General features: G+C 69.6%; 60 protein-coding genes (2 of these 60 cut by a window edge). 41 read left to right on the top strand and 19 right to left on the bottom strand.

What is annotated here, in order from left to right:
• The 4 genes from H4Q84_RS03335 to H4Q84_RS03320 all read left to right on the top strand — a co-directional run.
• A protein-coding gene (locus H4Q84_RS03335; RefSeq protein ID WP_248581989.1) for a methyltransferase crosses the window boundary here: on the top strand, positions 1-949 show its 3' portion. The gene continues 212 nt to the left of window position 1, outside the view; 949 of the gene's 1,161 nt are visible here — the last part of the coding sequence; its start codon lies off the left edge, out of view; the stop codon is at positions 947-949.
• A gap of 463 nt (positions 950-1,412) precedes the next feature.
• Positions 1,413-4,094 carry an aconitate hydratase AcnA gene (acnA, locus tag H4Q84_RS03330; protein WP_248581988.1) on the top strand — a complete coding sequence of 894 codons (2,682 nt, stop codon included), beginning with the start codon at positions 1,413-1,415 and terminating at the stop codon, positions 4,092-4,094.
• Between the two features lie 152 nt (positions 4,095-4,246).
• Entirely contained in the window at positions 4,247-4,666 is a 420-nt protein-coding gene (locus tag H4Q84_RS03325) for an SRPBCC family protein (RefSeq protein WP_248581987.1), read from the top strand.
• 4 nt (positions 4,667-4,670) lie between these two features.
• Complete coding sequence (locus H4Q84_RS03320; protein WP_248581986.1) at positions 4,671-5,135, top strand: MarR family winged helix-turn-helix transcriptional regulator; 465 nt, start codon at positions 4,671-4,673, stop codon at positions 5,133-5,135.
• Between the two features lie 57 nt (positions 5,136-5,192).
• Here the strand turns inward: H4Q84_RS03320 and H4Q84_RS03315 are convergent, their stop codons facing one another.
• Both H4Q84_RS03315 and H4Q84_RS03310 read right to left on the bottom strand, forming a co-directional pair.
• The gene (locus H4Q84_RS03315) at positions 5,193-6,014 is read right to left on the bottom strand and encodes an ABC transporter permease subunit (RefSeq protein WP_248581985.1); all 822 of its coding nucleotides are present in this window, start codon (positions 6,012-6,014) and stop codon (positions 5,193-5,195) included.
• Positions 6,011-6,910 (bottom strand): ATP-binding cassette domain-containing protein, encoded by a 900-nt coding sequence (locus tag H4Q84_RS03310; protein WP_248581984.1) that lies wholly within the window; start codon positions 6,908-6,910, stop codon positions 6,011-6,013. Before H4Q84_RS03310 ends, H4Q84_RS03315 begins: the two co-directional genes overlap by 4 nt.
• 111 nt (positions 6,911-7,021) lie before the next feature.
• On the opposite strand from H4Q84_RS03310, the gene H4Q84_RS03305 reads away from it, so the two are divergent.
• Entirely contained in the window at positions 7,022-7,756 is a 735-nt protein-coding gene (locus H4Q84_RS03305; RefSeq protein WP_248581983.1) for a sulfite exporter TauE/SafE family protein, read from the top strand.
• A 3-nt stretch (positions 7,757-7,759) separates the two neighbouring features.
• Here H4Q84_RS03305 and H4Q84_RS03300 read toward each other — a convergent pair whose 3' ends face one another.
• Positions 7,760-9,013, bottom strand: coding sequence for an FAD/NAD(P)-binding protein (locus tag H4Q84_RS03300; RefSeq protein WP_248581982.1), 1,254 nt, complete (start codon positions 9,011-9,013; stop codon positions 7,760-7,762).
• A gap of 168 nt (positions 9,014-9,181) precedes the next feature.
• Positions 9,182-9,604 (bottom strand): MarR family transcriptional regulator, encoded by a 423-nt coding sequence (locus H4Q84_RS03295; protein WP_248581981.1) that lies wholly within the window; start codon positions 9,602-9,604, stop codon positions 9,182-9,184.
• A 97-nt stretch (positions 9,605-9,701) separates the two neighbouring features.
• On the opposite strand from H4Q84_RS03295, the gene H4Q84_RS03290 reads away from it, so the two are divergent.
• The 16 genes from H4Q84_RS03290 to H4Q84_RS03215 all read left to right on the top strand — a co-directional run bounded on the left by H4Q84_RS03290 (position 9,702) and on the right by H4Q84_RS03215 (position 24,261).
• Positions 9,702-10,100, top strand: a complete 399-nt coding sequence (locus tag H4Q84_RS03290; protein ID WP_248581980.1) for a hypothetical protein — start codon at positions 9,702-9,704, stop codon at positions 10,098-10,100.
• Between the two features lie 228 nt (positions 10,101-10,328).
• Positions 10,329-10,472 carry a hypothetical protein gene (locus H4Q84_RS03285; protein WP_248581979.1) on the top strand — a complete coding sequence of 48 codons (144 nt, stop codon included), beginning with the start codon at positions 10,329-10,331 and terminating at the stop codon, positions 10,470-10,472.
• 38 nt (positions 10,473-10,510) lie between these two features.
• Entirely contained in the window at positions 10,511-10,810 is a 300-nt protein-coding gene (locus H4Q84_RS03280) for a thiamine-binding protein (protein ID WP_248581978.1), read from the top strand.
• Positions 10,807-11,418, top strand: coding sequence for a GNAT family N-acetyltransferase (locus H4Q84_RS03275; RefSeq protein ID WP_248581977.1), 612 nt, complete (start codon positions 10,807-10,809; stop codon positions 11,416-11,418). Before H4Q84_RS03280 ends, H4Q84_RS03275 begins: the two co-directional genes overlap by 4 nt.
• A gap of 33 nt (positions 11,419-11,451) precedes the next feature.
• Complete coding sequence (locus H4Q84_RS03270; protein WP_248581976.1) at positions 11,452-11,823, top strand: hypothetical protein; 372 nt, start codon at positions 11,452-11,454, stop codon at positions 11,821-11,823.
• Positions 11,824-11,971: 148 nt separating this feature from the next.
• The gene (gene uvrA / locus H4Q84_RS03265) at positions 11,972-15,007 is read left to right on the top strand and encodes an excinuclease ABC subunit UvrA (protein WP_248581975.1); all 3,036 of its coding nucleotides are present in this window, start codon (positions 11,972-11,974) and stop codon (positions 15,005-15,007) included.
• 107 nt (positions 15,008-15,114) lie between these two features.
• Complete coding sequence (locus tag H4Q84_RS03260) at positions 15,115-15,531, top strand: Rieske (2Fe-2S) protein (RefSeq protein ID WP_248581974.1); 417 nt, start codon at positions 15,115-15,117, stop codon at positions 15,529-15,531.
• A gap of 46 nt (positions 15,532-15,577) precedes the next feature.
• Positions 15,578-17,596: an excinuclease ABC subunit UvrC gene (gene uvrC, locus H4Q84_RS03255; RefSeq protein ID WP_248581973.1), complete on the top strand. Its 2,019-nt coding sequence runs from the start codon at positions 15,578-15,580 to the stop codon at positions 17,594-17,596.
• Positions 17,596-18,474 carry an RNase adapter RapZ gene (rapZ, locus tag H4Q84_RS03250; RefSeq protein WP_248581972.1) on the top strand — a complete coding sequence of 293 codons (879 nt, stop codon included), beginning with the start codon at positions 17,596-17,598 and terminating at the stop codon, positions 18,472-18,474. The genes uvrC and rapZ overlap by 1 nt, the downstream gene beginning before the upstream one ends.
• A gap of 1 nt (position 18,475) precedes the next feature.
• The gene (gene yvcK / locus H4Q84_RS03245; RefSeq protein WP_248581971.1) at positions 18,476-19,432 is read left to right on the top strand and encodes a uridine diphosphate-N-acetylglucosamine-binding protein YvcK; all 957 of its coding nucleotides are present in this window, start codon (positions 18,476-18,478) and stop codon (positions 19,430-19,432) included.
• A 22-nt stretch (positions 19,433-19,454) separates the two neighbouring features.
• Positions 19,455-20,441 carry a DNA-binding protein WhiA gene (gene whiA / locus H4Q84_RS03240; RefSeq protein WP_248581970.1) on the top strand — a complete coding sequence of 329 codons (987 nt, stop codon included), beginning with the start codon at positions 19,455-19,457 and terminating at the stop codon, positions 20,439-20,441.
• Between the two features lie 114 nt (positions 20,442-20,555).
• Positions 20,556-21,551 (top strand): type I glyceraldehyde-3-phosphate dehydrogenase, encoded by a 996-nt coding sequence (gap, locus tag H4Q84_RS03235; RefSeq protein ID WP_248581969.1) that lies wholly within the window; start codon positions 20,556-20,558, stop codon positions 21,549-21,551.
• Positions 21,551-22,780, top strand: coding sequence for a phosphoglycerate kinase (locus H4Q84_RS03230; RefSeq protein WP_248581968.1), 1,230 nt, complete (start codon positions 21,551-21,553; stop codon positions 22,778-22,780). Before gap ends, H4Q84_RS03230 begins: the two co-directional genes overlap by 1 nt.
• 32 nt (positions 22,781-22,812) lie before the next feature.
• Positions 22,813-23,610: a triose-phosphate isomerase gene (gene tpiA / locus H4Q84_RS03225; RefSeq protein ID WP_248581967.1), complete on the top strand. Its 798-nt coding sequence runs from the start codon at positions 22,813-22,815 to the stop codon at positions 23,608-23,610.
• 29 nt (positions 23,611-23,639) lie between these two features.
• Positions 23,640-23,876, top strand: a complete 237-nt coding sequence (secG, locus tag H4Q84_RS03220; protein ID WP_248581966.1) for a preprotein translocase subunit SecG — start codon at positions 23,640-23,642, stop codon at positions 23,874-23,876.
• Between the two features lie 25 nt (positions 23,877-23,901).
• On the top strand, positions 23,902-24,261 hold the full coding sequence (locus tag H4Q84_RS03215; RefSeq protein ID WP_282580306.1) for an RNA polymerase-binding protein RbpA: 360 nt from the start codon (positions 23,902-23,904) through the stop codon (positions 24,259-24,261).
• Between the two features lie 124 nt (positions 24,262-24,385).
• On the opposite strand, the gene pgl is transcribed toward H4Q84_RS03215, so the two are convergent.
• The 6 genes from pgl to tkt are packed head-to-tail and all read right to left on the bottom strand — an operon-like array spanning position 24,386 to position 32,505.
• On the bottom strand, positions 24,386-25,114 hold the full coding sequence (pgl, locus tag H4Q84_RS03210) for a 6-phosphogluconolactonase (protein ID WP_248581964.1): 729 nt from the start codon (positions 25,112-25,114) through the stop codon (positions 24,386-24,388).
• Complete coding sequence (locus H4Q84_RS03205; protein ID WP_248581963.1) at positions 25,111-26,025, bottom strand: glucose-6-phosphate dehydrogenase assembly protein OpcA; 915 nt, start codon at positions 26,023-26,025, stop codon at positions 25,111-25,113. Before H4Q84_RS03205 ends, pgl begins: the two co-directional genes overlap by 4 nt.
• 52 nt (positions 26,026-26,077) lie before the next feature.
• Positions 26,078-27,601 carry a glucose-6-phosphate dehydrogenase gene (gene zwf, locus H4Q84_RS03200; protein ID WP_248581962.1) on the bottom strand — a complete coding sequence of 508 codons (1,524 nt, stop codon included), beginning with the start codon at positions 27,599-27,601 and terminating at the stop codon, positions 26,078-26,080.
• Positions 27,601-29,247: a glucose-6-phosphate isomerase gene (locus H4Q84_RS03195; protein ID WP_248581961.1), complete on the bottom strand. Its 1,647-nt coding sequence runs from the start codon at positions 29,245-29,247 to the stop codon at positions 27,601-27,603. Before H4Q84_RS03195 ends, zwf begins: the two co-directional genes overlap by 1 nt.
• Positions 29,244-30,350, bottom strand: coding sequence for a transaldolase (gene tal, locus H4Q84_RS03190; protein ID WP_248581960.1), 1,107 nt, complete (start codon positions 30,348-30,350; stop codon positions 29,244-29,246). Before tal ends, H4Q84_RS03195 begins: the two co-directional genes overlap by 4 nt.
• A 52-nt stretch (positions 30,351-30,402) precedes the next feature.
• On the bottom strand, positions 30,403-32,505 hold the full coding sequence (gene tkt / locus H4Q84_RS03185; protein ID WP_282580305.1) for a transketolase: 2,103 nt from the start codon (positions 32,503-32,505) through the stop codon (positions 30,403-30,405).
• A gap of 186 nt (positions 32,506-32,691) precedes the next feature.
• Here tkt and H4Q84_RS03180 point away from each other — a divergent pair, with 186 nt between their 5' ends.
• The 4 genes from H4Q84_RS03180 to H4Q84_RS03165 all read left to right on the top strand — a co-directional run bounded on the left by H4Q84_RS03180 (position 32,692) and on the right by H4Q84_RS03165 (position 35,730).
• On the top strand, positions 32,692-33,582 hold the full coding sequence (locus H4Q84_RS03180; protein ID WP_248583598.1) for a heme o synthase: 891 nt from the start codon (positions 32,692-32,694) through the stop codon (positions 33,580-33,582).
• Positions 33,583-33,771: 189 nt separating this feature from the next.
• Positions 33,772-34,533 carry a glycosyltransferase family 2 protein gene (locus H4Q84_RS03175; RefSeq protein ID WP_248581959.1) on the top strand — a complete coding sequence of 254 codons (762 nt, stop codon included), beginning with the start codon at positions 33,772-33,774 and terminating at the stop codon, positions 34,531-34,533.
• A 56-nt stretch (positions 34,534-34,589) separates the two neighbouring features.
• Complete coding sequence (locus H4Q84_RS03170; protein ID WP_248581958.1) at positions 34,590-35,393, top strand: hypothetical protein; 804 nt, start codon at positions 34,590-34,592, stop codon at positions 35,391-35,393.
• Positions 35,394-35,436: 43 nt separating this feature from the next.
• Complete coding sequence (locus H4Q84_RS03165; protein WP_248581957.1) at positions 35,437-35,730, top strand: hypothetical protein; 294 nt, start codon at positions 35,437-35,439, stop codon at positions 35,728-35,730.
• Here H4Q84_RS03165 and H4Q84_RS03160 read toward each other — a convergent pair.
• The 3 genes from H4Q84_RS03160 to H4Q84_RS03150 are packed head-to-tail and all read right to left on the bottom strand — an operon-like array spanning position 35,717 to position 38,350.
• The gene (locus H4Q84_RS03160) at positions 35,717-36,622 is read right to left on the bottom strand and encodes a COX15/CtaA family protein (protein ID WP_248581956.1); all 906 of its coding nucleotides are present in this window, start codon (positions 36,620-36,622) and stop codon (positions 35,717-35,719) included. The genes H4Q84_RS03165 and H4Q84_RS03160 overlap by 14 nt on opposite strands.
• 4 nt (positions 36,623-36,626) lie before the next feature.
• Positions 36,627-37,406 carry an ABC transporter permease gene (locus H4Q84_RS03155; RefSeq protein ID WP_248581955.1) on the bottom strand — a complete coding sequence of 260 codons (780 nt, stop codon included), beginning with the start codon at positions 37,404-37,406 and terminating at the stop codon, positions 36,627-36,629.
• Positions 37,403-38,350, bottom strand: a complete 948-nt coding sequence (locus H4Q84_RS03150) for an ABC transporter ATP-binding protein (RefSeq protein WP_248581954.1) — start codon at positions 38,348-38,350, stop codon at positions 37,403-37,405. Before H4Q84_RS03150 ends, H4Q84_RS03155 begins: the two co-directional genes overlap by 4 nt.
• A gap of 58 nt (positions 38,351-38,408) precedes the next feature.
• Here H4Q84_RS03150 and H4Q84_RS03145 point away from each other — a divergent pair, with 58 nt between their 5' ends.
• The 15 genes from H4Q84_RS03145 (at position 38,409) to H4Q84_RS03075 (ending at position 50,056) form a co-directional block, all read left to right on the top strand.
• Positions 38,409-39,383, top strand: a complete 975-nt coding sequence (locus H4Q84_RS03145) for an ATP-binding cassette domain-containing protein (protein WP_248581953.1) — start codon at positions 38,409-38,411, stop codon at positions 39,381-39,383.
• Positions 39,380-40,210 (top strand): ABC transporter permease, encoded by an 831-nt coding sequence (locus H4Q84_RS03140; protein WP_248581952.1) that lies wholly within the window; start codon positions 39,380-39,382, stop codon positions 40,208-40,210. The genes H4Q84_RS03145 and H4Q84_RS03140 overlap by 4 nt, the downstream gene beginning before the upstream one ends.
• Before the next feature lie 73 nt (positions 40,211-40,283).
• The gene (locus H4Q84_RS03135; protein WP_248581951.1) at positions 40,284-40,958 is read left to right on the top strand and encodes a helix-turn-helix domain-containing protein; all 675 of its coding nucleotides are present in this window, start codon (positions 40,284-40,286) and stop codon (positions 40,956-40,958) included.
• The gene (gene sufB, locus H4Q84_RS03130) at positions 40,955-42,373 is read left to right on the top strand and encodes a Fe-S cluster assembly protein SufB (protein WP_248581950.1); all 1,419 of its coding nucleotides are present in this window, start codon (positions 40,955-40,957) and stop codon (positions 42,371-42,373) included. Before H4Q84_RS03135 ends, sufB begins: the two co-directional genes overlap by 4 nt.
• Complete coding sequence (gene sufD, locus H4Q84_RS03125; protein ID WP_248581949.1) at positions 42,370-43,575, top strand: Fe-S cluster assembly protein SufD; 1,206 nt, start codon at positions 42,370-42,372, stop codon at positions 43,573-43,575. Before sufB ends, sufD begins: the two co-directional genes overlap by 4 nt.
• Complete coding sequence (locus tag H4Q84_RS03120) at positions 43,575-43,910, top strand: non-heme iron oxygenase ferredoxin subunit (protein WP_248581948.1); 336 nt, start codon at positions 43,575-43,577, stop codon at positions 43,908-43,910. Before sufD ends, H4Q84_RS03120 begins: the two co-directional genes overlap by 1 nt.
• The gene (gene sufC / locus H4Q84_RS03115) at positions 43,907-44,665 is read left to right on the top strand and encodes a Fe-S cluster assembly ATPase SufC (protein WP_248581947.1); all 759 of its coding nucleotides are present in this window, start codon (positions 43,907-43,909) and stop codon (positions 44,663-44,665) included. The genes H4Q84_RS03120 and sufC overlap by 4 nt, the downstream gene beginning before the upstream one ends.
• A gap of 90 nt (positions 44,666-44,755) precedes the next feature.
• Positions 44,756-46,024 carry a cysteine desulfurase gene (locus tag H4Q84_RS03110; protein WP_248581946.1) on the top strand — a complete coding sequence of 423 codons (1,269 nt, stop codon included), beginning with the start codon at positions 44,756-44,758 and terminating at the stop codon, positions 46,022-46,024.
• Positions 46,024-46,488, top strand: a complete 465-nt coding sequence (sufU, locus tag H4Q84_RS03105) for a Fe-S cluster assembly sulfur transfer protein SufU (RefSeq protein ID WP_248581945.1) — start codon at positions 46,024-46,026, stop codon at positions 46,486-46,488. Before H4Q84_RS03110 ends, sufU begins: the two co-directional genes overlap by 1 nt.
• Entirely contained in the window at positions 46,481-46,843 is a 363-nt protein-coding gene (locus H4Q84_RS03100) for a metal-sulfur cluster assembly factor (protein WP_248581944.1), read from the top strand. The genes sufU and H4Q84_RS03100 overlap by 8 nt, the downstream gene beginning before the upstream one ends.
• A gap of 15 nt (positions 46,844-46,858) precedes the next feature.
• A complete protein-coding gene (locus H4Q84_RS03095; protein WP_248581943.1) occupies positions 46,859-47,650 on the top strand; it encodes a hypothetical protein in 792 nt (263 codons plus the stop codon).
• The gene (locus tag H4Q84_RS03090) at positions 47,647-47,967 is read left to right on the top strand and encodes a hypothetical protein (RefSeq protein ID WP_248581942.1); all 321 of its coding nucleotides are present in this window, start codon (positions 47,647-47,649) and stop codon (positions 47,965-47,967) included. The genes H4Q84_RS03095 and H4Q84_RS03090 overlap by 4 nt, the downstream gene beginning before the upstream one ends.
• A 33-nt stretch (positions 47,968-48,000) precedes the next feature.
• The gene (locus tag H4Q84_RS03085) at positions 48,001-48,396 is read left to right on the top strand and encodes a hypothetical protein (protein ID WP_248581941.1); all 396 of its coding nucleotides are present in this window, start codon (positions 48,001-48,003) and stop codon (positions 48,394-48,396) included.
• A gap of 29 nt (positions 48,397-48,425) precedes the next feature.
• Positions 48,426-48,917, top strand: coding sequence for an ASCH domain-containing protein (locus tag H4Q84_RS03080; RefSeq protein ID WP_248581940.1), 492 nt, complete (start codon positions 48,426-48,428; stop codon positions 48,915-48,917).
• Positions 48,918-48,949: 32 nt separating this feature from the next.
• On the top strand, positions 48,950-50,056 hold the full coding sequence (locus H4Q84_RS03075) for a glutamate--cysteine ligase (protein WP_248581939.1): 1,107 nt from the start codon (positions 48,950-48,952) through the stop codon (positions 50,054-50,056).
• Here H4Q84_RS03075 and H4Q84_RS03070 read toward each other — a convergent pair.
• Both H4Q84_RS03070 and H4Q84_RS03065 read right to left on the bottom strand, forming a co-directional pair.
• A complete protein-coding gene (locus tag H4Q84_RS03070) occupies positions 50,043-51,425 on the bottom strand; it encodes a HAMP domain-containing sensor histidine kinase (protein ID WP_248581938.1) in 1,383 nt (460 codons plus the stop codon). The two genes, H4Q84_RS03075 and H4Q84_RS03070, sit on opposite strands and share 14 nt — an antisense overlap.
• Positions 51,418-52,095 (bottom strand): response regulator transcription factor, encoded by a 678-nt coding sequence (locus H4Q84_RS03065; protein ID WP_248581937.1) that lies wholly within the window; start codon positions 52,093-52,095, stop codon positions 51,418-51,420. The genes H4Q84_RS03070 and H4Q84_RS03065 overlap by 8 nt, the downstream gene beginning before the upstream one ends.
• 166 nt (positions 52,096-52,261) lie before the next feature.
• Between H4Q84_RS03065 and H4Q84_RS03060 the strand changes: the two genes are divergently transcribed.
• Positions 52,262-52,615 (top strand): hypothetical protein, encoded by a 354-nt coding sequence (locus H4Q84_RS03060; RefSeq protein ID WP_248581936.1) that lies wholly within the window; start codon positions 52,262-52,264, stop codon positions 52,613-52,615.
• 454 nt (positions 52,616-53,069) lie between these two features.
• On the opposite strand, the gene H4Q84_RS03055 is transcribed toward H4Q84_RS03060, so the two are convergent.
• The 4 genes in view from H4Q84_RS03055 to H4Q84_RS03040 are tightly spaced (at most 54 nt apart) and all read right to left on the bottom strand, a layout consistent with a single transcriptional unit that may run on beyond the window.
• Complete coding sequence (locus tag H4Q84_RS03055) at positions 53,070-53,888, bottom strand: hypothetical protein (RefSeq protein ID WP_248581935.1); 819 nt, start codon at positions 53,886-53,888, stop codon at positions 53,070-53,072.
• Positions 53,889-53,942: 54 nt separating this feature from the next.
• Positions 53,943-55,274, bottom strand: coding sequence for a HAMP domain-containing sensor histidine kinase (locus tag H4Q84_RS03050; protein ID WP_248581934.1), 1,332 nt, complete (start codon positions 55,272-55,274; stop codon positions 53,943-53,945).
• Positions 55,271-55,930 carry a response regulator transcription factor gene (locus H4Q84_RS03045; RefSeq protein ID WP_248581933.1) on the bottom strand — a complete coding sequence of 220 codons (660 nt, stop codon included), beginning with the start codon at positions 55,928-55,930 and terminating at the stop codon, positions 55,271-55,273. The genes H4Q84_RS03050 and H4Q84_RS03045 overlap by 4 nt, the downstream gene beginning before the upstream one ends.
• Positions 55,931-55,934: 4 nt before the next feature.
• On the bottom strand, positions 55,935-56,318 hold the 3' portion of the coding sequence (locus H4Q84_RS03040; RefSeq protein ID WP_248581932.1) for a DUF2231 domain-containing protein. It continues 90 nt past the right edge of the window; only the last 384 of its 474 coding nucleotides appear in the window; its start codon lies beyond the right edge, outside the window; its stop codon occupies positions 55,935-55,937.

Raw genomic sequence — 56,318 nt, 5'->3', positions numbered from 1 at the left:
CCGCTTCTGGCGTGGTGACGCCGTCGAGGTGCTCGAGGCCTCGTCCGACCGAGTCGCCGCGCCCTGCCCGGTCGCCGGACCGGGCCTCTGCGGAGGCTGCGACTTCCAGCACGTCGCCGTACCCGCCCAGCGCGACCTCAAGGCCGCCGTGGTGCGAGAGCAGCTCGTCCGGCTGGCTCGTCTCGACGATGATGACCCGCTGGTGTCCGGGCTCGTCGTGGAGCAGGTGCCCGGCGACGCCGACGGCCTGCGCTGGCGCACCCGCACCCAGTTCGTCACGAACCGCGACGGCCAGCGCGGGCTGCGCAAGCACCGCTCCCACGACGTGGTGCCGGTCGAAGACTGCCTGATCACCATCGAGGACGCCCCCGTCCCGACGACCCGCACCGTCACCGCAGCGGGGCAGACACACGAGTTCAGCCTCGCCGACGACGGCTTCTGGCAGGTGCACCCCGGCGCCCCGACGGTGCTGGTCGAGACGATCCTCGAGCAGCTCGACCCGCAGCCCGGTGAGTCCGTGCTCGACCTCTACGCCGGCGTCGGGCTCTTCGCCCGGTTCCTCGCCGACCGGGTGGGGGAGGGCGCCCGCATCGTCGCGGTCGAGGGCGACCACGAGGCCACCCGTCACGCGCAGCTCAACCTCGGCGGTTTCGAGCGGGCCAGGGCGGCAGTCGGCTCGGTCGACAAGGTCCTCGAGTCGTCGTACGACGAGCCCTTCGACCTGGTGGTGCTCGACCCGCCCCGCGAAGGAGCCCGCGCAGCTGTGGTCCGGCAGATCGCCGACCGCGCGCCGCGCGCCGTGTCGTACGTCGCGTGCGACCCGGCAGCACTGGCGCGCGACGTCAAGACGTTCGCCGAGTGCGGGTACCGGCTCCAGGCGCTTCGTGCGTTCGACCTGTTCCCGATGACGCACCACGTCGAGTGCGTCGCTCTGTTCGTGCGCGCCTGATCGTTCTGTGCCCCGACCGCGGGGCGACTGGCCGGGGAACTGGTGGGGGCCCGCGCAGCGCGGCACCTCGAGTGACATCCCACGATTGGGCGAGAACCGCATGGAGTGCGGTCGAAACCATGCGGTCTTTGCCCAATGGAGGGGGCGATTTCCGACCGCAGGTCGGCGACCGCCCGATAGGCGCCAACTCGGCCGGAGGCCGGGCGGTCAAGGGCGCGAAGCGCCGCAGGGGACCCTTGACGGCCCGGTTGGAGGCCGAAGACTGGCGCCGCGGGAGGGTGACGACGCGAGCCAAGGCGCTGGAGTCGCTGGCCCTGACCCTCGATGTCGTGTATCTTGACATCAAGAGACTGTGGTCCCACCCGGTGGAGTGAGGGTGACCTTCCTTCCGTTCGCCGTCGACTCGGCGGCAAGATGGGGACGCAGGCAGACGACGTACGCGACGACTCACAGGAGACGACTGATGGTCAGTCAGGACAGCTTCGGTGCCAAGGGCACCCTGGACGTGGACGGCACGTCCTACGAGATCTTCCGGCTCGATGCGGTCGCGGGTGACGGCATCGACGTCGACAGCCTTCCGTTCAGCCTGAAGGTGCTCCTCGAGAACCTGCTGCGCACCGAGGACGGCGCCGACATCACGGCCGACGACATCCTGGCCATCGCCGGCTGGGACGCGGACGCGGACCCCAGCAAGGAGATCCAGTTCACCCCGGCGCGGGTGATCATGCAGGACTTCACCGGCGTGCCCTGCGTGGTCGACCTGGCCACCATGCGCGAGGCGATGGCCGACCTCGGCGGCGACCCGACCAAGATCAACCCGCTGGCCCCGGCCGAGATGGTCATCGACCACTCCGTGATCGCGGACGTCTTCGGCACCCCGCAGGCCTTCGAGCGCAACGTCGAGATCGAGTACGAGCGCAACCGCGAGCGCTACCAGTTCCTGCGGTGGGGCCAGGGCGCGTTCGACGACTTCAAGGTCGTCCCGCCGGGCACCGGCATCGTCCACCAGGTCAACATCGAGCACCTGGCACGCACGGTCTTCACCCGCGAGGTCGACGGCGTGCTGCAGGCCTACCCCGACACCTGCGTCGGCACCGACTCCCACACCACGATGGTCAACGGCATCGGCGTGGTCGGCTGGGGCGTCGGCGGCATCGAGGCCGAGGCGGCCATGCTCGGCCAGCCCGTCTCGATGCTCATCCCGCGCGTGGTCGGCTTCAAGCTCAACGGCGACCTGCCCGATGGCGCCACCGCCACCGACCTGGTGCTCACGATCACCGAGATGCTGCGCAAGCACGGCGTCGTCGGCAAGTTCGTCGAGTTCTACGGCCCCGGCGTCTCCGCGCTCCCGCTGGCCAACCGGGCCACGATCGGCAACATGAGCCCGGAGTTCGGCTCGACGATCGCGGTCTTCCCGATCGACCAGCAGACCATCGACTACCTGACGCTCACCGGCCGCTCGGCCGAGCAGCTCGCCCTGGTCGAGGCCTACGCCAAGGAGCAGGGCCTCTGGCACGACCCGGACGCCGAGCCGCGGTTCTCCGAGAAGCTCGAGCTCGACGTCTCCACCGTGGTGCCGAGCCTGGCGGGGCCAAAGCGCCCGCAGGACCGGGTCGAGGTCAGCAAGGCCGCCGAGGGCTTCGTCGAGGCGCTCAAGGACTACACCGACGAGCCCGACAAGACGATCGACTTCGAGATCGACGGGCAGAAGGTCACGCTCGGCCACGGTGCCGTCACGATCGCCGCGATCACGTCGTGCACCAACACGTCCAACCCGTCGGTGATGATCGGCGCGGCGCTGCTCGCCAAGAAGGCCGTCGAGAAGGGCCTGACCCGCAAGCCGTGGGTCAAGACGACCCTGGCGCCGGGCTCCAAGGTGGTCAGTGACTACTACGAGAAGTCCGGCCTCACGCCGTACCTCGACAAGCTGGGCTTCAACCTCGTCGGCTACGGCTGCACCACGTGCATCGGCAACTCCGGCCCGCTGATCCCCGAGGTCTCGGCCGCGGTCAACGAGGCGGACCTGGCCGTGACCAGCGTGCTGTCGGGCAACCGCAACTTCGAGGGCCGGATCAACCCCGACATCAAGATGAACTACCTGGCCTCGCCGCCGCTGGTCGTGGCCTACGCCCTGGCCGGCACGATGAACGTCGACCTGTTCGGCGACCCGCTCGGCCAGGACTCCGACGGCAACGACGTCTTCCTCAAGGACATCTGGCCGACGCCGACCGAGATCGAGACGGTCATCGCCAGCGCGATCACGTCCGAGATGTTCGACGAGAGCTACGCCGACGTCTTCGCCGGTGACGCGCAGTGGCAGTCGCTGCCGACGCCCGAGGGCAAGACGTTCGCCTGGGACGAGGACTCCACCTACGTGCGGAAGCCTCCCTACTTCGACGCGATGCCCGACGAGCCGACGCCGGTCACCGACATCGAGGGCGCCCGGGTGCTGCTCAAGCTCGGCGACTCCGTGACCACCGACCACATCAGCCCGGCCGGTGCGATCAAGAAGGACTCTCCGGCGGGCCGCTACCTGGCCGAGCGCAACGTCGAGCAGCGGGATTTCAACTCCTACGGCTCGCGCCGCGGCAACCACGAGGTCATGATCCGTGGCACCTTCGCCAACATCCGGCTGCGCAACCAGCTGGCCGAGGGCACCGAGGGTGGCGTCACGCGCGACTTCACCGCTGACGCCCAGGGCGAGGGGAGCGTGACGTCGGTGTTCGAGGCGTCCGAGCACTACCTGGCTGCCGGCACGCCGCTCGTCGTACTCGCGGGCAAGGAGTACGGCTCCGGCTCGTCGCGTGACTGGGCGGCCAAGGGCACCGCGCTGCTGGGTGTGAAGGCCGTCATCGCCGAGTCCTACGAGCGCATCCACCGGTCCAACCTGATCGGTATGGGCGTGCTGCCGCTGCAGTACCCCCAAGGCCAGACCGCCGCGTCGCTCGGCCTCACCGGCGAGGAGACGTTCGCGGTCAGCGGCGTCACCGAGCTCAACGAGGGCCGGACGCCGAAGACGGTCAAGGTCACGGCCGGCGACGTGTCGTTCGACGCCGTGGTGCGGATCGACACCCCTGGTGAGGCCAACTACTACCGCAACGGCGGCATCATGCAGTACGTCCTGCGCAACCTGCGCAAGGCCTGAACCCTCCGAGCCCGCTGGGACTCGACCCTTCGGACGCTGCTGACGGTGGCCCTGGCCTTCCTGGCCGGGGCCACCGTCTCGTCGTCGGTGGGCTGGGCATCGGCACGCCACGCGCGCTTGACCCCAAAATACTAAGTGTGCATACTACTTCCATGATCGAACTTGGCACGGGACGTGCGACATCAACGGCAGAACCACAGGCCTACTTCGAGCGGTGGGTCGATCACGACTCGTGGCCGGCCTGGAGTCCGGACACCGAATGGGTCCGGGTGGAGGGCCCGGTGCGCACTGGCGCGACCGGGCGGCTCAAGCCCAAGGGCGGACCGCGGGTCCGCTTCACCATCAGTGCCTGTGAGCCCGGAAGGGAGTACACCGACACCACCCGTCTGCCTGGTGCGACCCTGGTGTTCCAGCACACCGCTGAGGCCACTGCCTCTGGCACCGAGCTGGGGGTGCGCGTCACTCTCGACGGGCCGCTGCGTCACGTCTGGGCCCTGGTCATGCGCTCGGGCTTCGAGAAGTCTGCCCAGGACGACCTCGACCGCCTCATCCGTCTGGTGGAGGAACGATGAGCGAGTGGATGTGACCGACGAGCGGCGGCTGGCGACGGAGTTCGACGACTCCGGCGCCAGCCCCGGCCTGTTGATGTGGCGGGCGACCAACGCATGGCAGGCCGCGCAGCGGGCCGCGCTGAAGCCTCACGACCTGACGCACGTGCAGTTCGTCCTGCTGGCGTCCCTCGTCTGGCTGGACGCCGACGGACCCGTCACCCAGAAGGCGCTGGCCGGGCACGCCGGGACCGACCCGATGATGACCTCGCAGGTCCTGCGAGCCCTCGAGTCGACGGGCCTGGTTCAGCGCCGGCCCCACCCGAGCGACGCCCGGGCCCGGGCGGTGGTGGCGACCGAGAAGGGCGTGGCCCTGGCCAACCGCGCGGTCGGGTCCGTCGAGGCCGTCGACCGGGACTTCTTCGGCCCGCTCGGGAGTCGCGCTGCCGAGCTGGTCGAGCTCCTCGCTGTCCTCGGCGGTCACCGGGACTGATCGCCGCCGCCGAGCGCCGCCCGACCCCGAAGGGTGGGCGGCGCGACGTGCGACGGGCTACTTGACCTCGGACCGGGTGACCAGCCACAGGCCGATCACCATGGGCAGGACGAGCCAGATGGCGCCGGTGGCCGCGAGGTGGGTCCACCCCGAGCCGCTCAGGCTGGTGGCGTCGTACAGACCGGTCTGGTTGTACTGGAAGTCCACCCAGTGCTGGATGTCGCGGTACCACTCCTGGCTCGCTGCCAGCAGGCCCGAGAGGGTCGGCACGATGAAGGAGTAGACGAAGTAGCCGACGATCGCTCCGGGGGAGTTGCGGATCAGCACGCCGAGCATGAAGCCCATCAGCTGGCCCAGGACCAGTGCCAAGACGATGAAGGCGGTGCTGCTGACCGAGACGTCCCAGGCCGTCGGCACGCCCGCGAGCTGCGAGCCGACGACGTTGCCGAGGGCGCCCACCGTGAGGGCGACCCCGATGGCGACGATGCCCACGGCGACCGCGACCACGGCCTTGGCGGCGATCACGCGGCCCCGGCTAGACACCAGGGTGAACGTCGTGAGCCCGGACCGCTGGCTCCACTCGCCGGTGACGGACAGGATCGCGATGACCGGCAGCAGGATCGACATCGGGATGCCGATGGCGCCGGCGAAGTTGCCGTAGGCGATCTCGTCATCCGGGGCGAAGAGCACGACCGCGCCGCTGGCGAGCAACGCGAGGATGCCGATGCTCATCAACAGCCAGAAGCCCGACCGGGTGTCGAACATCTTGCGCAGCTCGACGCCCGCGATGCGGCTGAACGGGATGCGTGCGTACGTCGTGGCGCGGGGCTCGCGCGCTGCGGGGCGTGCCGCCGTGGGGGTGAGGGTCGTGGTGGTCATGCCGCTACTCCTTCTCGCTGGGTCTCGGCAGTGAGCTCGAGGAACATCTCTTCGAGGCCGGCGCCTTCGGCGGCGCGCAGCTCGACCAGCGCGACGCCGGTCTCCTGGGCGATCCGGCCGACGACGTCGGGGTCGGACTCGACCCGCAACGTGTCGGGACCGGACGTGTGCGCGACCAGGCCGGCCGCGGTGACAGCCTTGGCCAGGGCCGATGTGTCGGGCGTACGGACGAGCGTGCCGGCGGTGGCGAGCAGCTCGGCCTTGGTGCCCTGCGCGACGATCCGGCCGTTGCCGATGACGATCAGGTCGTCGGCGATGACCTCTATCTCGTGCAGCAGGTGCGAGCTGAGCAGCACGGTGCCGCCCTGGTCGGCGTACCCGCGAAGCAGGTCGCGCATCCACCGGATGCCGGCCGGGTCGAGACCGTTGGCCGGCTCGTCGAGGATCAGCACCTGCGGGTCACCGGTCAGCGCGGTCGCGATGCCGAGCCGCTGGCGCATGCCGAGGGAGTAGTTGCGCACCCGTCGGCCGGCCTCGGTCGGCGTGAGGCTGACCAGCTCGAGCATCTCGTCGACCCGCGAGCGTGGGACGCCCATCGTCTGGGCGGCGATGGTGAGGATCTCGCGACCGGTGCGCCCGGCGTGCTGCGCCGAGGCGTCGAGGAGGACACCGACCTCGCGGCCGGGATTGGGGAGGTCGGCGTACTTCTCGCCGGCGATGGTGACGTGGCCCGCGGTCGGCCTGGTGAGGCCGACCATGACGCGCATGGTCGTGGACTTGCCGGCGCCGTTGGGGCCGAGGAAGCCGGTGACCCGGCCGGGCTCGGCGGTGAACGACACGTCGTCGAGAGCGGTGAAGCCGCCGTACTTCATGGTCAGGGAGTCGATGAGGATCATGTCGCCAAGACTTCCGGCCGGACGCGCGCATGGATATCGGGTGCGACCCCGGCGGCGCCTGAGGCGACCCCGAGACCACCTCGGGGTCGTCCCGCATGAATGAATGGATCCATGAGTGACATCGCCGGGGTGCCGCTCGACGTCGTGATCGTGCTGGCGGTGGTGATCGCCTTCGGGGCGTTCGTGCAGTCGGTGGTCGGCCTCGGGCTGGGCCTGCTGGGCGCACCCTTCGTGGCTCTGCTCCAGCCGTCGCTGGCGCCGACGCTGATGCTGTGGCTCGCGGTGCCGCTCTCGCTCTTCGTGCTTCTCGCGGAGTGGCGGCACGTCAACTGGTGGGCCATCAGGTGGGCGCTGCCGGCCCGGATCCCGGGGACCGCGCTGGGCGTCTGGCTGGTGGCGCTCGTCTCCGACCGGGTGCTCGGCATCGCGGTCGGGGTCATGGTGCTGGTGGCGGTCGCACTCGCGGTCCGGGTCGTGGAGGTGCGGTTCACTCCGGCGCGGCTGTTCCTCGCCGGCTTCGCAGCCGGTACGTCGGGCACGGCAACGTCGATCGGTGGCCCGCCGATGGCGATCCTGTTCGCGCACCGGTCGCCGCAGGAGACGCGGGCCACGCTGTCGGTGTTCTTCTTCGTGGGCACCGTGCTGTCGGTGGCGCTCTTCGCGGCCACCGACCAGATGCCCGCGGCCTCGATGTGGCTGGCCGTGTGCTTCCTGCCGATCGTGGTCGCCAGCTTCGTGGTCGGTCTGAAGGCGCGCGGCCGCATCCCGCGGGAGGCGTTCCGCCGCGTCGTACTCGTCGTGTGTGCGGGGTCTGCGGTGCTGCTGCTGGCGCGCTCCCTGCTCTGACTGTCAGGCGCTGATCGGACAGGTCCGGGCAGCGACGTCGGCCGCGAGTGCCGTGGCCTGCGAGCGCAGGTCGGGGATCGCGGTGACCTCCCACTCGAGGCCCTTGCGGGCCGCGCCGAGCAGGTGGATGTCGTCGCGGACGCGGCCTTCGGTGTCGACCGGGTGCCCGGGCTGCACGGCCTGGACGCCGACGCCGAGCCGGTCGGGCTGGATGGTTCCCTCGTCGAGGAGGGCGTCGACGAGCGGGTTCCAGCCGCGGGTGGCGAACGACCGGAAGCCGGTGCAGTTGACCACCAGGTCGAATGACTCCGGCTGTACGTCGTCGGGCCTGCGCAGCACCAGCGCGCCGCTGCGACGCAGGCCGGAGACGTGGTGTGACATGGCGGGCGACATCCGGTGCCGTACGACGTCCCAGCGGCGCGCGTACTCCTCGGCGAACCGGCCCTGGTCCTGGGCAGAGAGGCCGGCCCACAGCTGGTTGGCGTGCGCTCGCACGCCGTCGACGGCGTCGCGCCAGTCGGTGCCGTCGGTGGGCTCGGCCACGTGCGCGGTCGGCAACAGCCCGTGTCGCGAGATCGCGGTCAGCTCGGCACGGGGCAGCGCCTGGTGCAGCTGTGCCGCGATGTCGACCATCGTCAGGCCGGTGCCGACGAGCAGGATGCGTCGGGCGCCGGCGGCCCGGGCCTCCAGGTCGCCGCCGTCGGTGGTCCAGGGGTCGGCGACGAAGGCGTCGCCGAGGTCGGCATACCGGGGGAGCGTGCGCGGCGGCGGGTTGCCCAGTGCCAGCACGACCTGGTCGGCGGGGGCGGTCCAGCCCTCGCGGAAGACGACCTTCCACTCGCCGGGCGAGCGCTCGAGGTCGACTACCTCACCCGCCGTACGACGCAGCACGGAGCCCGCGGGCACGTCGACGTCGTCGAGGGCGGCCGCGAGGTACTCGCCGTAGAGCTTGCGCGAGGGAAACGACCGGGCGCCGAGGTCGAGCCCCCGACTCGCGCACCAGCGGATGAGGTGGTGCGGGTCGTCCTCGACAGCGCTGAGGCGCTCGGCGAAGTTGTTGACCGTGTGCCGCGGGTGGCGGGTGCGGTAGGCCAGGCCCGGGCCGACCGAGGCGGCCTTCTCGATGATGTGCACGTCCAGTGGCCGGGTCGCGGCGCGGAAGAGGTGGACAGTGGCGATGACGGCGGCCGCGCCGCCGCCGATCACGGCGATGCGGACTGCGGTGGGGGCGGCATCGGGGGAGGGGGTGCTCAACATGATGTAACTCTATCGAATATATACATAAAAACGAGTTCGACACGATCTGCCGGTGTCCTGTCAGGTTGTTCGTAGACCTTTTGGTGGGAAAGGGCGCGTCGGGTCTGCTGCACAATTTGGTTGTCACCTATTCGTGCAACAGACCCACGGGTGATCGGCCACGACTCCTCAAGGCTGTAGCTTGCCTAGCAGTCGCGCCAGTTCCCTGCGCTCGGGTCCCGTCAGAGGGCCAAGTACCTCAGCTTGGATCTCACCCAAGGTGCGGTCGAGGTCGGCGAGGCGCCCGGCTCCCTCGTCACTGATCGTGACCAGGGTCATCCGAGCGTCGCTCGGGTGGGGTCCGCGTATCAGCAGCCCATCGCTTTCCAACGACCTGACCGCGTCGCTCACATCTCGTCGATCCAAGGACGTTGCGGAGCCGATCTGCGCATGGGTCAGTTCGCCAAGGTCGGCCAATGCAGACAGCACCCGGTAGTCGTAGCCGCTGGCGCCGATCTCCCCGAGGCTGCGACGCAGGATGCGGTGCGCCCGCATCGACGCCTGGCTCAATAGCCAGGTAGGCAGATCGTCGAGCCGCGTAGAGGTTGGCACATACAGACCCTATCTGTTGGTGTTACCAACAATCGACTATCATTGGTGACACCAACAAGTGAGGAGGCCCTCGATGGCCGGAATATCCCTACCCGCCGTGATCGGACCCACCGAGAACGCGCTGCGAGCACTCTTGCCTATCGTCTTGGCGCCGAGCGGCATTCGAAGCTATGAGGAGTGGGTCGCGCTCAACATCGCAGCTGCCGACCTCCCGTCTGCCGAAACCGTCCAAGCCATCGCGACTGCGCTCAAGACGTCCAGCGAGCGGGTGATGGAGACCGTTGGGGCCCTGCGGTCACGAGAGCTGTTCGACGACCAGCACCAACTGACTCCCGAAGGGAACGCGCAGCTGAGAACAGCTCGCCACGCGGTCACCGAGATGACCCAGGACCTCCTCCGGGGGATCGATGAAGCTGACCTGCACCTCACCGCGCGCGTGCTCGACACGGTCCGACAGCATGCCGAAGCCGAACTGGCCGCTCGCGCTACGGAGTAGGCCTGCCAAATCGGGCTCTCGGTTTCACCAGTCCCTGCTGAGGCCTGAGCCACAGATCAATGTCGCTAGCCGAGTTCGTCGCGTCTTGAACCAGGTCAACAGCGAGGCCCGCCGAGCTCGACGCCCGCGTCGTCCTGGACAGCCTCTACACCCACAAGACCCGCAGGTCCGGCAATGGCTGCTGCGTCACAAGCGGCACCACTTCCACATCACGCCGGCCTGCGGGTCTTGGATGAGCCTGGTCAGCGCTGGCTCTCAGCCCTGACCACCAAGAAGCTGCAACGCTCGGCACGCCTCAGCGTGAAAGCCCTCGCCGACGAAACCCTCGAACGACTCGCCGGCTACTGCGCCGCCGTCAACAACAACGAGTAGTAGGCCCGTCAACCCGACAGGACACTATGGTGTGCCGCATGATCGTTGCCATCAGCATCAGTCCTGCCGGAGCCGACGAGACCGGAGGCGTGGCCGCCTCGGTGGCCGAGGCCGTGCAGGTCATCCGCGACTCCGGGCTCCCGTGCGAGACCAACTCGATGTTCACGAACATCGAGGGGGAGTGGGACGAGGTGATGGCCGTCGTCAAGGAAGCCGTGTTCAAGGTCGCCGCGACCTCGCCGCGGGTCGGGCTCGTGCTCAAGGCCGACCTGCGCCGCGGCTACGACACCGGCCAGCTGACCGCCAAGGTGGAGCGGGTCGAGGAACACCTGCGATGACCTCGCCCGCGGCGTACTCGCTGCGGCCGGTGCGCGAGAGTGACCACGACGCTGTCGGAGCGGTGATCGAGGCGGCCTTCGGTGACGAGGGTCCCGAGGTCTCCTCGCTGTGGACCGAGGTGCGCCAGTCCGGTTACGTGCTGGCCGAGCTGGTCGCCGTCGACGCACGCGGCGACGAGGTTGTCGGGCATGTCGGGGTCAGCCACGCGTGGCTCGATGCCCGACGCGAGCTGGTCGACGTCGCCATGCTGAGCCCGCTCAGCACCCGGCCGGACCGCCAGGAGCAGGGCATCGGGACGACCCTGATCGAGGCGGCGATCGAAGCGGCGCGCGCGACCGGGCGGCCGATGCTGTGCCTGGAGGGCAGTCCCTTCTTCTACGGCGTGCGCGGCTTCGAGCGGGCCGCGCTGCACGGGCTCGAGCCGCCGTCGCGACGTACACCCGAGCAGGCCTTCCAGGTCGTGCTCCTCCCGGGCCGCGAGGACTGGATGACGGGCCGGCTGGTCTATCCCGATGTCTGGTGGCGGCACGAGGCCGCCGGCCTGCGCGACCCCGACCTGGCCCACCTCGAGGAGCTCTTCGCGCAGAAGTTCAAGCCCCTCGACTAGAACACCTGTTCGAACCACGCGTAAGCTGGTGGCATGGCAGTCCTCGTTGCACCACCCGGCTGGCCCCCGGCCGTCCGGCCGCCCGATGCTCCCGACTGGGAGCGCACCGCCGTCAACTGGCTCTTCGACATCTGCCCGGCCGACTACCGACAGCACGCGGCGCTTCGGCGCCACATCGTGGTGCTGGCGCGCTTCGCGGTGCTGCACATCGAGGCCCAGCAGGCCGCCGTCCGCCGCGGGCTGAGCCAGTGCCGCGCCGACCTGCGAGACGTGGCCGACCTCGAGGTGGTCGAGGCCGCCGTGATGACGTTCCAGGCCGAGGAGGCCAGGCTGCTCGCCGTACGCCGCGGGGTCGGCCTGCTCGAGGAGGCGCTGCGCGGCCGGAGGTTCGTGGCCCGGCTCTGAGACGGCCGAGTTCAGGCTCACGTCAGGCTCATTTCGAGACTGTCGGTGGCTCGTGAGAGTGTGTTCTGGCCGGCGTGGCGCGCTTGCCGCGACCGGTAGGATGACGAACACTTGTTCGAACACCCACACGCCGACCCGTAGGACTCCAGTGGCCGACCAGCTCATCATCCGCGGCGCCCGCGAGCACAACCTCAAGGACGTCTCCCTCGACCTCCCTCGAGACTCGCTCATCGTCTTCACGGGCCTTTCGGGGTCCGGCAAGTCGAGCCTGGCCTTCGACACGATCTTCGCCGAGGGCCAGCGTCGGTACGTCGAGTCGCTGTCGGCCTACGCGCGCCAGTTCCTCGGCCAGATGGACAAGCCCGACGTCGACTTCATCGAGGGCCTCTCGCCCGCGGTCTCGATCGACCAGAAGTCCACGTCCAAGAACCCCCGCTCCACGGTCGGCACCATCACCGAGGTCTACGACTACCTCCGGCTGCTCTATGCCCGGGCCGGCCGCCCGCACTGCCCGACCTGTGGCGCGCCGATCGAGCGGCAGACGCCGCAACAGATCGTCGACCGGGTGCTCGCGCTCGAGGAGGGCCGACGCTTCCAGGTGCTGGCCCCGGTGATCCGCGGCCGGAAGGGCGAGTACGTCGAGCTCTTCAAGGAGCTGCAGGCCCAGGGCTTCTCTCGTGCCCGCATCGACGGTGACACGCACGCCCTCGACGACACCCCCAAACTCGACAAGCAGAAGAAGCACACCATCGAGGTCGTCGTCGACCGACTGGCCGTCAAGCAGTCGTCCAAGCGCCGGCTCACCGACTCCGTCGAGACCGCGCTCAACCTCGCCAGCGGCCTCGTGCTGTTCGACTTCGTCGACCTGCCCGCCAAGGACGCCGACCGTGAGATGCGGTTCTCCGAGAAGATGGCGTGCCCCAACGAGCACCCGATCGACACCGACGAGCTCGAGCCGCGCTCGTTCTCGTTCAACTCTCCCTTCGGCGCCTGCCCCGCCTGCCACGGCCTCGGCACCCGCATGGAGGTCGACCCCGAGCTCGTCGTACCCGACCCGACGGCGACGCTGGGTGAGGGTGCCATCGCGCCGTGGAGCGGCGCGCACGTGGCCGACTACTTTCTCCGGTTGATGCACGCCCTCGGCGAGGAGCTCGGCTTCGACCTCAACACCCCGTGGGACCAGATCGACGCCCCCGCCCAGAGGGCGCTGCTCACCGGGCACCCCACCAAGGTGCACGTCGTCACCACCAACCGCTACGGCCGCCAGCGTGCCTACTACGCGGCCTTCGAGGGTGTGCGCTCCTACATCGAGCGCCGGCACCGGGAGGCAGAGAGCGACACCAGCCGCGACCGGTTCGAGGGCTTCATGCGCGAGGTGCCGTGCCCCTCGTGCGAGGGCAGCCGGCTGAAGCCGGTCTCGATGTCGGTCACGCTCGGTGGCAAGTCCATCGCGGCCGTGTGCCACCTGCCGATCAACGAGACCGCCGAGTTCCTGCGCACGATCGAGCTGAGCCAGCGCGAGAAGCAGATCGCCGAGCGGGTGCTCAAGGAGATCCTCGAGCGGCTCAACTTCCTGCTCGACGTCGGGCTCGACTACCTCTCGCTCGACCGGCCGTCCGGCTCGCTGTCGGGCGGCGAGGCCCAGCGCATCCGGTTGGCCACCCAGATCGGCGCCGGCCTGGTCGGCGTCCTCTACGTCCTCGACGAGCCGTCGATCGGCCTCCACCAGCGCGACAACCAGCGACTGATCGAGACCCTGGTGAGGCTCAAGGACCTCGGCAACACCCTGATCGTCGTCGAGCACGACGAGGACACCATCCGGCACGCCGACTGGGTCGTCGACATCGGTCCGGGTGCCGGCGAGCACGGCGGTCAGGTGGTGCACAGCGGTTCCGTCCAGGGCCTGCTCGACCACCCCGACTCGATGACTGGCCAGTACCTCTCCGGCCGTCGCGAGATCCCGGTGCCGGCCATCCGCCGGCCGCGCACCTCGGGCCGCGAGCTGCGGGTGCACGGCGCCCACGAGAACAACCTCCAAAACGTCGATGTCTCGTTCCCGCTCGGCATGTTCGTGGCGGTGACGGGCGTCTCGGGCTCGGGCAAGTCGACGCTCGTCAACGACATCCTCTACACCTCGCTCGCCAAGACGATCTACAACGCCCGGGCCGTGCCCGGCCGGCACCAGAAGCTCAGCGGCCTCGAGCACGTCGACAAGGTCATCCACGTCGACCAGTCGCCGATCGGCCGCACGCCGCGGTCCAACCCGGCGACCTACACCGGCGTCTTCGACCACATCCGCAAGCTGTTCTCCTCGACGCCCGAGGCGAAGATGCGCGGCTACCTCCAGGGCCGGTTCTCCTTCAACGTCAAGGGCGGCCGCTGCGAGGCGTGCTCGGGCGACGGCACGATCAAGATCGAGATGAACTTCCTGCCCGACGTCTACGTGCCCTGCGAGGTCTGCCACGGCGCCCGCTACAACCGCGAGACGCTCGAGGTGCACTACAAGGGCAAGACCATCGCCGAGGTCCTCGACATGCCGATCGAGGAGGCCGCCGACTTCTTCGCCGCGGTGCCCGCGATCTCGCGGCACATGAAGACGCTGGGCGAGGTCGGGCTGGGCTACGTCCGGCTCGGACAGCCGGCCACGACGCTCTCCGGCGGTGAGGCCCAGCGGGTCAAGCTCTCCACCGAGCTGCAGAAGCGCTCGACCGGCCGCACCGTCTACGTGCTCGACGAGCCCACCACCGGCCTGCACTTCGAGGACATCCGCAAGCTGCTCCTGGTGCTGGGCCGACTGGTCGACCAGGGCAACTCCGTGATGGTCATCGAGCACAACCTCGATGTCATCAAGACGGCAGACTGGCTGATCGACATGGGGCCTGAGGGCGGCTCGCGGGGCGGCTTCGTCGTCGCCGAGGGCACGCCCGAGGAGGTCGCCGCCCACCCCGACAGCTACACCGGCAGCTTCCTGAAGCCGTTGCTCGAGGGCCGGCACGCCACCCAGCCCGGCAAGCCGCGCAAGGCGCCGCCGCCCCCGGCGCCCACCACGAAGGCCGGCATCAAGAGAGCGGCCAAGAAGGCCGCGGAGGAGAAGCCGGTCGCCAAGAAGGCCGCTGCCAGGAAGGCGCCGGCCAAGAAGACCGTTGCCAGGAAGACCGCCAGGAAGGCGACCGCGAAGAAGTAGTTCGCACTACCTGCAGGAGCACAGTCTGCTCGCGGGCGGGTTCATTCGGCTGACCAGTGTCCGGTTCAATCACTTCGACCGTTGACCCCACGAAAGGGATCAGGGCCATGGCCACAGGACTCAACCGCCGTACCGCACTCTCCGCAGCCGCCGTTGCCGGAGTCGGGGTGCCGCTGCTCGTGAGCTGCGCCGCCGACGAGTCACCGTCGTCCGACGGCGGCACCGAGAACACCTCGGGAGACGTCCTCGCCAAGACCTCCGACATCGCGGTCGGTGCGTGCGCCGTCTACGCCGACGCCAAGGTCGTGGTGACCCAGCCCACCGAGGGCGAGTTCAAGTGCTTCACGGCCGTCTGCACGCACCAGGGCTGCCTCGTCTCGTCGGGCTCCGACGGGGTGATTCCGTGCAACTGCCACGGCAGCCAGTTCTCCCTCGAGGACGGCTCTCCGCAGGCCGGTCCGGCGACGACTGCCCTCGCCGCCGTCGAGATCGTCGTCGACGGCGACAACATCGCGCTGGCCTGATCCACCGACCGCCGGCACCGTCGGTGGTGGCCCGTAGGGTTGCCGCATGGCTTCACCCGCGTCCTATCGCCCGGCTGCCGGGTCGATCCCGACGCAGCCGGGTGTCTACCGCTTCCGGGATGCCAAGGGTCGCGTCATCTATGTCGGCAAGGCGAAGAACCTGCGGTCCCGGCTGTCGTCGTACTTCCAGGACATCGGCAACCTGCACTCCCGCACCGCCTCGATGGTCACTACCGGCGCGAGCGTCGAGTGGACCGTCGTCAAGACCGAGGTCGAGGCGCTCCAGTTGGAGTACAGCTGGATCAAGGAGTACGACCCGCGCTTCAACGTCAAGTACCGCGACGACAAGTCCTACCCGTGGCTCGCGGTCACGGTGGACGACGAGTTCCCGCGCGTGATGGTCGGGCGGGGGGCCAAGCGCAAGGGCACCCGCTACTTCGGGCCCTACGGGCACGCCTGGGCGATCCGCGAGACCGTCGACCTGCTGCTGAGGGTCTTCCCGATGCGGTCGTGCAGCAACGGTGTCTTCAAGCGCTCATCGCAGATCGGGCGGCCCTGCCTGCTGGGCTACATCGACAAGTGCGCGGCGCCGTGCGTGGGCAACATCAGCGCCGCCGATCATCGCGCCATCGTCGACGACTTCTGCGACTTCATGGCCGGCAACACCAGCGCGTTCGTCAAGCGCGTCGAGCGCGAGATGTACGCCGCGTCGGAAGCGCTCGACTTCGAGAAGGCGGCCCGGCTGCGCGACGACCTCGGCGCCCTCAACCGGGCCCTGGAGAAGCAGGCCGTCGTGCTCGGCGACGGCACTGACGCCGACGTGATCGGGCTGGCCGAGGATCCGCTCGAGGTCGCGGTGCAGATCTTCTACGTGCGTGGCGGCCGGATCCGCGGCCAGCGCGGCTGGGTGGCCGACCGCGCCGACGAGGGCGACACCGCGGCACTGGTCGAGGACTTCCTGCTCCAGCTCTACGGCGGCGACTCCGAGTCGATCCCGCGTGAGGTGCTGGTGCCGGCGCTGCCCTCCGACCACGCCACCATGGAGCAGCTGCTCAGCGAGCTGCGCGGCAGCAAGGTCGCGATCCGGGTGCCGCAACGCGGTGACAAGAAGTCGCTCCAGGAGACGGTGGCCCGCAACGCCGGGCAGTCGCTGATGCTCCACAAGACCAAGCGGGCCAGCGACCTGACCACCCGCAACCGCGCGCTGGAGGAGATCCAGCAGGCGCTCTCGCTCGACGAGGTGCCGTTGCGCATGGAGTGCTATGACGTCTCCAACCTGCAGGGCACCGAGATCGTCGCGTCGATGGTGGTCTTCGAGGACGGGCTGGCCCGCAAGAGCGAGTACCGCCGTTTCGTCATCAAGGACGCCGACGGCCAGAACGACGTGGCCCACATGCGCCAGGTCATCACCCGGCGCTTCCGGCGGCTGCTCGACGAGCAGGCGAAGCAGGCTGATGAACAAGCGGCTCCGACGGCGGGGCAGGGTGCTCCGCAAGCGGAGCAGCCTGCCCCCCTCCTCGTCGACCCCGAGACCGGCCGGCCCCGCAAGTTCGCCTACGCGCCCGGCCTCGTGGTCGTCGATGGTGGTCCGCCGCAGGTGGCCGCCGCCCAACAGGCGCTGGCCGAGCTCGGCATCAACGACATCCCGGTGTGCGGCCTGGCCAAGCGGCTCGAGGAGGTGTGGCTGCCCGCCGAGGACGACCCGGTGATCTTCGCCCGCACCAGCGAAGGCCTCTACCTCCTCCAGCGGGTCCGCGACGAGGCCCACCGGTTCGCCATCACCCACCACCGCGGGCGGCGCTCCAAGTCGATGGTCGAGAGCCTTCTCGACGACGTACCCGGGCTCGGTGAGGTGCGCCGCAGGACGCTGATCAAGCACTTCGGCTCCCTCAAGAAGCTGCGCGCCGCCGAGGTCGACGAGATCGCTCTCGTGCCCGGCATCGGACCGACCACCTCGAGGGCCATCAAGGACGCGCTCGCCGCAGCCGACGCCACCCGCAAGACTGGACCCACGCCGCAGCCGATGCGCGTCAACACCGCCACGGGCGAGATCGAGGAGGACTGATGTCCGAGAGTGCGACTCCGCAGCCCGGCGAGCTGGTCGTGGTCACCGGCATGACCGGTGCCGGGCGCAGCACGGCCGCCAAGGAGCTCGAGGACCTCGGCTTCTACGTCGTCGACAATTTGCCGCCCGCGCTGGTGCGCGACGTCGTACGCCTCGTCGACGACAGCCGAGGCGTGAGCCAGCCGATCGCCGTGGTCACCGACGTGCGCTCGGGCTCGTTCTTCGACGCCCTGCACGCCAACCGCCAGCAGCTGGTCACCGGGCGGCCGACGACCCTGCTGTTCCTCGAGGCCAGTGACGACGTCCTCGTACGCCGCCAGGAGGCCGCCCGCCGCCCGCACCCGCTCCAGGGTGGAGGCCGGCTCGTCGACGGGCTCGCCCGGGAGCGTCAGGCGATGGCCAGCGTCCGCGGCGACGCCGACCTGGTCATCGACACCACCAACCTCAACGTGCACCAGCTGACCAAGCGGGTGGCGGAGCACTTCGGGTCGGCGCAGGCGACCCGGCTGAAGGTGACCGTGATCAGCTTCGGCTTCAAGTACGGCATCCCGGTCGACGCCGACTTCGTGGGTGACATGCGGTTCCTGCCCAACCCCCACTGGGTGCCCGAGCTGCGGGCCCACAACGGCCATGACGCCGACGTGGCCGACTACGTCAAGAGCCAGCCCGGGGCCGCGGAGTTCCTCGACGGCTACCTGCCGGTGCTCGAGATCGCCGCCAACGGCTATCTCGGCGAGGGCAAGCGGTTCATGACGATCGCGATCGGCTGCACCGGTGGCAAGCACCGCAGCGTGGCGATGACCGAGGAGATCGCGCAACGGCTCCGCGACCGCGGCTACGACACCCGCGCCGTCCACCGTGACCTCGGGCGGGAGTGACGTGCCGGAGGTCGACTGTTCGGTCGTCGCCCTAGGAGGTGGTCACGGGCTGCACGCCTCCCTCTCGGCACTGCGCCGGGTGGCGCGTGACGTCACCGCCGTCGTGACCGTCGCCGACAACGGTGGCTCGTCGGGTCGCCTGCGGAGCCAGTTCGACGTCCTGCCACCCGGTGACCTGCGGATGGCGCTGGCCGCCCTCTGCGGCGACGACGACTGGGGCCAGACCTGGGCCGAGGTGCTGCAGCACCGGTTCGCCGGCGACGGCGAGATGCGCGACCACGTGGTCGGCAACCTGCTGATCGTCGGGCTCTGGGAGCAGCTGGGTGACCCGGTGGCCGCCCTCGACCTGGTGGGCAGGCTGCTGGGCGCCCGTGGTCGCGTGCTGCCGATGTCGACCACCCCCATCGACATCACTGCCGACGTCACTGGCCTGGTTGCGGGAGATCCGGATGCCCACACCCGCGTGCACGGTCAGGTCGAGATCGCGACCACCGACGGACGCATCGAGCGCGTCTTCCTCGAGCCCGAGCCGGTGTCCGCGTGCACCGAGGCCGTGGCCGCGGTGCACGAGAGCGACTGGGTCGTGCTCGGGCCTGGCTCCTGGTACACCTCGGTGATCCCGCACCTGCTGGTGCCCGAGCTGCGCGAGGCAGTCGTGGCCCGCGGTGCCCGGCTGGTCGTCGTACTCAACCTGGAGGCGCAGCCGGGAGAGACCCCCGGCTTCGCGCCCGAGGACCACCTGGCCGTGCTCCGCGAGCTGGCGCCCGACCTCACCGTGCACTCCGTGCTGGCCGATGCGGGCAGTGTTGCCGACGTCGAAGCACTGGAAAAGGCGGTGCTCGACCTCGGTGGCCAGCTCGTGATCGCCGACGTCGCACGCAGCGACGGCACTCCCGCTCACGACCCCGCTCTGCTCGGGGAGGCACTGGCGGGCATCCTGACTGGTGAGGGTCGTTGACGCGCATGGCAGGATCGCACGCATGGCGATGACCGCACCGGTGAAGGCCGAACTGGCCAACACGCAGATCACGAAGACCTGTTGCCGCAAGGCTGAAGTCGCCTCGATGCTTCGATTCGCCGGGGGACTCCACATCGTCAGCGGCCGGATCGTGGTCGAGGCCGAGCTCGACACAGGTGCAGCCGCGCGACGGCTGCGCAAGGACATCTCCGAGGTCTACGGCCACCAGTCCGACGTCGTGATGGTGCAGGGCAACGGCATCCGCAAGGGCAGCCGCTACATCGTCCGCGTCGTCAAGGACGGCGAGGCGCTGGCCCGGCAGACCGGCCTGCTCGACCAGCGCGGCCGACCGGTCCGCGGGTTGCCGCCGGCCGTCGTCTCCGGCGGTGGCTGTGACGCCGTCGCCGCCTGGCGGGGCGCCTTCCTCGCCCACGGCTCGCTCACCGAGCCCGGCCGCTCGTCCGCCCTCGAGGTCACCTGTCCCGGCCCGGAGGCCGCCCTGGCCCTCGTCGGCGTCGCCCGTCGCCTGGGCATCCAGGCCAAGGCCCGCGAGGTGCGCGGGGTCGACCGGGTCGTCATCCGCGACGGTGACGCGATCGGTGCGCTGCTGACCAGGCTCGGCGCCCATGAGTCGCTGATGGCCTGGGAGGAGCGCCGGATGCGCCGAGAGGTGCGGGCCACGGCCAACCGGCTCGCCAACTTCGACGACGCCAACCTGCGTCGCTCGGCCCGCGCCGCCGTGGCCGCCGGTGCCCGCGTCGAGCGCGCCCTCGAGATCCTGGCCGAGGAGGTGCCCGACCACCTCGAGCTCGCCGGCCACCTGCGCCTGGAGCACAAGCAGGCCTCGCTCGAGGAGCTCGGCCAGCTGCACGACCCGGTGCTCACCAAGGACGCCATCGCGGGCCGCATCCGGCGTCTGCTTGCGATGGCCGACAAGCGCGCCGAGGAGCTGGGCATCCCCGACACCGAGGCGTCCCTGACGCCCGACATGCTCGCCGAGGACGCCTGACCGACGCCCGCTCCCGATTACCTGCACGTACGCCGGATGGGTCGTACGGGCCCCCTCCCCGCCAGCGCGATAGGGTCGCATCGCCTGATCGACCAACGCTGCCAGGAGACACTTGTGACTGTTCGTGTGGGAATCAACGGCTTCGGCCGCATCGGCCGCAACTTCTTTCGCGCCGTAGGCGCGTCGGGTGCTGACATCGAGATCGTGGGGGTCAACGACCTCACCGACAACGCCGTACTCGCGCACCTGCTGAAGTACGACTCGATCCTCGGTCGGCTCGATGCCGACGTGTCGTCCGACGAGACGTCCATCAAGGTCGGTGACCAGAGCATCGCGGCATTTGCCGAGCGTGACCCGGCCAAGCTCAAGTGGGGCGAGCTCGACGTCGACGTCGTCGTCGAGTCCACCGGGTTCTTCACCGACGCCACCAAGGCGAAGGCGCACATCGACGCCGGCGCGAAGAAGGTCATCATCTCGGCGCCCGCCTCCAACGAGGACATCACGATCGTGATGGGCGTCAACCACGAGAAGTACGACCCGGCGACCCACCACGTCATCTCCAACGCGTCGTGCACCACGAACTGCCTCGGCCCGATGGCCAAGGCGCTCAACGACGACCTCGGCATCGTCAAGGGCCTGATGACGACGATCCACGCCTACACGGCCGACCAGAACCTGCAGGACAACATCCACAAGGACCTGCGTCGTGCCCGGGCCGCAGCGCTCAACATCATCCCGACCTCGACGGGTGCCGCGAAGGCCATCGGCCTGGTCCTGCCCGAGCTCAAGGGCAAGCTCGACGGCTTCGCCCTGCGCGTGCCCGTGCCCACCGGCTCGGCCACCGACCTCACGTTCGAGGCCGGCCGCGAGACGACGGTCGAGGAGGTCAACTCGATCATCGAGAAGGCCGCCGACGGCCGCTTCCTCAAGTACTCCACCGACCCGATCGTCTCCACCGACATCGTGACCGACCCGGCGTCCTGCATCTTCGACGCTCCACTGACCAAGGTCATCGGCAACCAGGTCAAGGTCGTCGGCTGGTACGACAACGAGTGGGGTTACTCCAACCGCCTCGTCGACCTGATCGCGCACGTGGGCGCCACGCTCTGATGTCGGGCACAGCCCACGACACGGCATCGTTGGGAGTCGCCTCTCTGGGAGACCTGGCCGGCAAGCGGGTGCTGGTCCGCTCCGACCTGAACGTGCCACTCGACGCAGGCACCATCACCGACGACGGCCGCATCCGGGCGAGCGCACCCACCATCACCCAGCTGGCCGAGGCCGGGGCGCGCGTCGTCGTGATGGCGCACCTCGGTCGTCCCGACGGTGCCCCGGACCCGGCGTACTCTCTTGCTCCGGTCGCTGAGCGTCTCGGCGAGGTGCTGGGCCGACCGGTGGCGTTCGCGACCGACACGGTGGGCGAGAGCGCGCAGCAGACGGTCGACGGCCTCGCCGACGGTGACGTGGCGGTGCTCGAGAACGTCCGCTTCAACTCCGGTGAGACCAGCAAGGATGACGACGTCCGCGGCTCATTCGCCGACCAGCTCGCCCAGCTCGGCGACGTGTTCGTCTCCGACGGGTTCGGTGTCGTGCACCGCAAGCAGGCTTCCGTGTACGACGTCGCGCTGCGGCTGCCGAGTGCCATGGGTGGCCTCGTGGCGACCGAGATCGACGTCCTGCGCCGGCTGACCGTGGACCCCGAGCGGCCCTACGTCGTCGTCCTCGGCGGCTCCAAGGTCTCCGACAAGCTGGGCGTCATCGACAACCTCCTCGACAAGGCCGACAAGCTCCTCATCGGCGGCGGCATGGTCTTCACCTTTCTCAAGGCCCAGGGCCACGAGGTGGGCAAGAGCCTGCTGGAGGACGACCAGCTCGACGTCTGTCGCAGCTACCTCGAGCAGGCGACGGCCAAGGGCGTCGAGATCGTGCTGCCGACCGACATCGTCGTCGACACCGCATTCCCGTCCGGCGACCGACAGCCCGAGCCCAAGGTAGTGGCCGCAGACGCCATCCCGGCTGACGCGCTCGGCCTCGACATCGGACCCGACTCGGCTCGGGCGTTCGCGGCGGCGCTCGCCGACGCTCGCACGGTCTTCTGGAACGGTCCGATGGGGGTCTTCGAGGTCGACGTATTCGCCGACGGCACCCGTGCGGTCGCCGAGGCCCTCACGAAGATCGACGGCCTGTCCGTGGTGGGCGGCGGCGACTCCGCGGCCGCCGTACGCACCCTCGGCTTCGACGAAGCGGCCTTCGGGCACATCTCCACGGGTGGCGGTGCCAGCCTGGAGTACCTCGAGGGCAAGGAACTGCCCGGCATCGCCGTCCTCGAACGCCCCTGACACCCGAAGCGCTCCCACCAGAAGGACTTGGCATGGCCACCAATGCACGCACCCCGCTGATGGCGGGCAACTGGAAGATGAACCTCAACCACCAAGAAGCGGTGGTGCTCGTCCAGAAGCTCGCGTGGACGCTGTCCGACAAGCGCCACGACTACGGCAAGGTCGAGGTTGTCGTGGTGCCGCCGTTCACCGACCTGAGGTCCGTGCAGACGCTCGTCGACGGCGACCGACTGTCGATCAGGTACGCCGCGCAGGACGTCTCCACGCAGGACAACGGTGCCTACACCGGCGAGATCTCCGCGGCCATGCTGGCCAAGCTCGGTTGCTCGTACGTCGTGGTGGGCCACTCCGAGCGCCGCGAGTACCACGCCGAGACCGACGAGGTCGTCAACGCCAAGGCGCACAAGTCGTTGGCCGCCGGGATGACCCCCATCGTGTGCGTCGGCGAGGGTCTAGAGATCCGCCAGGCGGGTGACCAGGTGTCCTACACGCTGGCCCAGGTCGACGGATCGCTCGCGGGCTTCACCGCCGGGCAGGTCGCTGCTCTCGTCATCGCCTACGAACCCGTCTGGGCCATCGGCACCGGCGAGGTAGCCACTCCGGACGACGCGCAGGAGGTCTGTGCGGCCATCCGCGAACGCCTCCGCGAGGTGCACGGGGACGCCGCGGCCGACGGCTGCCGCATCCTGTACGGCGGCTCCGTGAAGGCCTCGAACGTCGCCGGGATCATGCAGAAGGCGGATGTCGACGGCGCGCTGGTGGGCGGCGCGAGCCTGCAGGCCGACGAGTTCGGCGGAGTTTGCCGTTTCTATGACATGCCCGTCCTGTGATCGCGACGGCGTGACGTAGGCTTCGCACCGTGATTCTGGTCTTCGACGTCCTGCTCGTGATCACGAGCGCGATCCTCATCCTCCTGGTGCTGCTCCACAAGGGCCGCGGCGGCGGAATGTCTGACATGTTCGGTGGTGGAGTGTCCTCCACGCTGGGCGGCTCATCGGTCGCCGAGCGCAACCTCGACCGCTTCACCGTGGGCGTCGGGGTCATCTGGTTCTCCTGCATCGTTGCCCTGGGCCTGCTCCTGGCCTACAACGTCTGAGACTTCGTGAGAGAGAGGAACTGACGTGGCTGGTGCTGGAAATGCGATCCGCGGTAGTCGGGTCGGTGCTGGTCCGATGGGCGAAGCGGAGCGGGGTGAGTCGGCCCCACGCCAGGCCGTCACCTACTTCTGCTCGCACGAGCACCGCTCGGTGGTGACGTTCGCCATCGAGGCGGCCGTCCCCGAGTCGTGGGACTGTCCCAAGTGCGGTCTGCCGGCGAGCCGGGACTCCGAGAACCCTCCGCCCGCGCCCAAGATCGAGCCCTACAAGACGCACCTGGCCTACGTGAAGGAGCGCCGCTCCGACGCCGAGGCGGCCGACATCCTCGAAGAGGCCATCGCGCTGCTCCGCTCTCGCCGCAAGTCCGGCGAGATCATCTTCTGATACGACCGTCTCGTTTCTGCAGTGATACCCGGCTGGCCGGGTATCCCGACGCCGATTGACCTGAGAAGCACCTCCAGGCGCCCCGCACAGGCGCCCTTTCGGGTCAGGAAGCACACGGACTGGCTCAGAGTTGCGATGCCGCCGCGGAGTCGATGAGCCACACGGTGGAGTCCTGACCTCGTACGCCGCGGGCAGGGGTGGCCCCCACCGACCCTTCGTCGGCGAGCCCAGCGGCCACCGCCGCGGCCTTCTCGGCGCCGCTGACCAGGAACCACACCTGACGGCTGTGGGCGAGCGCGCTGAACGTCAGTGAGATGCGGTCGGGTGGCGGCTTCGGTGACTCGCGCACCGCCACGGCGACCTGGTCCTCGACGTCGAGCGCCGGGTGACCCGGGAACAACGACGCGACATGGCCATCCGGACCCACGCCGAGCATCAGCACGTCGAACGCGCCGCTGCCGGACTCACGCAGCTCCTCGCCGTACGCCGCGGCTGCGGCGTCCAGGTCGAGCGCACCGTCGGCAGCAGGCATCTCGTGCACGCGGGCGGGGTCGACGCCGACCGTGTCGAGGAACGCGGCACGGGCCGCGGTCGCGTTGCGATCGGGAGAACCGCCGGGGACGAAGCGTTCGTCGCCCCACCAGAAGACCACGCGCGACCAGTCGACCGAGGAGTCGACGGCCCGGCGGGCGACCTCGCGGTGCACCGCGTCGGCGATGGAGCCACCGGTGAGCCCGATCTGAGGCACGCCTCCGCCGGCCTGGGCCAGCTCCAGTGCCTCGAGCAGCCGGCTCGCGATGTCGCCGGCGAGGGTGCCGGAGTCCTCGTGCACGATCACCTCAGGGGTGCTCACGCCCGAGCCTCCAGTCGCACCAACTGGGCGGCAGTGGCGGCGTAGATGTCATCTTCGTCGAGGCGACGCAGCTCCTCGGCGAGCAGCTCGGGCAGCTCGCGCCGCTTGAGCGCCACCGGGCGATCGGGCTGTCCGGGGGAGGAGAACGTCGCCAGCCGGCCGTCAGCCCGGCTTATCCGGATGGGTCCCTCCTTGGTCTGCATCACGACCTCGGTGATGCCGGGGCCACCGGAGCCGTGGCGTTCGACGGGCACCTTGAGCCGGCTGCTCAGCCAGGCCACGAGCAGGTCGGCGCTGGGCGAGATGCGCTCGGCCGACACGGACGCCCGCTGCACCTTGAGCGGGTGCTGCTCGAGGGCGGCGGCCAGCAGCGCGCGCCAGGGGGTGATGCGGGTCCAGGCGAGGTCGGTGTTGCCGGCGGAGTACGCCGCGCACTGGCGCTGCATGGCGACCGTCTTGCCGCGGGTGACGGCCGCGGTGTCGGTGATGCGGCGAGTCGCCAGCGCGCCGAGCGGGTCGGCTGCGGGGTCGTGGGGGGCATCGGTGGGCCACCAGATGGCCACGGGGGAGTCGGGCAGGAGCAGCGGCAGGACCACCGACTCGGCGTGCTTGACGACCTCGCCCTTGAGGCGGATGAGCGCGGTCTCGCCGGTCCAGCCCGAGCCGATGCCTACCTGCGCGTTGATCGCGCCAGCACCCCGAGCGTCGCCCTGGATCACACCGAGCACCCGGGCCGGGTGCTCGTGCGACGCAGCCCGGGCGGCCTGCATTGCCCCCTCCACGTCGTCCTCGTCGACGACGATGATGAGGGTCATCACCATGCCCATGGCCGGGCTGCCGGCCCGGCGCCGCGCCTTCACGAACTCGGAGGCGATCTCGGAGGCGTTGGTGTCGATCAGCTCGGCGGTCATGTCGGGTTCCCAGCGGAGATGGGAGCGCAGCGAGGGTCTTCGTGGGGTGAGTTCATGGTCTCCTCCAGGTGCGGCCGTCACGGGCGAGCATGGCCTCGGCCGAAGGCGGGCCCCAGGTGCCCGCCGCGTAGGTGTCGGGCTTGCCCTTCCTGGCCCAGTGCGCGAGCACCGGGTCGAGGATCTTCCAGGACAGCTCGACCTCCTCGTGCCGCGGGAACAGCGGCGGGTCACCGAGGAGTACGTCGAGGATGAGCCGCTCGTAGGCCTCCGGGCTGGCCTCGGTGAAGGACCCGCCGTAGGCGAAGTCCATGTTGACGTCGCGGATCTCCATCGCGGTGCCCGGCACCTTGGAGCCGAAGCGCAGCGTCATGCCCTCGTCGGGCTGTACCCGGATCACCAGGGCGTTCTGGGTCAGCTCCTCGGTGGCGGTCTCGGTGAACGGCAGGTGCGGAGCGCGCTTGAAGACGATCGCGACCTCGGTCACCCGGCGGCCCAGCCGCTTGCCGGTGCGCAGGTAGAACGGCACGCCGGCCCAGCGTCGCGTCTCGACGTTGACGGTGATCGCGGCGAAGGTCTCGGTGGTGGAGGACTTCTTGATGCCCTCCTCCTCAAGGAAGCCCTGGACCTTGTCGCCGCCGGCCCAGCCCTCGACGTACTGGCCGCGGGCGGTGCTGACGTCGAGCCGTCGCGGCAGCGTCGCCGAGGCGAGCACCTTCTGCTTCTCGATGCGCAGGCTCTCGGCCTCGAACGACGTCGGCTCCTCCATGGCGACGAGCGCCATCAGCTGCATCAGGTGGTTCTGGATGACATCGCGCGCGGCGCCGATGCCGTCGTAATAGCCGGCGCGACCGCCGATCCCGACATCCTCGGCCATGGTGATCTGCACGTGGTCGACGTAGTTGGCGTTCCAGATCGGCTCGAACATGTTGTTGGCGAAGCGCATCGCCAGGATGTTCTGGACCGTCTCCTTGCCGAGGTAGTGGTCGATGCGGAAGACGGAGCCCGACGGGAAGACGCCGTTGAGGGTGTCGTTCAGCTCGCGCGCGGACTCGAGGTCGTGGCCGAAGGGCTTCTCGACGACCACCCGGCGCCAGGCGTCCTCCGGCGACTGGGCCAGCCCGTGCTCCTGGAGCTGGCCGACGACCGAGCCGAAGAACCCGGGCGGGATCGCGAGGTAGAACGCGTAGTTGCCGCCGGTGCCGCGGGCCTGGTCGAGCTCCTCGATCGTGCGGCGCAGGGTCTCGAAGGCGCCGTCGTCGTCGAAGTCGCCCTGCACGAAGCGCAGCCCCTCGGCGAGCTGCTTCCAGACCTCCTCGCGGAACTCGGTGCGGGCGTACTGCTTCACGGAGTCATGCACGATCTGGGCGAAGTCCTGGTCGGCCCAGTCGCGCCGGGCATAGCCGACGAGGCTGAAGCCGGGCGGCAGCAGCCCGCGGTTGGCGAGGTCGTAGATCGCCGGCATGACCTTCTTGCGCGACAGGTCACCGGTGACGCCGAAGAGCACCATGCCGCACGGGCCGGCAATGCGCGGCAGTCTCCGGTCCTCGACGTCGCGCAGCGGGTTGACGTAGTCCATCAGGCTCCTTGCCCGAGCAGGGTGACGAGTGCGGCCAGGTCGCCCGCATCGGCTACGTGCAGTCGCAGCATCGGGCGACCCTTGTCGGCCAGCACCTGGCCGTCGCCAACCGCCTGTGCGGTCAGGAACTCGTGGAACGTGAACGGCCGGTCGGGCACGGCCAGGTCGGCCTGCGGCTGCCCAGTGACCTGCAGGTAGACACCCGTGTCTGGGCCGCCCTTGTGGTACTGCCCGGTGGAGTGGAGGAACCGCGGACCCCAGCCGAACGTGACCGGCCTGCCCGTACGACGCGCGAGTGCAGGACGCACCTCTGCCAGCGCGGCGTCGCGGTGCCGGTCGAGGTAGGCCTGCACGGCGAGGTATCCGTGTTCGTCGTCGAGGTTGTCGAGCAGCGCAGCCACGGCCTCGGCAACCGTGGCCGTGCCCTTCGGCAGCCAGTCCTCGGAGGCGTAGACGGTCGTCGTACCGTCCACGAACATCGGGCGCGGCTGGTCGCCACCACCTTCGAGCATCTCGCGGGCGGCGGCCTTGGCGCTCTCGACGTCGGGCTGGTCGAACGGGTTGATGCCGATGACCCGGCCGGCCACCGCTGTCGCGACCTCCCACAGCAGCAGCTGGCCGCCGAGGGTGGCGTCGACCGTGACGCCCCAGCCGGATGACGGCACGACGGACGGGCCGTCGGGACCGTACGTCGCGAGCACCTCGTCGTCGGTGCTGGGGGAGAAGTTGGGCGCGTCCTTGCCCTCGACCACGACCGGCAGGATGCCCTTGCCGTCCTTGCCCGTGGACTCGGCGACGAGCTGCTCGGCCCAGTCGCCCAGCCCGGAGTACGACGAACCTCCGTCGGCCAGCACGAGCTTGTCGACACCGGCCAGGTTGGCGGCGCCGAGCAGCGCACCGAGCCGCAGGCCGGGGTTGTCGGGGGAGTCGGCGTAAAGCGCGGCCGACATGGCCGCGGCCTCGTCGAGCAGCCGCGTGATGTCGGCGCCGGCCAGGCCGCTGGGCACCAGACCGAACGCGGTCAGGGCGGAGTAGCGGCCGCCCACGTCGGGGTCGGCGCGGAAGACGCGGTAGCCCGCCTCGGTGGCCGAGCCGTCGAGCGGCGAGCTCGGGTCGGTCACGACCACGATGCGCGACTTCGGGTCGATGCCGGCGTCGGTGAAGGCCTTCTCGAACGCCCGGCGCTGGCTGTCGGTCTCGACGGTGCCGCCCGACTTCGACGACACCACGACGACGGTGCGGTCCAGGTGGTCCTCGAGCGCGGCGCGCACGAAGTCGGGGTCAGAGGAGTCGAGTACGACGAGGTCGACGCCGTTGGCCGCGCAGATGACCTCCGGCGCCAGCGACGAACCGCCCATGCCGCACAGCACGACCCGGGTCAGCCCCTGACCAGTGAGGTTGGCGCGTAGTTCGTAGATCTCGTCGACCAGCGGCCGCGAGGTGGAGTGCAGGTCGACCCAGGCCAGCCTCTTGGCGGACTCGGCTTCGGCCTCGTCACCCCACAGGGTGGCGTCGTGCTTGGCCAGTCGAGACGCGAACTTCTCGTCGACGAGGGTGGAGACCGTGTCGGCGAAGGCCTTCTCGTCGCGGTAGCCGACGAACAGCTCGAACAGACCGGCCTCGGAGACGGTGTTCGAGGCGCTCACTGATTGGCCTTCGCCATCTGTGCCTTGACGGTCTCGACGAGCTCGGTCCACGACTTCTTGAACTTGTCGACGCCTTCGTGCTCGACCGTCACCAGCACGTCGAGGAAGTCGACACCGACCTCGCCGAGCCGCTCGAGGATCGCGCGACCCTCGGACGCCTTGCCGGTCACGACGTCGCCCAGGATCTCTCCGTGGTCGGCGAACGCCTCCATCGTCTTCTCGGGCATCGTGTTGACGGTCTCGGGCACGACGAGGTCGGTGACGTACATGGTGTCGGAGTAGTCGGGGTTCTTCACGCCGGTCGAGGCCCACAACGGCCGCTGCGGGTTGGCGCCCTCGTCGGCCAGTGCGCGCCAGCGGTCGGAGGCGACGACCTCCTCGTAGGCGCCGTACGCGACGAGCGCGTTGGCCACCGCGGCCCTGCCCTTCAGGGCGAGTGCGATGTCGGTGCCGATCTCGTCGAGGCGCTGGTCGATCTCGGTGTCTATGCGCGAGATGAAGAACGACGCGACCGATCGGATCGTGGAGAGGTCACGGCCGGCCTCCTTCGCCTGCTCCAGCCCGGTCAGGTAGGCGTCCATGACCTCGCGGTAGCGCTGCTCGCCGAAGATCAGCGTCACGTTCACGCTGATGCCTTCGGCGGTCGCGGCCGTGATGGCCGGCAGGCCCTCGAGAGTGGCCGGGATCTTGATGAGGACGTTGGTGCGGTCGACGGCTGCCCACAGCGCCTTGGCCGAGCCGATGGTGGCATCCGTGTCATTGGCGAGGTCGGGCTCGACCTCGATCGAGACGCGGCCGTCGTGCGCCGTGCTCTGCGCGACCGGAGCCAGGATGTCGCAGGCGTTGCGGACGTCCTCGGTGGTCAGCTCGAAGATGACCTTGTCGACGGGCTCGCCGGCGGCGACGAGCTTGCCGACCTGCTCGTCGTAGCGCTCGCCGTTGGCGATCGCCGCGGCGAAGATGGTCGGGTTGGTGGTCACGCCGACCACCGACTTGTCCTTGACGAGATCGGCCAGGTTGCCGGTCTCGATGCGCTCACGCGACAGGTCGTCGAGCCAGATCGACACCCCCGCGTCTGCCAGAGCCTTCAGCTTGTCACTCATGAATCCTCCCGGATCGTGTCGACGAACAGTGGATGTGGCGGGGGTGCCTCGATCAGGCCGAGACCGCCGAGATGGAGTCGCGGGCGGCGTTGGCGACGGCCTCGGCCGTGACGCCGAACTCGGTGTAGATGCGCTGGTAGTCGGCCGAGGCGCCGTAGTGCTCGATGGAGACGATGCGGCCGTGGTCGCCGACCAACTCGCGCCAGCCGAGGGCGATGCCGGCCTCGACGCTCACCCGGGCCTTCACGTGCGGCGGGATGACCGTCTCGCGGTAGGACGCCTCCTGGTCGTCGTACCACTCGCGGCACGGCATCGAGACGACGCGCGCCTGCACACCGTCGGTGGCGAGCAACTCGCGCGCCTCGACGGCGAGCTGGAGCTCGGAACCGGTGCCGATGAGTACGACGTCGGGGATGCCCTCGGTGTCGAGCAGGACGTAGCCGCCGCGGCGGACGTTGCTGGTGTCGCTGTAGCCCTCGGTGTCGCGTGGGTAGACCGGCAGGTTCTGACGACTCAGGCACAGCCCGGCGGGCCGGTCGGTGTGCTCGAGGATCGCCGCCCAGGCAGCCACCGTCTCATTGGCGTCACCCGGCCGGACGACGTCGAGGCCGGGGATCGCCCGCAGCGCGGCGAGGTGCTCGATCGGCTGGTGCGTCGGTCCGTCCTCGCCCAGACCGATGGAGTCGTGGGTCCACACGTAGGTGACCGGCAGGCCCATGATCGAGGCCAGCCGGACCGACGGGCGCATGTAGTCGGAGAAGGTGAGGAATGTGCCACCGAACACACGGGTGCCGCCGTGCGCGGCGATGCCGTTCATGATCGCACCCATGGCGTGCTCGCGGATGCCGAAGTGCAGCACGCGGCCGGCGTACGGGTCGCCCTGGAACATCTTGGTGGAGCGGTCCTTCGGCAGGAACGACGGGACACCCTCGATGGTGGTGTTGTTGGAGCCGGCCAGGTCGGCCGAACCGCCCCACAGCTCGGGCATGCCGGGCGCAATCGCGTTGATGGTCTTGCCGGAGGCGACGCGGGTCGCGACGCCCTTCGGGTCGGCGTCGAAGGTCGGCAGCGCGTCGGCCCAGCCGGCCGGCAGGCTGCGGGTCTGCATCCGGTCGAAGAGCTCGGTGTCGGCAGACGGCTTGGTGGTCCAGTGCTTGAACTCGTCGTCCCACGCGGCCTGGGCGGCCTTGCCACGGGCCACGGCCTCGCGGGTGTGCTCGAGCACGCCCGCAGGCACCTCGAACGTCTGGTCGGGGTCGAAGCCCAGCACCTTCTTGGTGGCCGCGACCTCGTCGTCGCCGAGAGCGGAGCCGTGGCTCTTGCCGGTGTTCTGCAGGGTGGGCGCCGGCCACGCGATGATCGTGCGCAGCACGATGAAGCTGGGCCGGTCGGTGACCGACTCGGCCTTCTGGATCGCGGCGTACAGCGCGGGGACGTCCTCGGAGTACTTCGTCTCGTCGTGGGTCCAGTCGACGGTCTGCACGTGCCAGCCGTAGGCCTCGTAGCGCTGGGCGACGTCCTCGGCCAGTGCGATGTCGGTGTCGTCCTCGATGGAGATCCGGTTGGCGTCGTAGATCAGCGTGAGGTTGCCGAGCTGCTGCACCCCCGCGAGGGCGGAGGCCTCGGCGCTGACGCCTTCCTCGATGTCACCGTCGCTGCACAGCGCATAGATGTGGTGGTCGAAAGGCGAGGCGCCCTCGGCCGCGTTGGGGTCGAGCATGCCGCGCTCGCGGCGCGCGGCCATGGCCATGCCGACGGCGTTGCCGATGCCCTGGCCGAGCGGGCCTGTCGTGGTCTCGACGCCGGCCGTGTGGCCGTACTCCGGGTGACCGGGCGTCTTGCTGCCCCACGTGCGCAGCGCCTTGATGTCGTCGAGCTCGAGACCCCACCCGCCGAGGAACAGCTGCAGATAGAGGGTGAGCGACGAGTGGCCGCACGACAGCACGAACCGGTCGCGGCCGGGCCAGTGCGGGTCGGCGGGGTTGTGCCGCATCACCTTCTGGAACAGCAGGTACGCCGCCGGCGCCAGGCTCATGGCGGTACCGGGGTGGCCGTTGCCGACCTTCTGGACCGCGTCCATGGCGAGCACGCGGACAGTGTCGACGGCCTTCTGGTCGAGGTCGTTCCAGTCGAGCTTCGACGGGTTGGGGGTCACGGGGTTCCCTTCACGAACGGGTGGGGGCACGTCGAGGGCGAGCCTACTCAGGCACGGGTTTAGACTCGACCCGCGCCCTTCGGTACCCATTCATCTGTGAGGAACTCCGTGACCTACCTCGGCCAGTCGGCCTCCTCGGCCGCCGCTTCGGGCGACGAGGGCAGCAGTGGCCACGGCGACGGGGACATCACGTTCAGGGACGTCGTCGCGGCGTACGTCGGCCTCACCAAGCCGCGCGTCATCGAGCTGTTGCTGCTGACCACCGTGCCGGTGATGTTCTTCGCCGCTCGCGGCATCCCGTCACTCGGCCTTGTGGTCGCCACCGTCATCGGCGGCACCCTGAGCGCCGGCTCGGCGTCGGCCCTGAACTGTGTCTACGACCGCGACATCGACGAGCAGATGCGCCGCACCCGTCGACGGGCGCTTCCGCGCCACGTCGTCTCGCCGACGTCGGCGCTGGTGTTCGGCCTGGCCCTCGGCGTGCTCAGCACGGTGATCCTGGCGCTCTGGGTCAACCCGCTGTCGGCTGTGCTGGCGGTGGTGGCCAACGCCTTCTACGTGCTCGTCTACACGATGGTGCTCAAGCGCCGCACTACCCAGAACATCGTCTGGGGCGGGCTGGCGGGCTGCTTCCCGGCCCTGATCGGCTGGACCGCCGTGACCGGCGAGCTGGCCTGGACTCCCGTCGTACTCTTCCTGGTCGTCTTCTTCTGGACGCCGCCCCACACGTGGGCGCTGGCGCTGCGCTACCGCGAGGACTACGCCAACGTCTCCGTGCCGATGCTCCCGGTCGTGGCCCCGGCGCGCGAGGTCGGCCGGCAGATCGTCGTCTACAGCTGGGTGATGGTCGCGACCTCACTGCTGCTGTGGCCCGTGGCCGGCACCGGTCCGGTCTACCCGGTCGCCGCCGCGGTCCTCGGTGCGGCGTTCATCGTCGAGGCCTACCGCATGTGGGGCCGGGCGAAGACGTCGGAGAGCCTGTCGGTGATCGCGCCGATGCGCCTGTTCCACAGCTCCAACCTCTATCTCTCGCTTCTCTTCGTGGCGGTCGCACTCGACCCGCTGCTGACGCGCTGACTCCGCCAGCCAAGACCCGACCGGGCGGCAATGGGCTAGTCGGGTGGAAGCTTCATGTTTGAGACGTAACCACTCCGGGCATCTCTCGTTGTGCGGGTCGTCGTGACCTCCACGCTCGGGATGTCGGACACGACGTCTGTGCCGCACAAGTTCTGAAAATTTTACATACCGAATCCGGGGGGATTCCAGATGTCCGTGACGAGCGAACGGATCGAGGCCGGCAACGTCGCTACAGCGACTCGACCGACCCGGCCGCGAGTCAGCGTCGTGGTGCCCGCGCTCAACGAAGCGCGCAACCTCGAGCTGGTGCTACCTGCTTTACCATTCGTGCACGAAGTGATCCTTGTCGACGGCGGGTCCGTCGACGGCACCGTTGCAACCGCTCGCCGGTTGATGCCCGACATCCGGGTGATCCGGCAGCGCCGCCACGGCAAGGGCAACGCCCTCGCCGCCGGTTTCGCCGAGGTCACCGGCGACGTCGTGGTGACGTTCGACGCCAACGGCAGTGCCGACCCGCACGAGATCCCGCGGTTCGTCGCGGCCCTGGTTGATGGCGCCGACTTCGCGAAGGCCAGCCGACTACGCCGCCGGGGCAGCGCGTGGCCCGCCGGCATCACGAGCCGGGTGCTGGGCAAGGAGCTCAGCGATCTCTGCTACGGCTACAACGCCTTCTGGGCCGACCTGGCGCCGATGCTCGACCTGCCCGACCACGAGCTGCCCGCGCCGCGGCACGGCGAGATGCTGTGGGGTGACGGCTTCGAGATCGAGACGGTCATCAACTGCCGTTTCGCCGCTGCTGAGGCGGTCATCACCGAGGTGCCCGTCACCGGGGTGTCGAACGGCCAGGGTGTGGGCGCGTTCCACGTCGCACGCGCGGGCCTGCGTGTGCTGTGGACTCTGCTCAGGGAGCGGCGTCGGGTGCCCGTCACTCGGGCTGCGGTCGTCTCGTGACCGCACCGGCCCAGGCCGGAGCATCGCGTCGAGCCCGTCCACAGTGGCTGCTGCTCATGGCCGGGATTAGTGCCCTCGCCGTGGCCCTCGCGTCGATGGTCCTGAGCAGCCGGGTCGACTCGATCGAGCCGGCCGCGTCGCTCGCGAAGACGTCCTGTGCCCCGACCCGGTCGGAGCCCGGGCCGCTCGTCGATCTCGGCGTACGCGAAGTGGACCTGGGCGGGCTGCTCACGGAGGGGACCGTCGGTCGGCTCGTCGACCTCGCCGACCGGGCCGGCGCGTCGATCATCTCCACGAAGGTCTCGTGGCGCACCCTGCGGCCCGACCCGTCCGCGTCGTACGACTGGAGGGCCCTGGACAGCATCATCGACGCGGCCGGTGCCGCCGACAAACGAGTACGTCTCCAACTGGTGGGCATGCCCACCTGGGCGGTCACCGGCGCGGCACCGGACGCCACCTGGCGCCCGCCGCTCACCGACCAGGAGGTGGCCGCGTGGTCGGTGTTCGTCTCCGACGTGATGCTGCACGTGCGCGGCCGGGTCGACTACGTGGAGATCTGGGACGAGCCCAACGAGGCGACCCGCTGGTCGTCGGGACCTGATCCGCGCGCGTTCTCCGCGCTGCTCCAGGCTTCCTATCCCGTGGTCAAGCGCATCGACCCCGACGTCGTGGTGATCTCGGGTGGCCTCAGCAACAACGACCTCGGATATCTCACCGCCCTCTACCAGGCGCTGGACGACTCACCGGGGGAGCGCCGGCCATTCGACATGCTCGGGCTGCGGGCTGCATCCCTCCACCGGCACTCGCCCTCCGAGCGCGGGGGACCCGAACGGCTCCTACGACCGCTACCCGTTCGGTGAGTATGACCAGACGTTCGCGGGCTTCCGGCGGATGCACGACCTGATGGGTGACCACGGAGACGGTGAGAAGGACATCTACATCGGGGAGCTCGGCTACTCCGCGGCGCCGGGGCCGGTGTCGCAGCCGGTCGACGACGCGACCCGCGCCCGCTACCTCACCGAGACCATGGAGTCGACGACGTGCACGCCGTACGTCTTCGTCCTGTCGTGGCAGCTCCATCCGACCGCCGGCGCACCGGCGGCCTGGACCATGCTCGACCCGGCGCTCCGCCCGACCCAGACCTACGATGCACTCGTGGCCTGGTCACAACGGGTCGACGCCGTCAGGGCCGACTGAGGACGGTCGGTTTGACGCTGCGCCAGCGCGCGGAGAGCACCGCCCACGTGACGCTGGCCGACAGTACGGCCGCGCCGAGCATGTGGAGGGCGACCAGCGCCTCGGGCAGGTCGAGGGAGTACTGCGCGAACCCGACCAGGCCCTGCGCCAGCTCGATCACCAGCAGCAGCCCGGCGGCGCGTGACACGCGTTCGTCGCTGGTGCGGTGGGCCAGCGCGAGCAGGCCGATGGTGAGCGCCACCAGAACGTAGACAGCTGACGCGTGCACGTGCGACAGCACCTGCGGGTCGAGTCCGGTACGACGCGAGTCGGTGTCGCCGCTGTGCGGACCGCTGCCCGTCACGACCGTGCCGAGATAGAGCACGACCCATGCGGTGGCGAACACCAGCCAGCCCAGCCTGGCGGTGCGGGTGTCGGCAGCTCTGCGCCCCGGCCCCCGCAACGCGTCGACCAGGACCACGCAGACCCCGATGATCGCCATCGACACCATCAGGTGGAGCGAGACGATCCACGGGTTGAGCTCGGTGAGGACGGTGACGCCGCCGAGGAGGGCCTGGGCCGGGATGCCGAGAGCCACGAGTGTCGAGAGCCGGACCGCACGCCGGTGCCCGGCTCCGATCGCCGACAGCAGGCACAGGATCGCGACCGCGACGAGCACCCAGGTGAGCATCCGGTTGCCGAACTCGATGGCGCCGTTGATGCCCAGCTCGCCGTGCGGGACGTAGGACCCCTCGGTGCACTTCGGCCACGTCGGGCAGCCCAGGCCGGAGCCGGTCAGCCGGACGGCGCCACCCGTGACGACGATGCCGATGTTGACCACCAGGTTCGCCACGGCCAGCGGCCACAGGAAGCGCGCCAGCGGCCTGGCGAGACGGTCGATCAGGGCTGGCACTGCGTCACTCCCAGGAGAAGGTGGTCGCGGTCAGGACTGTGCCGACGGCCGTCCAGGCGAGCAGCACGATCATCGCCCGGCCGTCCAGGGCGCCGTCGATCAGGGCGGCCCGCATCGCCTCGCCCAGCGCGCCACTCGGCAGCCACTCGGCGACCTGGCCGAAGCCGCCGTACGACGTGGCGGGGATGACCACCGCGCCGCCGGCCATCAGCAGCAGGTAGACGAGGTTGGCGGCCGCGAGCGTGGCCTCTGCCCGCAGCACCCCGGCGACGAACAGCCCGAGCGATGCGAAGGCGGCGGTGCCGAGCAGCATCGCCAGCGCAGCGGGTGGGGCGACATCCAAGACACCAGCGGACGACGGCTGCCAGTCGAGCAGCGTGGCAGCGACCACGATCACCACGACCTGCAACCCCTCGACGACCAGGAGCGCGAGGATCTTGCCGAGCAGCAGGCCGTGCCGGGGGAGCGGGGAGGCGCCGAGGCGCTTGATCACGCCGTACCTGCGCTCGAAGCCGGTCGCGATCGCCAGCGACGTGAACGCCGTCGACATCACGGCCAGCGCCAGCACACCCGGGGTGAGTACGTCGATCGGCCGGTGGTCGAGGTCGAGGCCGACCCGGTCGACGGCCAGCACCCCACCGATGAGCACGAGCAGCGGGATGACCACGGCCAGCAGCAGCTGCTCGCCGTTGCGCAGCATCAGCCGCGCCTCCATGCGTGCCTGCGAGAACACCTGCCGACGCAGCGGTGCCGCACCGGGTGAGGGGGTCAGGTCCAGGCTCACGGGCGCAGCCCCCGACCGGTCAGCTCGACGAAGACGTCCTCGAGGTTGCGCTGGCCCAGGGTCAGCGACTCGGGCAGCACGTCGTGCTGCTCGCACCAGCGCGACACGATGCCGAGGGTGGTCGAGTCGGCGGGGCCGGTGACGACCAGGCTGAACTCGTCGAGCTGGGTGACGACGGCGTTCGGTCCGAGCGCGGCACCCAGAGACTCGGGCGCACCTTCGGGGAACGGGCGGGTGACGACCAGGCGGATGGTGGCGTTGCCGCCGCCGCCTCGGGTCAGCTCGAGCGGCGTGCCCGAGATGAGCAGCCTTCCGTGGTCGATGATGTGGATGCGATCGGCGAGGCGCTCTGCCTCGTCCATCAGGTGAGTGGTCAGCACCACGGTCGCCCCGGCGGCGCGGAGGTCGGTGAGCAGCTCCCACGTCGCGCGCCGGGCGTGTGGGTCCATCCCGGCGGTGGGCTCGTCGACGAACACCAGCTCGGGGCGCCCGACCACCGCCATCGCCAGCCCGAGACGCTGCTGCTGCCCGCCGGAGAGACGCCGGTACGGCGTCCTGCCGCACTCGCCGAGACCGAGCCGTTCGGCCAGCGCGTCGACGTCGTGGGGATGTGCGTGCAGGCTCGCGATGTGGTGCAGCATCTCCATCGCCCGGGCGCCCGACCAGGCGCCGGCGCCCTGCAGCATCACGCCGAGGCGGGGCAGCAGCTCGCGCCGGTCGCGACGCGGGTCGAGGCCCAGCACCGTGACGCTGCCCTGCTGCGGTGTGCGGTAGCCCTCGCACGTCTCCAGGGTGGTCGTCTTGCCGGCGCCGTTCGGCCCAAGGACGGCCGTTATCGTGCCCCGCTCGACGCCCATGGTCAGACCGTCGACGGCAACCTTGTCGCCGTACCGCATGACCAGACCGTCGACACTGACGGCGAGGTCGGACGGGCGGTCAGGCACGCGGTGAGTGTAGTAATCCGGTTCCGCAATGTCGGTGGCCACCCCTACGCTCGCGACCATGACTCCCACCCCGGCCATCGAGGCCGACAACCTTGTCAAACACTTCGACGACAAGGTGGCGGTCGACGGGGTCAGCTTCTCGGTGCCCGAGGGCAGCGTGCTGGGCCTTTTGGGGCCTAACGGTGCCGGCAAGACCACCACCGTGCGCATGATGACGACGCTCTCGAAGCCCACGAGTGGCACCGCCCGCGTCGCCGGTCACGACGTCATCCAGGATCCCCGCGCCGTACGCCGCAGCATGGGGCTGACCGGTCAGGCCGCGACCGTCGACGAGCTGTTGACGGGGCGCGAGAACATCCGCCTCATCGGCGGGCTCTACGGCCTGTCGTCGAGCTACATCAAGCGCGCGGGCGACGACCTGCTCGAGCGCTTCTCGCTCACCGACGCCGGTGACCGCATCGTCAAGACCTACTCCGGCGGCATGCGTCGCCGGCTCGACCTCGCCGTCAGCCTGGTGGCGACCCCGCCGGTGCTGTTCCTCGACGAACCGACCACCGGCCTCGACCCCCGCAGCCGGGTCGAGCTGTGGGACGTGCTGCGCGGGCTGGTTCGCGACGGGACCACTCTGCTGCTCACGACGCAGTATCTCGAGGAGGCCGACCAGCTGGCCGACCAGATCGTGGTGATCGACCATGGCTTGGTCATCGAGCAGGGCACCGCGTTCGAGCTCAAGAACCGCTCCGGGCAGTCGGCTGTCGTGGTGACCGTCTCCGACGCCTCCGACCTGCCCCGGGCTGAGGTGCTGTTGCGTCAGGTGGTCGACGAGGTGCACATCGACGAGGGCGCCCGTCAGCTCACGGCACCGGCCGACGGCCTGCGGGCCATGACCCGGATCGCCGGCATCTTCGACGACAGCGACATCGAGCTCGACGACCTCGGGCTGAAGCGGCCGAGTCTCGACGACGTCTTCCTCCGCCTCACCGGCCACCGCGCCGAGGAGACCACCGAGCAGACCGAGGAGGTCGCCTCGTGACCACCCAGATCGAACGCCCCGAGATCCGCGACACCGGGCTGCTGCGCCAGTCGCTGACGATCACCCGGCGCAATCTCATCCACATCAAGCGGATGCCCGAGATGCTGCTCGACGTCACCATCCAGCCGGTGATGTTTGTGCTGCTGTTCGCCTTCGTCTTCGGCGGCTCCATCGCCGTGGCCGGTTCGCCGGCGGGCTACCGCGAGTGGCTGATGGCCGGGATCATGGGCCAGACGATCGCGTTCGCGTCGTTCATCGTGGCCGTGGGTCTCACGGCCGACATCGACAAGGGCATCGTCGACCGGATGCGCTCCCTTCCCATCAACCCCGCCGCTGTGCTGGTCGGGCGCAGCATCTCCAGCCTGCTGCACTCCAGCATCGGCATCGTGATCATGTCCTTCACGGGACTGGCCATCGGCTGGCGCATCCGGGGCAGCTTCTTCGACGCCGTGCTGGCCTACCTGCTGCTGCTCCTGTGGGGCTTCGCGATGATCTGGCTCGGTATCCTCGTCGGCTCGGCCATGCGTTCGGTCGAGGCGGTCAACGGGTTGATGTTCGCCACCATGTTCCCGATCACGTTCCTGGCCAACACGTTCGCGCCGACCGACAACATGCCCGCGGTGCTACGCACCATCGCCGAGTGGAACCCCATCTCGTCGCTCGTGCAGGCCGTCCGCGAGCTGTGGGGCAACGCCCTGCCCGCGCCCGACGACGCAGCCCTGCCCCTCCAGCACCCGGTGCTCACCACGCTGGTCTGGACGGTCGTGCTCATCGCCGTGCTTGCTCCGCTGGCCCTGCGTGCGTTCCAGCGGCGTACGGCGACCTGAGGGCCCGATCAGGTGAGGGGAGCCTTACTTGAATCCTCGGAATCATTAACGGCACACTGATGTTGTGGAATTCGTGGAACGACACCAGGACGAGCCGACGCGCCAGCGCGTGGCACGGTCGATCCTGGACAACGGACCCTCCACCGCAGCCGCCCTGGCCGAGCGTCTCGACCTGACTCCGGCCGCCGTGCGCCGCCACCTCGACCACCTGGTCGAGGAGGGTGCGGTCACGGCCGCCGAGCAGCGCATCTACGGCGCACGCGGGCGCGGTCGACCGGCCAAGGTGTTCGCACTGACCGATGACGGCCGCGACGAGTTCGACCAGCAGTACGACGACCTGGCGCTCGACGCCCTGCGCTACCTCGCCGAGGCCGCGGGCGACGACGCCGTGATGGAGTTCGCCCGTCGCCGGGTGGCCTTCATCGAGCGCGACTGCGAGCGACTGCTCGCCGACCAGCCCGACCTGTCGCCGGCGCACGCGCTGGCCCAGGTGCTCACCACCGGTGGCTACGCGGCCACCATCCGTGAGCTTCCCGTCGTTGGCCCAGGATCTGGGGAGCAGCTGTGCCAGCAGCACTGCCCGGTCTCCCACGTCGCCCATGAGTTTCCGCAGCTGTGCGAAGCCGAGACCGAGGCCATCGGCCGCGTGCTCGGCACCCACGTCCAGCGGCTAGCCACGATCGCCCACGGCGACGGCGTGTGCACGACCTGCATCCCGAGTGTTTCAACCGAGAAGGAGAAGCGATGACCTCCATCGAAGAGCTCAACCCCGAACTGAAGGGCATCGGCCGTTACCAGTTCGGCTGGAGCGACAGCGATGACGCGGGCGCGACCGCGAAGCGTGGACTCAACGAGGACGTCGTACGCGACATCTCCGGCAAGAAGGACGAGCCGCAGTGGATGCTCGACCTGCGTCTGAAGGGCCTCAAGCTCTTCCACCGCAAGCCGATGCCGACCTGGGGCTCCGACCTGTCGACGATCGACTTCGACAACATCAAGTACTTCGTCCGCTCCAGCGAGAAGCAGGCCACTTCGTGGGAGGACCTGCCCGAGGACATCAAGAACACCTACGACCGTCTCGGCATCCCCGAGGCCGAGAAGCAGCGCCTCGTCGCGGGCGTCGCGGCCCAGTACGAGTCGGAGGTCGTCTACCACTCGATCCGTGAGGACCTCGAGGAGCAGGGCGTCCTCTTCCTCGACACCGACACCGCGCTCCGCGAGCAGCCCGAGCTGTTCCAGGAGTACTTCGGCACGGTCATCCCGGTCGGCGACAACAAGTTCGCCGCGCTCAACACCTCGGTGTGGTCGGGCGGGTCGTTCATCTACGTGCCGAAGGGTGTGCACGTCGACATCCCGCTGCAGGCCTACTTCCGCATCAACACCGAGAACATGGGCCAGTTCGAGCGCACGCTGATCATCGTCGACGAGGACGCCTACGTGCACTACGTCGAGGGCTGCACCGCGCCGATCTACTCGTCGGACTCGCTGCACTCCGCAGTCGTGGAGATCATCGTGAAGAAGGGCGGCCGCTGCCGCTACACGACCATCCAGAACTGGTCGAACAACGTCTACAACCTCGTGACCAAGCGCGCCACGTGCGAGGCCGGCGCCACGATGGAGTGGGTCGACGGCAACATCGGATCCAAGGTGACGATGAAGTACCCCGCCATCTACCTGATGGGCGAGCACGCCAAGGGGGAGACGCTCTCGATCGCGTTCGCGGGCGAGGGCCAGCACCAGGACGCCGGCGCCAAGATGGTGCACGCGGCGCCCAACACGTCCAGCTCCATCTTGTCCAAGTCCGTCGCGCGCGGCGGCGGCCGGACGTCGTACCGCGGGCTGATCCAGATCAACGAGGGCGCGCACGGCTCGAAGTCCAACGTGCTGTGTGACGCGCTGCTGGTCGACCAGATCAGCCGCAGCGACACCTACCCGTACGTCGACATCCGCGAGGACGACGTGTCCATGGGCCACGAGGCGAGCGTCTCGAAGGTCTCCGATGACCAGCTCTTCTACCTCATGTCGCGCGGCATGGAGCAGGACGAGGCGATGGCGATGATCGTGCGCGGCTTCGTCGAGCCGATCGCCAAGGAGCTGCCTATGGAGTACGCCCTGGAGCTCAACCGACTGATCGAACTGCAGATGGAGGGTGCTGTCGGATGACGGCGACTGTTGAGAGCGTCCGCGACGCACTGGAGATGACCCAAGACACGACGGGGTCGTCGAAGGTCGAGTCGCACCTGCACCCGGAGGGGTCCTTCGACGTCTCCGACCACCCGGTGCCGACGGGACGCGAAGAGACCTGGCGGTTCTCACCGCTCAAGCGACTGCGTGACCTGCACGGCGAGGCCGTCTTCAACGCCAGCACGACAGCGTGCACCTGGAACGCCCCCGAGGGTCTCCGGGTCGCGACGGTCGAGGGCGACGAGGCCCGTGGCCTGCGCGGCATCAGCGGGCTCGTGCCCGACAGTCGCTTCGCCGCGCGCGTGCTGGCCGAGGTGCCCAGCACCCTGCTGGTCGACGTACCCGCCGACGCCGACGTGACCGAGCCGGTCATCGTCGAACTCAGCGGCGGCGACGCCACCAACACCGAGGCCGGCCACGTGGCGCTGCGCTTCGGCCGACACTCGCGGGCCACCGTCGTGCTCAACCACACCGGCAGCGCCGCGCTGGCGCAGGTCGTGGAGGTGCAGGTCGGTGACGGTGCGCAGGTGACGGTCGTGTCGATCCAGGACTGGGCCGACGACGCCGTGCACCTCACGCACACGCAGGCGGTCGTGGGTCGCGACGCGTTGTACAAGCACGCGGCCATCTCGTTCGGCGGCGACGTCGTACGCATGGATGCCAACGTGACGTACGACGGCCCCGGCGGCTCCGCGGAGCTGCTCGGCCTCTACTTCGCCGACGCCGGTCAGCACATCGAGCACCGGCTCTTCGCCGACCACAACGCGCCGCACACCAAGAGCAACGTGTCCTACAAGGGCGCGCTGCAGGGCCAGAAGGCGCACACCGTGTGGGTCGGCAACGTGCTGATCCGCAAGGTCGCCGAAGGCATCGAGACCTACGAGGAGAACCGCAACCTGGTGCTCACCGACGGCTGCCAGGCCGACTCGGTGCCCAACCTCGAGATCGAGACCGGCGAGATCGCGGGCGCCGGCCACGCGTCGGCCACCGGCCGGTTCGACGACAACCAGCTCTTCTACCTCCGCTCCCGCGGGATCGAGGAGGACGAGGCTCGCCGCCTGGTCGTGCTCGGCTTCTTCAACGACCTGATCCGCAAGATCGGCGTGGCGGAGATCGAGGAGCGGCTCGTCGCCACTGTGGAGGCGGAGCTCGCCAAGAACGTCATCGGGAAGCACTTCTGATGGGGTTCGCGCGCGCCTGCGCCCTGGCCGACATCCGTGAGGACGAGGCGCTCGGCGTGACGATCGAGGGCCAGGACGTCGCCGTGGCTCGCCACGGCGACGAGGTCTTCGCGGTCGAGGACCTCTGCAGCCACGCGGCCGTGGCCCTGTCGGAGGGCGAGGTCGACGACTGCACGATCGAATGCTGGCTGCACGGGTCGCGGTTCGATCTGCGCACCGGCAAGCCGACCAGCTTTCCCGCCACGGAAGCCGTGGCCACCTTCCCTGTCGACGTCCGAGGCGATGACGTCTACGTCGACATCCAGTCCACCCTGAATGGAGTAGTACCCGCATGAGCATCCTGGAGATCACCGACCTGCACGTCTCGGTCGACACCGAGGACGGCCCCAAGGAGATCCTGAAGGGCGTCACGCTGACCATCAAGGACGGCGAGACACACGCGATCATGGGCCCCAACGGCTCGGGCAAGTCCACGCTGGCCTACTCGATCGCCGGCCACCCCAAGTACACCGTCACCGGCGGCACCGTCACCCTCGACGGTCAGGACGTCCTCGCGATGTCTGTCGACGAGCGGGCGCGGGCCGGGCTCTTCCTGGCCATGCAGTACCCCGTCGAGGTGCCCGGCGTCTCGGTGTCCAACTTCCTGCGCACGGCAAAGACCGCCATCGACGGCGAGGCGCCCAAGCTGCGCACCTGGGTCAAGGACGTCAACGCCACGCTGGCGGCGCTGGACCTCGACCCGACCTTCGCGTCCCGGTCGGTCAACGAGGGGTTCTCGGGTGGCGAGAAGAAGCGCCACGAGATCGCCCAGCTCGAGCTGCTCGACCCCAAGGTCGCCGTACTCGACGAGACCGACTCCGGCCTCGACATCGACGCGCTCAAGGTCGTGTCCGACGGCGTCAACCGCTTCGCCTCGAAGGGTGACAAGGGCGTCCTGCTGATCACCCACTACACGCGGGTGCTGCGCTACATCAAGCCCGACCAAGTGCACGTCTTCGTCGACGGCAAGATCGCCGAGCAGGGTGGGCCCGAGCTGGCCGACCAGCTGGAAGCCGAGGGCTACGACAAGTACACCAAGGTCCGAGCGTAGCGAGGAGGTTGAGGTGCGAGGCGCGCCAGCGCCGAGCCTCGAAACCCAGCCACGACCGTCTCGAGACCGCCACAAACGGAAGGAGGAAGCATGATCGAGGGACTGCTCCCTGAGCTGGAAGTCATCCGCAAGGACTTCCCGATCCTCGAACGCACCCTTCCCGGCGGCATCCCGCTGGTCTACCTGGACAGCGCGAACACCTCCCAGAAGCCGCAGGTCGTGATCGACACGATGGTCGACCACCTCGAGCACCACAACGCCAACATCGCGCGAGCGATGCACGTGCTGGGCGCCGAGTCGACCGAGGCGTTCGAGTCGGCCCGGGACCGGGTGGCGGCGTTCATCAATGCGCCGTCGCGCGACGAGGTGATCTTCACCAAGAACGCCTCCGAGGCGCTCAACCTAGTCGCCAACACGCTGGCCTGGAAGGGCCCGCACCAGCTGGGCGAGGGCGACGAGGTCGTCATCACCGAGATGGAGCACCACTCCAACATCGTGCCGTGGCAGCTCGTCACCGAGCGCACCGGTGCGACCCTGCGCTGGTTCGGGCTCACCGACGACGGCCACCTCGACCTGACGAACATCGACGACCTGATCACCGAGCGCACCAAGGTCGTCTCGCTGACCTGGGTCTCCAACATGCTGGGCACGATCAACCCAGTGGCCGAGATCACCCGACGGGCCCACGAAGTGGGTGCGCTGGTCGTGGTCGACGCGTCGCAGGCCGCTCCGCAGCTGCCTATCGACCTGACGTCGTGCGACGCCGCCTCGCGGCCTGACTTCGTGGCCTTCACCGGTCACAAAGTGGTCGGCCCGACCGGCATCGGCGTGCTCTGGGGCCGCCGCGAGGCGCTCGAGGCGCTGCCGCCGTTCCTCGGTGGCGGCGAGATGATCGAGACCGTACGCATGGAGTCCTCGACGTACGCCGGGATCCCGCACAAGTTCGAGGCGGGCACGCCGCCGATCGTCGAGGCCATCGGTCTCGGTGCGGCGGTCGACTACCTCACCCACATCGGCATGGACGCGATCCACCTGCACGAGCAGGTCGTCACGGGCTACGCGCTCGACGGCCTTGCCACGGTGCCCGGCCTGACGGTGCTCGGACCGCTCGATCCCACCCAGCGTGGGGGAGCGATCTCGTTCGAGCTCGCCGGTGTGCACCCGCACGACGTGGCCACGGTGCTCGACACCCGCGGCATCGCCGTCCGCGCCGGTCACCACTGCGCCAAGCCGGCGCACGCCCGTTTCGGGGTGCAGAGCTCGGTGCGGATGTCGTCGTACCTCTACACGACGCCTGCCGAGATCGACGCGCTCATCGAGGGCCTGCACTTCACCCGCGACTACTTCAAGGTGAGCTGATGTCTGCCGAGCTCGACTCGCTGTACCAGGAGATCATCCTGGACCACTACAAGCACCCGCACCACGCAGGGCTCCGTGACCCGTTCGGGGCCGAGGTGCACCACGTCAACCCGACCTGCGGTGACGAGCTCACCCTGCGGGTGCGTCTTGAAGGGGGAGTTGACGGTTCCGTGGTCAGCGACGTGTCTTACGACGCGGTCGGCTGCTCCATCTCGCAGGCGTCGGCGTCGGTGATGACCGACCTGGTCATCGGCAAGTCGGTCGACGAGGCGCTCGAGATCCACCAGACGTTCCTGGCCCTGATGCAGGGCAAGGGCCAGGTGGAGCCCGACGAGGACGTCCTCGAGGACGCCATCGCCTTCGCCGGAGTTGCGAAGTTCCCGGCGCGCGTGAAGTGCGCTCTACTCTCATGGATGGCCTGGAAAGACGCCACCGCACAAGCCCAGGAGGAGTCACATGCCTGACCACAGCGATCTGCCCGAGGTTCCCGAGGCGAGCGGTTCGGTCTCGACCGTTTCGGTCGACGACGTGACCGAGGCGATGAAGGACGTCGTCGACCCCGAGCTCGGCATCAACGTCGTCGACCTCGGCCTCGTCTACGACGTGCACCTCGACGAGGGCCACAACGTCGTCCTCGACATGACCCTGACGTCGGCGGCCTGCCCGCTGACCGACGTGATCATGGATCAGACCAACCAGGCGCTCGAGGGCATCGTCAATGACGTCGCCATCAACTGGGTCTGGATGCCGCCGTGGGGTCCCGACAAGATCACCCCCGACGGCCGCGAGCAGCTGCGGGCGCTCGGCTTCAACGTCTGATCCTGATCGCGCAGTTTGGCCTCTCGCCCCGGGTGGCACCCTCACCCGCATGAGGATCCGGAGAACCGCGCTGGCGCTGATCGTCGCACGTTCAGCGGCGCCGACCTGTTCTTCGCCACCCCGGGTCAAGAGGCCACCGAGACCGGCCTGAGCGTTGCCAGCGAGGGCATCGCGGCCTCGCCCGACGGCAGCAAGCTGACGGTCCTCGACGCCGACTACGACGACGGCAGTGCCGTCATGAGGACCTTCGACCTGTCCTCGGGCGAGGTGACCACGTCCGAGGACGGCATGGACACCTCCGACTACGGTGATCCGGTGGACCATCTCCTGGAGATGGAGGTGGAGGTCCTCGGGATCACCGACGAGAGCGTGTACGCCCGGGTGGTCCAGGGGGACTACGTCTGCGACCTCGCCACGGGCGAGGGTCGGCCCCTGGGCGATGACGAGGAAGTGCCGGGGTACGGCGCCGATGCCAAGAAGAGCCCGGACGGCAGCTGGCGAATCGAGCAGGGCGAGGTGCTGCGGGACACGATCATCTCCGCCGGCGGTGAGGTCACCCCTGAGTCCGGAACGACCCGGTGGACCCTCTCGCGCTGGGTGGACTCAGACACCGTGCTTGGAGTCGCCATCGATGGGCCCGGCCAGGGCCAGGAGATCGGATCCGGGGACTCGCTGACGCTCATGACCTGTGAGGTTCCGTCGGGGGCGTGCGATCAGATCCCGGAGACCACGGGGGAGCGAATCGTCTTCCCATTGCGCACCGAGCCCTCGACTGCCATCAGCCTCGGCCCCCGGGAGGGGTCATGACCCATCCGGAGATCGAGTACGCCCGGCTCGTCTCGGGCGACGCGGCGGGCATCCGGTCGCGGGCCGGGGCCCTCGATGCCGTACTCCACACACTCGTCGGGGCTCGTGAGGATCTCGCGAGCGCCGAGGAGATCCCGGTGTGGTCGGGTGGAGCGGCGATGGCGTTCACCGTGCGGGCGGCGGCGTTGCGGCAGGGGCTGTCGTTGACGCGTACGACGCTGGTGCGCGCGCGGGGTGCGCTGGAGACGGCGGCGGGAGCCTACACGGGCACCGATGACCGGGTCCGCGGCGCCTTCTCGGGGACGACGCCCAGCTGAGCCGGCAAGGAGGGTGTCAGGCATCCTTGGCCCATGCGCTTCACCGAGCACGAGCTGACCGTCGCCGTGACCGCCGCAGCCAAGACCGTGGCGGGCGCGCGCAGGTCCGTCGTACGCCGTCGCGGACACGGTGACGAGGCGTGGGCGGGGATGAGCCCCCAGGAGCGCTACCAGGTGCTCGACGGAGTGGGCAGCCAGGTGTTGCCGGTGCTGCTGGCGCTCCCGGATGTCGAGGTCGTCGCGGGCACCCGCCCCACGTTTACCGACGCCCAAGTGCTGGCTGCGGTCCAGGAGACGCTCGGCGAGGCCGGCAGACGGCTGCGGCGCAAGGTCGTCGTGGCCGCCCGGGTCGCCCTGGTGCGCGCGGCCCTGGCCCAGCTGCCCCCGCGCCAGGATCCTGACGCGCTGGTGGTCCCGGACTCGCTGTGAGCATGCCGGGCCCGGCTAGGCTCCGGCTCGTGAAGACACCCGTCGAAGCCTTCTGGGAGCTGGCCCGGTTCCACGCCAAGCTCAACAGCGCGCCGTCGTACTTCGGTCCGACGACGCTCGAGGTCGTGCCACCGCCGGCCTTCTCGTACGGCGCGACGCCGGAGCAGTCGGACGAGCTGCTGGCCCTGGTGCTGGACGGCACCAAGACCGCGACGGCGGGTGCGCTGTGGGACTACGAGTCGGAGGACGAGCAGCTGCCGGAGCCCGGCACGATGAGCATCCTGCTCGACGGTTCCGGCCATCCGCGTGCCCTGGTCGAGGCCACCGAGGTGTCGGTCGTGCCGTTCGAGGAGGTCACCGAGGAGCACGCGTTCCTCGAGGGCGAGGGGGACCGTTCGCTGACCCACTGGCGCGAGGTGCACGAGCAGCTCTTCACCCAGATCGCGACCCACGACCGTGGCTTCAGCCCCGACATGCCCGTCGTGCTCGAGCGGTTCCGCGTGATCTACCAGTCCGAGTGACGTCCCGGCCGGCTGCCGGTCATGATGTGCGGATGCGGACCATGGGTGTCGAGGAAGAGCTGCTCATCGTCGACGGCAACGGTGAGCCACGGGCGGTCGCTGCAGCAGCGCTGAGAGCGATCGACGAGAGCCAACAGGCCACCGACTCCCAGGGTGATGTCACCGGCGCCGTCGTCGGCGAGCTCATGCTCCAGCAGCTGGAGACCGGCACCAGGCCGTGTCGCACCCTCGCCGAGCTGTCCGACGAGCTTGGAACCTGGCGTCGACGAGCCGACGAGGCGGCCAGGACCACGGGCTGCCGGGCAGTCGCGCTCGCGACGTCGCCGGTGCCCGTCGTACCCGAGACGACGTCGTCGCCGCGCTACCGCCGGATGGCCGAGGAGTTCGGGCTGACCGAGGCCGAGCAGCTCGTGTGCGGGTGCCACGTGCACGTCTCCGTCGAGTCCGACGAGGAGGGCGTGGCCGTGCTCGACCGCATCCGGGGCTGGCTGCCGGTGCTCGTCGCGCTGTCGGCCAACTCGCCGTACTGGCAGGGAGTCGACACCGGTTACGCGAGCTTTCGCTCCCAGATCTGGCGTCGATGGCCGTCGGCGGGGGCGACCGACGTGTTCGGCTCGGTCGAGACCTACCGGGGGGCCGTGCACGCGATGGTCGCCACCGGCACCCTGCTCGACGAGGGGATGGTCTACTTCGACGCCCGCCTCTCGCGTGCGTACCCCACGGTCGAGGTGCGGGTCGCCGACGTCTCTCCGGACCGCGAGGTGGTGGTGCTCATCGCGGCTCTCGTCCGAGGCCTCGTGGACACCTCAGCCGCCGAGTGGCGTGCCGGCACTCAACCGCCCGCCGTGCCGACGATGCTGATCCACCTGGCCACCTGGCGCGCCGGACGGGCCGGCCTCACCGGTGATCTGGTGGACGTGTTCACCGGAATGCCCCGACCGGCGGCCGAGGTGGTGCGGTCCCTGGTCGACCACGTACGAGCCGCGCTGGACGCGGCGGGTGACACCGCCCTGGTGGAGCGGGTCGTGGACAGGATTCTTCACGAAGGTACGACGGCCGACCGGCAGCGCGCGGTGCTGGCCGAGACGGGCGAGCTCTCCGATGTCGTGCGTGACATGGTCGACCTCACGCACCGCTGACGCCGGGACCCTTCAACGCGATCGTGAGGGTGAAGTGCGCGCCGACAACACCGTCGCGTGCCGTCACGTCTCCTCCATGGGCCCGGGCGATCTGCCGCGCGATCGGCAGCCCGAGGCCGGTGCCGCCACTGTCCCGAGCCCGTGATTCGTCGAGCCGCACGAAGCGCTCGAAGATGCGTTCCTGATCGGGCGACGGCACGCCCGGGCCGTCGTCGAGCACCGACACCTGGGCCGACGTGGCCGTCGAGCTCAGCCGCAACTCCACCCGGTGAAGCGCGTGCCGGGCCCCGTTGTCGGTGAGGTTGCGCAGCGCGCGGGCCAGGTGGTGGGGGTCGCAGACCACCCGCACCGGCGGGGCGCTGACGAAGATCTCGAGCTGTCCGGGCCGACGCAGACGGTCAGCCTCCGACCGCACCAGGTCGTCGAGATCGACCTCGCGCAGGTGCATCGCCAGCCCGTGCTCGTCCGCCCTGGCCAGCAGGAGCAGGTCCGAGACGAGCCGGTCGACGCGGTCCAACTCCGACAAGACCTCCGTGGAGACCGAGGGCCAGCTGGAGGCATCCGGATGGAGCGAGTGGATCTCATGGGCGGCCCGGATCATCGCGAGCGGACTCCGCAGCTCGTGCGAGGCGTCGCCGACGAACCGCTGCTGCGACTCGGCACTGGCCTGGAGCCGGGCAAGCATCGAGTTCATCGTGGTGGCGAGGCGAGCGATCTCGTCGTCGCCCCGGGGGACGGGCACGCGGGCCGACAGTGATGGCGTGCCGTCGATGGTCGCGACGCGTCGCCGGATCGCCTCGACCGGGGCGAGAGCCCGGCCTGTCAGCCAGTACGACGTCAGGGCCACCGCGAGCAGGACGAGTGGGTAGCCGATGAGCAGGAGCCGACCAACGACGGCGGTCGACTCCTGGACGGTCTCGAGGCTCTGTGCCGCGATCACCACCAGCTCGCCGCCGGAAGCCGAGACACCTTCAGCGACGACGACGAACATCTCGCCCTCGCCGATGGGGAGCGACCCGGTGGTAACCACGCGCACCTGCCCCGGGGCGGGCACCACGTCGACGAGGGCGGGTTCGCCGTCGATCGACGGGCTGGCCGCGACCACGGAGCGGTGGGCGTCGACGACCTGGATCACGGACTGGTCCCCGCCTCCGCCCCGGAGGTCGATCGCCGACCCGTCGCGTGTCACCCGGGCTGCTGCATCGCTGGCCTCCTGTCGAGCCACCTCGGTCAGGGAGGCCTGTAGCTGATGGCGCTGAAGGACGACGAAGGCGACCGCCGCGGCGGCGAGCACGACGGCCACCACCAGGGTGGCGGAGACCGACGTCCGGACGCGTACGCCGCGGAGGAGCCTCCGGCGCTCAACCACCGTTGCCCTCCAGGCGGTAGCCGACGCCGCGGACCGTCTCGATGGCCCGGCGTCCGAACGGCTGGTCGATCTTGCGCCTCAGGTAGCCGACGTACACCTCGACCACGTTGTCGTCTCCGTCGTAGTTGAGGTCCCAGACGCTCTGTAGGATCTCCGTCTTCGAGACCACGTCGCCGCGGTGCCGCATCAGGTAGGCGAGCACCCCGAACTCGCGCGGGGTCAGCGAGATGTCCTCGCCCGCACGCGTCACCCGGCGCGCACCGAGGTCCAGGCTCAGGTCGCCCGCAGTCAGGAGGGCCGGCCGCTCCGGTGCGCCGCGTCGTACGAGAGCACGCACGCGCGCCACGAGGACGACGAACGAGAACGGCTTCGTGAGGTAGTCGTCGGCGCCGAGGTCGAACGCGTCGACCTCGTCGTACTCGCCGTCCTTGGCCGTCAGCATCAGGACCGGGGTCCAGATCCCGGCGGCGCGCATCCGACGGCACACGTCATAGCCGTTGAGTCGCGGCAGCATGATGTCGAGGACGACCACGTCGTACGACGATGTCTCGGCGGCCTCGAGGCCCACCTCGCCGTCGTGGGCGAGGTCGACGACGAACCCCTCCGCGACCAGACCTCGACGGACGGTCTCGGCGAGCCGGACCTCGTCCTCCACCAACAGCACGCGCACGGGTCTGTCCTTCCTCGGACTCTGGAGAGCATCCTGCGGGGTCGATGCTGAGAGCGCGCTGTGAACGGGTGTGCTGCCCCTCAGCGACCCTCAGCGTCCTCACAGCACCGGTCATGCAGTCTGAGTTTGTCAGTCCGCAACGTGCGGTCGACGGAGGGAGAACATCATGCGCAACGTCAAGCGCAACGCAGCCTTGATCGCCTCGGCGGCTGTCATCGCCAGCGTCGGGATCGGCGGTGTCATGGCCGCACAGGCCCACAGCTCCAACGGCAGCTCCGACCAGACCTCGGAGGTCGAGGAGACGTCCGACGGACCCGACCAGGGTCCGGATGCCGACGCCAGCGAGCCCGGTCACCAGGACGCCGACGAGAGTGGCGAGGCCGAGGGCAACGAGGCGAACGAGACAGGCGAGTCCGACGAAGCCCCCGAGGAGTCGTCCGACGGTGCCGACCAGGGTCCGGACGCCGACCCGAACGAACCCGGCCACCAGGACGCCGACGAGAGTGGCGAGACCGAGTAGTCCGTCGGCCGCTGAATGTTGAGCATGACATCGGCCGTCAGTTCGCGGGATGGATGCAATGGCGGTCGACGTCGGCACGAGGTGGTAGCGAACGTCCAGCTGGGCCTGTCCGGCAGTGGCGTCGACGTCCCAGACGCTCATCAGCCCGAGAGCGGCCACCCCGCCCAGGTGATCGGCCACGTCGAAGAAGTCGATCAGCACGGCGGCCGGTCGGCCCAGTAGTGGCCGTACAGGGAACTGCCTGGCGTCAACTGTGAGGCAACCAGCATGAACCCACCCTCGTCGGAGCTCGGCGGCTGGCCGCCGGCGTACGCGGGGACCGGACGTGAGGGATCAGTGTCGCGGTCACGGTCAGATGGTGAGTTGCGGCACCTGCCAGCGACCTGATCACCGAACGAAACGCTGTGCCCCGAGCGGGGGACACCCGAGGCACAGCAGCTGGGGGTTGCGGCGCTCAGGCCCGGCGTTGCTGGATGGTGAACCAGCCGACCGCGGCCACGATGACGGCCAGGAACAGGCCACTGGTGCCGTTGGTGCCGAGGCCCAGACCGCCGTCGGCCGGGGTGGCGGTCAGGTAGTCGCCCATGGACGCACCGAACGGGCGGGTCAGGATGTAGGCGGCCCAGAAGGCGAGGACCGCGTTGAGTCCGCCCTTGAGGTGGGCCACCGTCACCAGGGCGATCATGATGCCGAACAGCACGGCCGAGGTCAGGTAGCCCAGCGCCAGCTTCTCGCCGACCAGGTCACCGGCGGACGTGCCGAGCGCGAACGTGAAGAGGATCGCCAACCAGTAGAACCCTTCACGGCGACTCGTGACGATCGTGTGGATCGACAGGGTGCGCTCCGCACGGAACCACAGGGCGAACGTCGCAGCCAGGGCCACGGAGAACGCGGTCGTGGTGGTCCACAGGCTCACGCCCAGGTTGTCCACCAGGTTGTCGGAGACCAGCGTGCCGACGATGCTGATGAGCACGACCGCCAGCCAGTACGCCGCGGGAACGTAGCGCGTCAGCCGGAACTGGACCACCAGTGCGGCGGCCAGGAGCACGGACATCAGGATCGACGTCACCGGCAGGCCCAGCCCCAGGTTGTCGGCGAGGAAGTCGGCGGCGGTCTCGCCGACCGTGGTCGACAGGATCTTCACGACCCAGAAGAGCAGGAAGACCTCGGGGACCTTGTTGAGCATGGTCCTGGCCGTGGCCGCGCGTCGGCCGGGAGCAGGAGGGGCGGATGACGTGTCGCCGGTCACCGGCGGGGGCTGTGAGTGGCTCATGCGGGAGACCTTGCCTACGGCTACCTGCCACCGACCTGACTGTTCCACCGCGGGCTATGCGCGGGGGAGCCAGATCACGAAGCGGGTCGGGTCCTGCGGCTGGGCGAGCTCGACGTCGCCGCCGATGCTCCGGGCCATCCGCCGGGCGATGGCCAGACCGAGGCCCGCACCCGAGCCGCCGGACGACGTCGCGCCGGGCACGAAGATGTCGTCCACGCCGCTGCTGACACCCGGCCCGTCGTCGTCAACGGTGACCAGCACGAAGCTCGGGTGGCTGGTGTCGCTCGATATCCGGACCCGGCTACGGGCGAAGCGGACGGCGTTCTCGACGACGGGTGCCAGGGCGCGGTGCACGATGGCGTGCGGTGCCCCGATGCGTTGGTCGGGCAGCTCGACCTCGATGCGTACGTCGCCTGCGGGCACGGCCTCGACCACCTCGGCCACCACCTCGGTCAGCTCGCACGATGCCGCGTCGAGCATGGCGGACTCGGACCTGGCCAGGTCGAGCATGGTGGTGATGGTCGTGGACATGCGACGGGCGCAGGCCGCGACCTCCTCCAGGTTCTCGCGTGCCTGCGGTGACAGGTCGTCCTGCATGAGGCTGAGGTCGGCGGCGCCCAGCACCGCCGTCAACGGTGTGCGCAACTCGTGGGCGAGCTCGGAAGTGAGCCGCTGCTCGCCCCGGATCGCTGCCGAGACCTTGTCCAGGAGCGTGTCGAGGACGGCAGCGAGTGCGGTGATCTCGTTGGTCGGCGGGCCGAGGCCGAACCGCCGGGACAAGTCGTGCTCGCTCCAGTCGGCCGCGGTGCTGGTCAGGGTGGCGACAGGTCGGAGCGCCCGCGAGGACACCCACGCAGCCAGGCTGGCGGCCGCCGCCGTCGCCAGCAACCCCGTGACGAGGCTGACGATCAGGGCATACCTCTCGGCCTCCTCGTACGGCGCGAGCCGCTCGGAGACCACCACGACACCGCGCACGCCGGTGGTCGTCGTGAACGGCTCGGCGACCAGCCGGAACGACTTGTTCGGGTCGTCGTAGCGCGTCGACCGCACCCGGCCCAGCTCGTCGTACGCCGAACGTAGTCCCCGGGTGGGCAGGCCCACGACCGGCTGTCCGAGCTCGTCGTAGACGACCACGCCGACGTCGAGGGCGGCGGCCGGGACGACGAGCTCCTGACCCGTTGTTGCGCTGATGGCGGAGCTGACGACAGCGTCGGCGCGGTCCTCGAGCACACGGTCGACGTTGCTCCTGCTGAGGTCGGCCAGGATCAGCTGGAGGACGACGGTCAGCAGCAGCATGGCGAACGCCGTGACGCACGCCGTGAGCACGACCAGCTGGCGACGGAACGATCCTGTCGGCAGGGCGGTGGTCGAGGACGGGAGCGTCACGTCAACCGGAACCCGACGCCGCGCACGGTCTCGATGGTGACGGGCGAGGACACCGACTCGAGCTTGGTGCGCACCCTGCGGATGAACGAGTCGATGGTGTTCTCGCTGACGACGGCGCCGTCGGGCCAGGCAGCGGCGACGACGGTACGACGCCGCACGACCTCGCCCGGCCGGGACGTGATCGCCGCGAGCATCCGGAACTCGGTCGGGGTCAGCAGCACCTCACCGGCCGCCGTACGGACGGAGTGTGCGGCCGGGTCGAGCGTGAGCCCCGCGAGCGGGCGTACGCTCGGGCGCCCGCGCCGGCCCATCGCCTCCACGCGGGCGATCAGCTCCTTGACGTCGAACGGCTTCGGGACGTAGTCGTCACCGCCGGCACTGAAACCGGACAGCCGGTCGTGCACCGCACCCAGCGCGGTGAGGAAAACCACCGGCGCGGACTGGCCGGCCGACCTCAACGCCCGCGTCACGTCGCGTCCGTCGGAGTCGGGCAGGCCGATGTCCATGATCAGCACGTCGACACCGCTGTCCGCGCCGAAGAGGCGCAGCGCCTCGCTGCCGTCGTGGGCGCTCACGACCTCGTGGCCGGACAGCTTCAGTGCCTGGAGCAGTACGCCGCGGATGGGCGCGTCGTCCTCGCAGATGCCGATCAGCACGACGTCACCTCCCCGGTGCTCCGTCCGCCACCTCGCCCCAGGCCGCACGGGCTCCCGAGTCGCCGACCCGATAGACCTGGACGCCGGCGGCCAGCCCGGCGATCACCGCCACCACGGCGACGATGGTCAGCATAGGGGTGCTGGTCGAGCGCAGAGAGCGGGCTCCTCGCCGCTGCAGGAAAACCAGCAGCGCGGACGAGGCCAGCAGGGCGAGCGCGAACCATACGAGCTGATCGCCCAGGGCAGCGTGGCTGCCGGGATCACCGACGCGGCGCTCGAGCTCCTCGCCGCTGGAGGTGGCGACTGGGCAGAGCACGATGGCCGCGAGTGCGGCGGCCACGACGAGCGGACCGTACGGCGTGCGCCATCGAGGGCGGATCGCGATGGC

It is taken from the genome of Nocardioides sp. InS609-2, from assembly GCF_023208195.1.
GTDB lineage: Bacteria > Actinomycetota > Actinomycetes > Propionibacteriales > Nocardioidaceae > Nocardioides.
Note: the sequence above shows the minus strand (reverse complement) of the source record. Positions and strands in the feature narration are given on the sequence as shown.

Coding starts and splice junctions, on each gene's coding strand:
- H4Q84_RS03075 (WP_248581939.1), top strand. CDS start 48,950: ATGCGGACCATGGGTGTCGAGGAAGAGCTGCTCATCGTCGACGGCAAC.
- sufU (WP_248581945.1), top strand. CDS start 46,024: ATGTCTGCCGAGCTCGACTCGCTGTACCAGGAGATCATCCTGGACCAC.
- sufB (WP_248581950.1), top strand. CDS start 40,955: ATGACCTCCATCGAAGAGCTCAACCCCGAACTGAAGGGCATCGGCCGT.
- tpiA (WP_248581967.1), top strand. CDS start 22,813: ATGGCCACCAATGCACGCACCCCGCTGATGGCGGGCAACTGGAAGATG.
- H4Q84_RS03090 (WP_248581942.1), top strand. CDS start 47,647: ATGACCCATCCGGAGATCGAGTACGCCCGGCTCGTCTCGGGCGACGCG.
- H4Q84_RS03060 (WP_248581936.1), top strand. CDS start 52,262: ATGCGCAACGTCAAGCGCAACGCAGCCTTGATCGCCTCGGCGGCTGTC.
- H4Q84_RS03300 (WP_248581982.1), bottom strand. CDS start 9,013: ATGTTGAGCACCCCCTCCCCCGATGCCGCCCCCACCGCAGTCCGCATC.
- H4Q84_RS03120 (WP_248581948.1), top strand. CDS start 43,575: ATGGGGTTCGCGCGCGCCTGCGCCCTGGCCGACATCCGTGAGGACGAG.
- sufD (WP_248581949.1), top strand. CDS start 42,370: ATGACGGCGACTGTTGAGAGCGTCCGCGACGCACTGGAGATGACCCAA.
- acnA (WP_248581988.1), top strand. CDS start 1,413: ATGGTCAGTCAGGACAGCTTCGGTGCCAAGGGCACCCTGGACGTGGAC.
- H4Q84_RS03170 (WP_248581958.1), top strand. CDS start 34,590: ATGGCCGGGATTAGTGCCCTCGCCGTGGCCCTCGCGTCGATGGTCCTG.
- H4Q84_RS03110 (WP_248581946.1), top strand. CDS start 44,756: ATGATCGAGGGACTGCTCCCTGAGCTGGAAGTCATCCGCAAGGACTTC.
- H4Q84_RS03310 (WP_248581984.1), bottom strand. CDS start 6,910: ATGATCCTCATCGACTCCCTGACCATGAAGTACGGCGGCTTCACCGCT.
- H4Q84_RS03175 (WP_248581959.1), top strand. CDS start 33,772: ATGTCCGTGACGAGCGAACGGATCGAGGCCGGCAACGTCGCTACAGCG.
- tal (WP_248581960.1), bottom strand. CDS start 30,350: ATGAGTGACAAGCTGAAGGCTCTGGCAGACGCGGGGGTGTCGATCTGG.
- rapZ (WP_248581972.1), top strand. CDS start 17,596: ATGTCCGAGAGTGCGACTCCGCAGCCCGGCGAGCTGGTCGTGGTCACC.
- zwf (WP_248581962.1), bottom strand. CDS start 27,601: ATGGACTACGTCAACCCGCTGCGCGACGTCGAGGACCGGAGACTGCCG.
- H4Q84_RS03325 (WP_248581987.1), top strand. CDS start 4,247: ATGATCGAACTTGGCACGGGACGTGCGACATCAACGGCAGAACCACAG.
- sufC (WP_248581947.1), top strand. CDS start 43,907: ATGAGCATCCTGGAGATCACCGACCTGCACGTCTCGGTCGACACCGAG.
- whiA (WP_248581970.1), top strand. CDS start 19,455: ATGGCGATGACCGCACCGGTGAAGGCCGAACTGGCCAACACGCAGATC.
- H4Q84_RS03085 (WP_248581941.1), top strand. CDS start 48,001: ATGCGCTTCACCGAGCACGAGCTGACCGTCGCCGTGACCGCCGCAGCC.
- H4Q84_RS03260 (WP_248581974.1), top strand. CDS start 15,115: ATGGCCACAGGACTCAACCGCCGTACCGCACTCTCCGCAGCCGCCGTT.
- H4Q84_RS03315 (WP_248581985.1), bottom strand. CDS start 6,014: ATGACCACCACGACCCTCACCCCCACGGCGGCACGCCCCGCAGCGCGC.
- H4Q84_RS03275 (WP_248581977.1), top strand. CDS start 10,807: ATGACCTCGCCCGCGGCGTACTCGCTGCGGCCGGTGCGCGAGAGTGAC.
- uvrC (WP_248581973.1), top strand. CDS start 15,578: ATGGCTTCACCCGCGTCCTATCGCCCGGCTGCCGGGTCGATCCCGACG.
- H4Q84_RS03230 (WP_248581968.1), top strand. CDS start 21,551: ATGTCGGGCACAGCCCACGACACGGCATCGTTGGGAGTCGCCTCTCTG.
- H4Q84_RS03305 (WP_248581983.1), top strand. CDS start 7,022: ATGAGTGACATCGCCGGGGTGCCGCTCGACGTCGTGATCGTGCTGGCG.
- H4Q84_RS03165 (WP_248581957.1), top strand. CDS start 35,437: ATGGGTGACCACGGAGACGGTGAGAAGGACATCTACATCGGGGAGCTC.
- H4Q84_RS03055 (WP_248581935.1), bottom strand. CDS start 53,888: ATGAGCCACTCACAGCCCCCGCCGGTGACCGGCGACACGTCATCCGCC.
- H4Q84_RS03100 (WP_248581944.1), top strand. CDS start 46,481: ATGCCTGACCACAGCGATCTGCCCGAGGTTCCCGAGGCGAGCGGTTCG.
- H4Q84_RS03145 (WP_248581953.1), top strand. CDS start 38,409: ATGACTCCCACCCCGGCCATCGAGGCCGACAACCTTGTCAAACACTTC.
- H4Q84_RS03205 (WP_248581963.1), bottom strand. CDS start 26,025: ATGACCGCCGAGCTGATCGACACCAACGCCTCCGAGATCGCCTCCGAG.
- H4Q84_RS03280 (WP_248581978.1), top strand. CDS start 10,511: ATGATCGTTGCCATCAGCATCAGTCCTGCCGGAGCCGACGAGACCGGA.
- H4Q84_RS03270 (WP_248581976.1), top strand. CDS start 11,452: ATGGCAGTCCTCGTTGCACCACCCGGCTGGCCCCCGGCCGTCCGGCCG.